We start from the raw sequence: 51494 nt of genomic DNA on the forward strand, positions 1-51494 counted from the left end.
GCGGCGACCGGGAACGCCGGGTCGGCCGCGGCCGGCGGTGGCTCGTCCTCCGGGTCCGGAGGGTCGGGGTCCTCGTCCGCCGGCGGCTCCCGCTCCGCCGGCGCGGGCGGCACGACCTCCGGGGCTCCGGGGTCGGTCGGCCGGGCGGGTGCCGGCGCCCCGCTGGGCTCCCGCACCGCACCGCAGCCGCCGATCCCCGTCGGGGCGGTGCGCTTCGGCGGCGGCACGTGGACCCTCGACCTGCCCGCTTCCGAGGGCTGGCGGCAGACGGCGGTGCAGGAGCTGGAGAACGGCGCCCGGGTCGTCACCCGGCTGCGGCGCCCGGACGGCGCGCGGATCCTCGTCGAGGCGCTCCCCGGCCGGACGGCGGTCGCGGGCGTCGCGGGCGGGACGGCGTTCCCGGTCCGCCTGCCCGACGCCGGCCGCACCGCCGGGGTGCTCTTCCGCGGCGGCCGCTACGCCATGTGCGCGACCGGGGTCTGCGCGGCGCTGCCGGTCAACGGGCCCGCGGGGGGCGTCGTCCTCGTCGTCGGCGCGACCCGCACGTACGGCGCCAAGCGGATCACCCGGCGCGCGGCGTCCGGGCTGCGGGTCCGCTGAGGGCGGTCCGCGTCTCGGGGCCGGCCGGTCGGCCCGGCGACGCATCCCCGGGGGCCCGGCCCTCCACGCCGCGTGCACCTCGGGCCGCACGGTCCCCCGGCCCGCACGGTGCCCCGTCCCCCAGCGGGACCCGTGGCCGCGGGATACGGTGAGGAGCACGTGCACGTCCGCCTGATCGACCCGTCCGCCTACACGCCGCCCTACGACCACGCGCTCGCCAACGCGCTCGTGCGGGCCGGCGACCGCGTGACGCTCGTGACCAGCGAGTTCCCCTACGGCCGCATACCGGAGCCCGAGGGCTACGAGATCGAGCACGGCTTCTACCGGCGGGCGATCGGTCCCGCGGGGTCGCGGATCCGGCGGGTCGCGAAGGTCGCCCAGCACGTCCCCGACATGCGGCGGCTGCGGCGGACGTCCAAGGACGCCGACATCGTCCACTTCCAGTGGCTGGCCGTCCAGCAGATCGACGGTCTGCTGCTGCCGAAGGGCCGCCCCGTCGTCCTGACCGCGCACGACGTGCTGCCGCGCGAGGCCCGGCCCGGCCAGCGCGACGCGCAGCGGCGGCTGTACGACCGGGTCGACGCCGTCGTCGTGCACTCCGAGCACGGGCGCGACCGCCTGATCGACGGCCTCGACGTCCCCCGCGAGAAGGTCCACGTGATCGCGCACGGCGCGTTCCGGCACCTGACCACGCTGGCGCCCGCGGAGCTGCCGCCGGCGTTCGCGAACACGAAGCGGCCCGTCGTCCTGTTCTTCGGCCTGCTGCGGCCGTACAAGGGGGTCGACGTCCTGCTCGACGCCTGGCGCCGCCTCGGCGCGACCGCGAGGACCGCCGAGCTGTGGATCGTCGGCCTGCCGAAGATGGACGTCCGGGCCCTCCGCGAGTCCGCGCCGCGCGGCGTCCGCTTCGTCGACCGCTTCGTGACCGACGAGGAGGCCGCCGCGTACTTCCGGCGCGCCGACGTCGTCGTGCTGCCGTACCGCGAGATCGACCAGTCGGGCGTCCTCTTCACCGCCCTCGCGTTCGGTCGCCCGATGGTGCTGACGAAGGTCGGCGGGTTCCCCGAGATCGCGCGCGAGGGTGCCGCCGAGCTGGTGCCGCCGGGCGAGGCAGGACCGCTCGCCCGGGCGCTCGGGACGCTCCTCCACGACGGCACGCGACGGCGTGCGCTCGCGGCCCGCGCGTCGCAGCTGGCGTCCGGGGCGTACTCGTGGGACGCGGTCGCCGCCGCGCACCAGCGGCTGTACCGGTCGTTGCTGGACTGAGCCTCGATCGACCGATCGGGAGCACGCGATCGGACCACCCGTCCGGGCCGGGTGGCGCGCCCGGGGACGGATCGACCTCCGGGTGCAGGACCGACCGCTGCGGGCGGCGTATCCTCCCGATACCCCGATGCCGCCCGGTTCCCCGACACCCCGCGCGTCGTCGCCGCGGGTCAGCCCGCCGCCCGTCACGTCCGACGGCCTGCGCGACGGCGACCCGTTCGTGCTGGCGACGCTCGTCGCCGCGCACGGGGGCGACGTCCTCGTGTACGCCCGCGAGGTCGCACCTCCGGACGAGGCCCTGCGGATGGCGGCGGCCGTCTTCGTCGACCTCCGCCTCGCGGTGCTGTCCGGCGACGACCTGGCGGAGGACGTCGACGCGGCGCTCCTCTCGGCCACCCGCCGCGTCGCCGCCCGGCAGGCGGAGAACCCGTTCCGTCCCGGCGAGCACCGCCGGCCGACGACCCGGACCACCGTCTGCGACCGCTTCCCGCGGCTCCTGACCGCGTGGGCCGACCACCGGCTCCCGCGCGCCGACGCGGTCCGCCTGCGCGAGCACGTCGTCGACTGCCCGGACTGCGACGCCCTGAACGTCGCCTTCGACCGCGCGGAGACCGCCTACCGCGACGGCCCCCCGGCGGAGCTCGCCCCGGAGGAGACCGGGGCGCTCGTCGCCGCGATGGCGCTGGCGTCCCCGGGCTGAGCGCGGGGCGGCCGTCCCGGGTCGCGCGGCCCGGGTGAGGCGACGCCGACCGCGTCGAATGCAGATCCTCGCGCCGGGCGTGACGTCGGACCATCGGCGTCGGTCGGCCGGCGGGGCGGGTGCGGTTGGTCAAGCGGGGCTTGACGTCGAACCATCGGGATCGGTCGGCCGACGGGGCGGGTGCGGTTGGTCAAGCGGGGCTTGACGTCGAACCATCGGCGTCGGTCGGCCGACGGGGCGGGTGCGGTTGGTCAAGCGGGGCCTGACGTCGGACCATCGGGATCGGCCGGCCGAGGGGGCGGGTGCGGTTCGCGGCGTGGGGCGACGCGTTCAACCATCGCCGTCGGTTGGCGGGTCTCGTGCACTCGGGGGTGGGTGGCGTCGGTACGGGTTCGTACGGCGATACGGATCTGATGGGTCGGCGACCGGGAGTCGATCGATGGTGGGCGCATCATCAGGTCCATGCTCATCGTCCTGGTCCTCCTCGCCGCCTGGCTCGTCGTCAACGTGACGCTCCTCGGTGCCGTGGCCGTGGCGAACCAGCGCGGCCAGAAGGCCGTCGACCGCGCCGCCGTCGAAGCGGTCCACGCGCCGGTCTTCGCCGCCGCCCGCTGACCCCGCGCCCACGCGCCGGTCTTCGCCGCCGCCCGCTGAGGTCACCCCTTTCGGGGCGGGCGCGGGGCCCGGGTCGGCCCGGGTCGGCCCCGTTCTGGTGTGCCGGGTCGGCGGGCCCGCGACCGTGATGTGCCACGCCCTCGGGTCGAGCGCGGACCGTGGCGCGTCGCGGTCGTTCTACGACCGCGACGCGCCACGGTCCGCCCGCGAGTCAGGGGTGTGGCACGTGAGGGCCGCCGGGTGATCGGTCGCCTGCGCCGTCCGCCCCGCGTTCGCGCCGCCCGCTCCGCCAGAAGCTACCTGCGGTAGGATCACGGGACGATGCCCGCGATCGACCTGCCCTCCGCGTACCGCAAGCTCGAGGGGCTGCCGCTCGGGCGGTCGGCCGTGTCGCGGATCTACCGGACCGCCGCCCCGTACTTCCTGACGATCCCGGCGAAGCTCGCCGCGCTGGAGCCCGGCCGCGCGGAGGCCACGATGCCCGCGGTGCCGTGGACGCGCAACCACCTGGGGACCGTCCACGCGATCGCCCAGTGCAACCTGGCCGAGTACGTGATGGGCGCGCTCGCGGAGGCCACGATCCCCGCGACGCACCGGTGGATCCCCCGCGGGATGACCATCGACTACCTGGCGAAGGCGACCGGCCGGCTGACGGCGGAGGCGGTCCTCGTGCTGCCGGACGACCTGGCGGAGAAGCAGGAGCTCCCGGTCGAGATCCGCATCACCGACCCGACGGGCGTCGAGGTCTCGCACGCCCAGATCCGCATCTGGGTGACGGAGAAGCCGGCGCGCTGACCGCGCTGGGGCGTGGCGGCGGCCCCTCGCCGGACTCGTCCGGTCGCCGGCGCGCTCGCCCTCAGCCGCCGGCCGCTCCCCCGCGCAGGTCCTCCAGCGTCCGGCGCTGGGTCCCGTCCTCGGCGAAGTTGTCCGCCGCCAGCCAGTCCCGGAACGCCGCCCCGGCCCGCGGCCACTCCCGGTCGAGCAGCGAGAACCAGGCCGTGTCGCGGTTGCGGCCCTTGACGACCATGTCCTGCCGGAACGTGCCCTCGTACGCGAAGCCGAACCGCTCGGCCGCCCGCCGCGACCGGGCGTTCAGCGCGTTGCACTTCCACTCCAGGCGGCGGTTGCCGAGCGCCTCGAAGGCGTGGGCGGCGAGCAGGAACACGGCCTCCGTCGCGTCCGGCGTCCGCTGGAGCGCGGCCCCGAACCACACGTGGGCGATCTCGATCCGCCCGAGCTCGGGCGCGATCCGGGCGTAGGCGAGCATGCCGGCCGGAACGTCGTCGGCGACCCGCACGATCGCGAAGAAGCGCTGGTCGGCCGGCATGCCGGCGTGGAGGGCGACGAGCCACGCGTCGAACGCCGCCCGGTCGTCGAACGGCCCGTACGGGAGGTAGTCCCAGAGGTGCGGATCCCCGGACGCCGCGGCGTCCCAGAGCGCCGCCGCGTGGTCGGCCGGATCGAGCGGCTCCAGCCGGACGTGGGTCCCCGTCAGCGTCTCGCGGCCCGGCGCCCGCGCGCCCGCGAAGTCGACGGGCGGACCGAGCTCGGGAGCCATGCCGCCACGGTAGACCCCTGCGGCGGGCGATGCGGGACCCGCGCGCTCTGGGACGATCCCTCCGTGCGCGCCCTGCACCTCCTCGCCCTCGGCCTCCTCGCGTGGACCCACGCCGGGTGGGCCGTCGTCCTCCGCGCCCTCCGTCGCGCGGGCCGGGGGCGCGTGCCCGACGACCGGGAGGCCGCGCCGGCCTCGACGGTCCCGTCGACCCCCGTCCCGCGGAGCCCGGCCCCCGGTCGCGACGTCCCGACGGTCGCGTCCTCGTCGTCCGTCGCCACGGCCACCGAGGCCGTCGCCCCGTCGGCCGCGGTCCCCGGTCCGGCCGTCCGGTCGGCGGTGACCCCGTCGTCCGGACCCTCCGCGCTCCGCGTGTCCGTCGTCATCGCCGCGTACGCCGAGGAGGACGCGATCGCCGAGACCCTCCGCCGTCTGGCCGCGCAGACGTGGCCCCGCGAGCGGCTGCAGATCATCGTCGCCTGCGACGGGTCGACCGACCGGACCGCCGAGCGGGCCCGCGAGGCCGGGGCCGACCTCGTGCTCGAGCTGCCGCGCGGCGGGAAGCACGCGGCGCAGGCCGGCGGGGTCGCCCGGGCCGACGGGGACGTCCTGGCCTTCAGCGACGCCAACACGTCGTGGGAGCCCGACGCGCTGGCGGAGCTCGTCGCCGCGTTCGCCGATCCGCGCGTCGGCTACGCGTGCGGCCGGGTGACGTTCACGTCCGAGGACGGCGGGACGAACCAGGAGGGCGCGTACTGGCGCCTCGAGATGGCCCTGCGTCGCATGGAGAGCGACTGGTGGTCGGTGACCGCCGGCAACGGCGCGATCTACGCGCTCCGGGCGTCGCTGTGGCCGCGGCTGCGGACCGCCTTCGGCCACGACCTCGCGCTGCCGCACCAGACGGTCCGGGCCGGGATGCTCGCCGTCGACCGCCCGACGGCGCGGGCGAGCGAGCCGATGGTCCCGACCGTCGAGGGCGAGTGGCGCCGGAAGCGGCGCATGATGAACCAGATGTGGCGGGTCGTCCTGCGTGGCGGCGAGGACGGCGGTCTGCGCGGCGGCGTCCTCGACCCCCGCGGCGTGCCGCCCCGCTACCTGGCGGCGCTCGTCAGCCACCGCCACCTCCGGTACGCGAGCCCGTTCCTGCACCTGCTGGCGCTGGCGGCCGGATTCGTCGTCGCGGTGGGCGGCGTGCCGGGCGGGGCCGCGACTCCCGTGGGCGGCGGATCGCTGCCGGTCGCGCCGACGTCGCGCGCCGGCCGCGGGGCCCGCCGTCGCGTCCGCCCGCGCCTGCACCTGCTGCTGCTCGCCGCGCACCTCGCCCTGTTCGCGGGAGCCGCGGGCGCGGGCGTCCGACCGTCGCGGCCCCTGCTGCTCGCGCGGTACTACGTGCTGATGACCGCCTCGATCGCCGCCGGCCTGGCCGACCACCTGCGCCACGGGACCCCCGCGGGCTGGGACCCGGCGGAGGGGACGCGATGAGCGCCCCGGAGGATCCGGGCGCAGCTGCGGAGCCTCCCGTGGGCGACGCCCGCGGAGTGCATCCGCCGGGCCACGCCCCCGCCGATCGCGCCGCCGAGGGCCGGTCCGCCGACGGAGACGATCACCATGGGCCGGCCCGGCCCGGCGACGGCCCGCGCGTCCACGACCTCACCGGCCGCGCGCCCGACGGCCACGCCGACCTGCGCGCCGCGATGCGCGACGCCGGACGCGACGTCGGGCCCGACGGACCGATCCCGCTGCCCACGCGGATCTCCTGCGGCGACGTGACGCGGCGCGCGTTCGACGTCGTCGTGTCGTTCCTCGCGGTCGTGGTCCTCGCGATCCCGCTGGCGCTCGTGCTCCTGGTCGTGCGGCTGGAGTCGCGCGGCAACCCGATCTTCCGGCAGCGCCGGGTCGGCCTGGGCGGTCGGGAGTTCGACGTCCTGAAGGTCCGGACGATGGTCCAGGGCGCCGAGAAGCTCGGCGCCGGACTGGCGATCGAGAAGGGCGACGCCCGCATCACGCGCCTCGGCCGGCTGCTGCGCCGCACCTCGATCGACGAGCTGCCGCAGTTCTGGAACGTCCTGCGCGGCGAGATGGCGATCGTCGGCCCCCGACCGACGGTGCCGGTGCAGGTCGAGCGCTACGACGAGCGTCAGGTCGAGCGGCTGATCGTCCGGCCGGGCCTCACGGGCTGGGCGCAGGTCCAGGGCCGCACCACGCTCTCCTGGCCCGAGCGGATCGAGTTCGACCGCTGGTACGTCGCGCACCGCACCCTGCGGACGGACGCCCGGATCCTCCTGATGACCGTCCGGGTCGTCCTCGGCGGATCGGGCGTCGAGCGGGATGGCGCCGCGTGGACGGTGCCGGACGCCGAGGCGGGGCCGGCGGCCGACACCACCACGGACGAGCGCGGCGACAGGGCCTGACCGGGACGTCGCGCGCGTTCCTACCCGTGGAGCGCAGGAACGCACGCCGGCGCGGGCCACCGCGACCCGAGCGGCTGACCCCGCCGCGCCGGTCCACACCGAGGACCGCCGGCGCGGGGCGGCTCGTCACCGCGACGGACGTGCGGTCGGAGTCGCGGCGTCACTGCGGCGCGCAGACCGCAGGAAAGAACGCCACCACCGTGTCGGACCGGGGCGTGGCGTTCGTTCCTGCGCGCGGAGCGCAGGAACGAACGCCGGCTCGCGTCCGGCGGCCGCGTGGCGTGCGTTGCTGCGCTCACGGCGCAGCAACGAACGCCAGGTAGTGCCGGTGCCCGAGGTGGCGCGCATTCCTGCGGTGGCCCCTGTGGTCGCCCCGGCCCCGCATCGACCCCGACGACCCCCGGGGTCGGTCCGGGGGGATCCCCCATGGTGGGCGCGAGGGTCCGGTGGCACCCTCCGGGTCGACCGTCCCCCGACGTCCGGACCAGTGCCTCCGCCCAGCCGGCGCGGAGGCACGACCCGGCCCCGAGACCGAGACCCATGCCATCCCACCCGCACGCCGCCCCGACGCCGGACGACGACTCGCCCGGCCTCGGGAGCCCGTCGTCCGACGCCACCCCGCCCGGCGCCGCGACCCCGTCCTCCGGTGCCACCCCGCTCGGCCCGAGCACCCCGCCGTCCGCCACCCCGAGGCCCGGTCCTCCGGGCCCCGCCGCCCCGCCTCCCGACGGCCTCCTCCACCGCCTGGCGCTGATCTGCGTACGCCGGCGCCGCACCGTCGTCGCCGTCTGGGTGCTCGCGCTCGTCGTGATGGCCGCCGGCGTCTCGCACCTCGCGGGCGACTCGGCCGAGGACTACGCGACGCCCGGCGCCGAGTCGACCCGGGCGGCGGACCTGATCGACGCGCACCTCGGCGGACGCGGCGCGCAGGGGATCACCGTCGTGTGGCAGGACGCGCGCGGCGCCGACGGGGCCGCCGCGAAGGCCCGGATCCAGCCGCTGCTCGACCGGGCCGAAGCCCTCCCCGGCATCGGGGAGGCCGAGCCGCAGCGGGTGTCCCGCGACGGGACGATCGCGTCCGTCGAGCTCGGCCTGACCACGAAGCCGTGGAACCTGCCCGACGACACCGCGAAGGACGTCATCGAGCTCGCCGAGCAGGCCGAGGGCGGCGGCACCCGGATCGAGCTGGGCGGAGGCCCGATCACGAACGCCGAGGGCGGCTCCAGTCCCGAGGTCGCGTCGATGATCGCCGCCGCGGTGATCCTCCTGATCGCGTTCGGCAGCGTCGTCGCCGCCGGCCTGCCGCTGCTCGCGGCGCTGCTCGGCCTGGGGATCACGTTCGCGCTCGTCGGGCTGCTGCAGCACGTGATCGACGTGCCCGAGTGGGCCCCCGCGGTCTACAGCCTGATCGGCATCGGGGTCGGGATCGACTACGCCCTGCTCGTGGTCTCGCGCTTCCGCTCCGCACTGCACGACGGCAAGGACACCGAGGGCGCCGTCGTCGAGGCGATCTCCACCGCCGGGCGCAGCGCCCTGGTCGCCGGCGGCACGGTCGTCGTCGCGATGCTCGGCCTGCTGCTGATGCGGGTCTCGTACATGAACGGCGTGGCACTCTCGGCGAGCATCTCGGTCCTCGTCGTCCTGCTCGCGTCGGTGACGTTCGTCCCGGCGCTCCTGGCGATGCTCGGCACGCGCGTGAACCGCCTGCGGGTCCCGCTCGTCGGTCGGCAGCAGCGCGAGGGCCACAGCCCGCTCGCCGCACGGTGGGCGCGCGGGGTGCAGCGCCGCCCGAAGACCGCGGCGATCGTCGGCGCGACGGTCCTCGTCCTCCTCACGATCCCCGCGAAGGACCTCCGGTTCGGCTTCCCCGACGCCGGCAACGACCGCGCGTCGACCACGACCCGCCAGGCGTACGACCTGACGACGGAGGGCTTCGGCCGCGGCTCCAACGGCGCGCTGCTGCTCGTCGCCGAGGGTGGGGCGCAGCAGCGCCTGGGCGCGGTGACCGCCGCCGTCCGTCGCGACCGGGACGTCGCCGCGGTCCTCCCGGCGCGCGCGTCGAAGGACGGCGCGATCTCCGTCGTCACCGTCCTCCCGCGCAGCGCGCCGCAGGACGCCTCGACCTCCGACCTCGTCCACCGCCTGCGCGACGACGTGCTGCCGGCCGCGACCCGCGGCGGCGACGGGAGCGTGCTCGTCGGCGGGGTGACGGCCGCGTCGATCGACCAGTCCGACGTCCTCGGCGCCCGCATCCCGTACTTCATCGGGGGCGTCGTCGTGCTGTCGCTGCTGCTCCTGCTCGCCGCGTTCCGGGCGCCGCTCGTGGCGCTGAAGGCCGGCGTGATGAACCTGCTGTCGGTCGGCTCGGCCTACGGCGTGGTGACCGCGTTCGCGCAGGGCGGCACCCTCGGCGGGCTGATCGGGATCGACACGAACACGCCGGTCCCGCCGTTCATCCCGGTGATGATGTTCGCGATCCTCTTCGGGCTCTCGATGGACTACGAGGTCTTCCTCGTCTCCCGCATCCGCGAGCGGTTCCGCCACCACGGCGACACCGAGCGCGCGGTGACCGAGGGCCTGGCGTCGACCGCCCGGGTGATCACCGCGGCGGGGGCGATCATGGTCGCGGTCTTCCTGAGCTTCGCGCTCGCCCCGGAGGCGTTCCTGAAGCTCATGGGCGTCGGGATGGCCACGGCGATCCTCGTCGACGCGACGATCGTCCGGATGGTCCTCGTCCCGGCCCTGATGCAGCTCCTGGGCCGCTGGAACTGGTGGATCCCGGCGTGGCTGGACCGCGTGCTCCCCGACCTCGAGGGCGCGCCGGCGACCCCGCGGCAGGCGCCGTCGGTGGCGGCGGGATCGGCGGACTGAGGCCGGAGCCGTCCGGTCGCCCCGGGCCGTCCGGTACCCCCGCCGGCCGCCGGGGCAGGAGCGGCGCGCCCACGTCAGTCCCTCGCGACCGTCGGCCGGCCGACGGTCGCGGGACGCAGCCGGAGCAGCGTCATCCCGCCTCCCAGCGGGGTGGCGTCCTCCGTCGCGAGCGCCTGGGGCGGGACGCCCTCCGGGAACAGGCGCGCGCCGCCGCCGATCACGACCGGGTTGAGCAGCAGGAGCAGCTCGTCGATCAGGTCGTGCGGCAGCAGGGCGCGCATCAGGGTCGGGCTGCCGTACATCAGGAGGTCGCCTGTTCGGCGGGGCGCGTCCTCGTCGGCGTCGCCCGCGTCCTGCGGCCCGGCCCGTGCGCCCTCGCCCGTCGCCTTCAGTCGCCGGACCTCCTCGACCACGTCGTCGGCGATCACCCGCGTGTTGTTCCACCGCGGACGCCGGAGGGTGGTGGAGACGACGTGCTTGGGCAGCGCGTTCATCCGGTCGGCGAACCCGAGCTCGTCGCGGCGGCTCGGCCACGCGGCCGCGAACGTCTCGTACGTGCGACGCCCGAGCAGCAGGGCGTCGGCCGCGAACAGGACGTCGACCGCACGCCGCAGGGTGTCGGGGCTCTGGAAGTCGAACGACCACCGGTGCGGCGCCTCGACGACCCCGTCGAGGGTCACGAAGGTGGAGACGACGAGGCGACGCACGGGATGGGGGCTTCCAGGCGGGGGGACGCTCCGATCCTCCGCGTTCGCCCGCGGTGCCGCCAGGGGTCGATGTCGTCGGCCGGAGATGACGAACGTCATCGGTCGGCTTGGACATCCGGCTCTGGCGACGCGCGAGCCGGCACGCCAGGATCCGGCCGGGGAGCACGACGGCTCCGACGGGTTCCGGATCGGAGCGATGAGTTCCGGGAGACCGCGCGGTCTTGTGTTCCGTACCCCACGAAACGCGCCCCGCGCCCCGCGACGGCCACCCAAGGAGACCCCCGATGCGCATGATCTTCCCCAACCTGCCCGTGACCGACGTCAAGGCCTCACGCGCCTTCTTCTCGGCGCTGGGCTTCGGCTTCAACGAGCAGTTCTGCGACGAGACCACCGCCTGTCTGGTGATCGAGGAGAACATCATGGTGATGCTCATCGAGGAGGAGAAGTTCCGGACCTTCATCAAGGGCGACATCGCGCCCCGCGACGTCACGGAGTCGATGATCGCCCTGTCGTGCGACAGCAAGGACGAGGTCCTCGACCTCGCCGGCAAGGCGAAGGCGGCCGGCGCCGAGGCGTGGAAGGACCCGCAGGACTACGGCTTCATGTACGGCGAGAGCTTCCGCGACCTCGACGGGCACGTCTGGGAGCTCATGTGGATGGACCTCGAGCAGGCACAGGCCGCGCAGGAGCAGGCCGACGGCGAGCCCGCCACCGCCTGAGCCGCACCGTCGGATCCGGGGCCGCGCGGGAGGCGCGGCCCCGACCGATGACGAACGTCATCGATCCGCCTCCGACCCTCGCCATACGGCGTCCCACCTGGCAAGGTCGTCGCGTGGACAGGCCCCCTCCATCGAGCCGCTGGCCGGCGTACGCGACCATCGGCGCCTACGTCATCAGCGTGCTGCTGCCGCTGGTCGAGGTCACCCGGATCGCGGTCTTCGAGCCACCCTCGGACGCCTGGGTCGCGGTGATCGCGACCGCGCTGTACCTGCCGCTGCACCTCCGCCACGTCGGCTACGCCCTCGGGCGCCGGGCGGCACCCGGCGGCGCCTGGTCGCTCGCCGCGGTCGCGGTCATCACCCTCACGGCGTACGCCCTGATCGGGGCGGCCTGGTCGTTCGCGCTCTCGTCGCTCGTGGTCTCGACCGCGATCGTCCTGCGGCCCCGCTGGTCGGTGCCCCTCGCGGCCGCGATCATCGTCCTGGTCCACGTCGTCGGCCTCAGCTCCGGCAGCGAGACCGCGCGGCTCTTCAGCCAGGGCCTGTACCTCGCGATCTCGGTGGCGTTCCGCTCCGCGATCCTGCTCGTGACGATCTGGCTCGTCGCCGCGGTCCGCGACCTGCACGCCGCGCGGGCCGCGCTCGCCGAGCAGGCGGTGACGTCGCAGCGCGCCGAGGCGGAGCAGGCGCTCGGGAGCACGCTGCTGCGGGGCCTCGAGTCGTTGGCGGCCGTCGCGTCGGAGGCCGAGGACCACACCGCCCGACGCAGCCCCGACGCCCGCCGGGTCCTCACCGCGCTCGTCGCCTCCTCGCGGGAGCGGCTCGACGAGACGCGGCGGATCGTGGCCGGGCATCGCGGCGCGGTCGACCGCCGTCGCCTGGAGGCGGTCGCGACGCTGCTCCGGGGCGACCGCGCGCCGCGGGCGGCGGACCCGCCGGCTCCGGGGAGGGCGTCGTCGGCGTCCGCGTCCGGGTCGACGGCCGCCGATCCGCGGGACACCGCACCGCCGGCCGGGTCGGACCGGAGCGGCCCGTCCGTGCGGGCCCGCCTCCTCGACCGCTGGAGCCGCGCCGTCGAGGCCGCCCGCGCCCGGACGAGCCCCGTCGACGCGGCCCTCGCCGTCGCCCGACGCTCGCGGTGGCTGCTCGTCGTCCTCCACCTGCCGATGTTCGCCTACCTGCTGACGATCTCGACCGTCGGGTTCGACACGGGCGAGCCGACGGCGGCGTGGCTCGCCGGGCCGGTCGTCCTGCTCTGCGGGCTGCAGCTGTGGCTGAGCCTCGCGGCGGCGTCCGGCGAGCGACCCCGCCACGCGTACCTCGCGCTGGCCGCGATGTTCGCCCTCGCGGCCCTCGGCATGGTCGTCGTCGGGAACCAGTTCCTCTCGTCGATCTGGATGCTCGGCGGGGCGCTGGGCGTCCTCACGACGGGGCGCCTGCGGGCGGTCCTGATCGTGGCGGTGATCGTCGGCCAGGTGGTCCCCAACGTGCTGCTGTTCCTCGACTACTTCGACGACGCGAAGCACCTGTCGTGGTACCTGCTCTACATCGTCACGATCTCGTCGCTCGCGCCGCTGTCGCTGATCGGGGCCGTCGGGCTGTGCCGGATCACCGGGGAGCTCGCCCGCACCCGTGCCGAGCTCGCCGACCAGGCGGTCGATCTGGAGCGCCGGCGGCTCTCGCGGGACCTCCACGACGCCCTCGGCCAGAGCCTCTCGGCGATCTCGCTGAAGGGCGACCTCGCCCTGGCGCTGCTCGACCGCGACCCCGACGCCGCGGCCGCCGAGGCCCGCGACGTCCGCCAGGTCGCGGAGCGCCTGGCCGACGACGTCCGCGCCGTGGTGGCCGGGGGACGGCCGGTGTCGTTCGTGGTCGAGGTCGCCGGCGCCGTCGACCTGCTCCGCGCCGCGGGCGTGGAGGCCGAGGTCGACGTGGACCTCGGCCCGCTGACGACCGAGGCGGACGCCCTGTTCGGCTGGGCCGTCCGGGAGGGCACCACGAACGTGCTGCGCCACAGTCGCGCGGAACGGTGCGTGATCAGCGCGGTCCGCGACGACGGGCGGTTCGGCCTGGAGCTCGTCAACGACGGTGCGGCGCACCAGCTCGACGTGTCGGGGAGCGGCCTGGCGGGCCTCGCTGACCGGGCACGGACGCTGCGTGGCGTCGTCACCGCCGACCGCGAGGGCGGCAGCTTCCGCCTGCGCGTGCTGCTGCCGGAGGACGCCTCGTGATCCGCGTGCTGATCGCCGAGGACCAGCACCTGATCCGCGGCGCGCTGGTGGCCCTGATCGGGCTGGAGGACGACCTCGAGGTCGTGGCCGATCTCGAGCGCGGCGACGAGATCGTCGGCACGGCGGTGCGCGTCCGGCCGGACGTCGCGGTGCTCGACATCGACCTGCCGGGACTGGACGGCCTGAGCGCCGCGGACCAGCTGCGGACGGCGTCGCCGGACTGCCGGGTGCTGATCCTGACGGGCCTCGGCCGCCCGGCGCACCTGTTGCGCGCGCTGCAGCTGCAGATCCGTGGGTTCCTCCCGAAGGACGCCCCGGCCGCCGAGCTCGCGGCGGCGATCCGTCGCGTCGCCGCCGGGGAGCGCGTGCTGGACCCGGACCTGGTGGCCGCGGCGCTGGAGACCGGCGAGAGCCCGCTGACCGAGCGCGAGGCCGACGTCCTGCGCACTGCCGCGACCGGCGTCTCGACGGCGGAGATCGGTACCACCCTGTTCCTGTCGCCGGCCACGGTGCGGAACTACCTGTCGAACGCGGTCGCGAAGCTCGGCGCGCGGAACCGCCTGGACGCCATCCGGATCGCCCAGGACAACGGCTGGCTCTGACCGGCCGGGCCGTTGCCTCGGCCGCGCGGCACTCCCAGCGACGACCTGCGTCGTCGGTCGGGTCCGCCGCCCGGATGACGTTCGTCATGCCCTCCCGGTGACGATCGGCCCTGTCGCGGCCCGTGCCATGGGCGCATGATCGGTGGCACGCCCGGCGGACCCGCGACGGGGCGACCGACCGCGAGGACCACGCCGTGCCGAACCCGAGCTCCGAACCCCTGTCCAGCGTCGAGGGCCGTGCGGTCGTCGGAGGTGGTCGGCGGGCGGACGGACCATTCGCCCCGAGGGGGACCGTCCTGTCGTCCGCAGGTCCGCTCCTGGGTGGCGCTGTCGCGGCACCGCTGTTCATCGGCCTCCCCCCGATCCAGGAGGCGATGCGGGTGCCGGCGAGGGAGTGCTGAGGAGCAGGACCTGCCGGGGCTGATGCCTCAGGCGGTGGTGGCGGCGAAGACGGGGGTGCGGCGGGCGGGGGTGGTCTGCTGGTCGTTCTTGGTGCCGCGGTGGTGGGCGGCGGCCACGGCACCGAGGAGGGCGACGTTCAGGACGACCCAGGCGGTGAGGAGGACGAGCGCGATGACCATGTGATGGATCATGCGCTCGCGTCGGATCAGGTCGGGACCGTGGTTCGATCGGGTTCGTATCAGCGCGGGGGGATCGCGTTGGTTCTGCGCGCGTATTCCTTGATCGCGTATGTACGAGGGCTGGGAATGGTGCGCGAGGGGTGTGTGTGGTCGCGGCGCGGCCGGTCGACGGTCGTTCTTCCCACCTCCATCGCCGCACCCCCGTCGGCGAGGATGAGCCCGATGCCGGCGCGTCGTCGCCGGACCGCCCGCCGGTGATCCGCCGGTGCCACCAGGAGAACGCCGTGCTGCTGCAGGGGAAGACCGCGATCGTCTACGGGACCGGGGGGCTCGGGGCCGGCGTCGCCCGCGCGCTCGCGGGGGAGGGGGCGCGAGTGTTCGTCGCCGGGCGGACCGCGCGGACGGTCCTGGTGGGCGGCGGGCATGACCGGCACCACGGTCAACGTCACCTGCGGCCTCGTGCCGGGCTGACCGGCGCGCGTCCGGGCCGGTCGCGGCCCCGGGGCCGTGGACCGATGCGTCGGCGACCCGTCGTGCGGGCCAACGGCGCATCGCCCGGTCGCGTGCCGTGGACCGACGCGTCGGCGACCCGTCGTGCGGGCCGACGGCGCATCGCCCCGACCCCGGACCGCTTGCGCTCCCCGGCCCGACCCCGCTAGTGTCAAACATGACGGAGGCGTCAAGTTTGGCGACGCCGAGGGACGGCCGCCCCGCGCGGCCCCACGAGAGAGATCCACATGGCACGACACGAGCCCCGAGTCCTGGTCGGCCGCACGGCCGCGATCACCGGCGGTGCGCGAGGGATCGGCAAGGAGACCGCACGGGCGCTGCTCCGCGAGGGGATGAAGGTGGCGATCGGGGACCTCGACCTCGCGCTGGCCGAGTCCGCCGCCGCCGACCTCCGCGCGTCCGTGCCGGCCCGCGGCGGCGTCGCGGTCGAGGTCCGCGCCTACGCGCTCGACGTCGTCGACCGCGCCTCGGTCCGGGCGTTCGTCGACGCGGTCGAGGCCGACCTCGGCCCGATCGACGTCTTCGACAGCAACGCCGGGATCATGCCGCTCGGCACGTTCCTGCAGGAGTCCGACGAGAGCACCCGGAGGCAGCTCGACGTCAACGTGATGGGCGTCGTCAACTGCGCGAAGGAGATCCTGCCGCGGTTCGTCGACCGGGGACGCGGGCACCTCGTCAACGTCGCGTCGATGGCCGGCAAGGCCGGCTTCCCCGGGGCGGCGACGTACTGCGGGACGAAGCACTTCGTCGTCGGCCTGTCCGAGGCGATCCGGGGCGAGCTCCACCACGCCGGCTCGTCGGTCGACCTCAGCTGCGTCATGCCCGCGATCGTCCAGACCGACCTGTCGGCGGGCACGAAGGACACCCGCGGGGTCAAGAAGGTGACCCCGGAGGACGTCGCCCAGGCGATCGTGGACGTCCTGAAGGTCCCGCGGTTCGACGTGTACGTCCCGAAGTCCGCGGGCGTCGCGAACACGGTGATCGGCGTGCTGCCCCGCCGGGGTCGCGAGGGCGTCTCGCGGGCGCTCGGAGCGGACAAGGCGCTGATGGAGGCCGACCCGCACGCCCGCGCCGCGTACGAGCTGCGCGCCGCGGAGAGCGACCCGCACCTGACGGCGGGCACCGCGCCCCGGTCGCTCGCGCCCTGACGGTCGCGGTCGGGCCCGGCCGACGGACGGGCCGCGCGGTGCCACGTCCGCGGGTCGCGCGTCACGGACCCGCGCGAGCGACGGCCCCCGGACCCGCACGGACGGTCGCGGGCCCCGCGGGTCGCCCGCGGACCGACCCTCCCGCGCCGTCCGTCCCGGTATTACGATGGCGGGGATGAACGCGACGGGGTCCGGGCCGGCTTCCCGTCGCGACAGCCTGACCACGCCGATCGTCACGGCGTCGGCCGCCATCGCGGTCCTGCTCGCCGCGATCGTCGTCACGATGACCCTCGCGGTCGGCAACCTCCGCGACGCGGGCCGCGACTCCAGCCGCTCGGAGAACACGATCGTCCTCGTGACGACCGCGGAGCGGTACGTCGTCGACATGCAGACGAGCCTCCGCGGGTTCCTCGCGACGGGGGACGACACGTTCCTCGAACCGCTCCGCGCCGCCGACCTCGCGCTGCCGCGGCTCCTGCGCGACCTCGACCGGCAGGTCACGGATCCGTCGCAGCGCCGGCAGCTCGAGGTGATCACCCGGACGATCACGGAGTTCCGCAAGCGCATCGTGGCGTTCGTCGAGACGGCGCGGAAGGACCTTCCGGCCGCACGGCGGACGGTCGCCGCGACGAAGGGCGGCGGCACGGTCGCCGAGCTCCGCACGCGGTTCGCCCGGTTCATGACGGGGGAGGACGAGCGGGCCGCCGCGACCCGGCAGGAGGCCGACGACGCCGGCCGCCGGGGCATCCTCCTCGGGGTCGCCGGGGCGACGGCGTCGGTGCTCGCGGTCCTCCTGTTCGCGCTCTTCCTGCACCGCCGGGTCGTCCGGCCCGTCAAGCGGCTCGCGGCCGCCGTCCCGCAGCTGGGCCGCGGCGACCTGCAGGTGGAGGTCCCCGAGTACGGCGGCGAGCTCGGGCTGCTCGCCGGCGACTTCAACGCGATGGCGCGTCGCCTGCAGGAGCAGACCGACGAGGTCGAGGGCCAGACGGCCGAGGTCGAGGCGCAGCGCAACGACCTCGAGGGCACCTACGAGGCCCTGACCGACGAGAAGGCGTGGTCGGACCGCCTGTTGCGCTTCGTCGAGCAGCTCGTCGCGGAGGCCGGTGTCGAGGCGGTCTCCGAGCGCACCGTGCTGGCGATCCTGGACCTCGCCGGCGCGGACGCCGGCGCGGTCTGGCTCGTCGACACGGAGGGGACGCTCCGGCCGGCCGCGGCGGTCGGGGTCGCGCACGACCACGAGGTCACCTGCCGCGCACCCGAGATCGAGGTGCTGCGGACCGCGGCGTCCGACCGGCGCCCGGTCGCGCTCGCCGGCGCCGACACGTGCATCGAGGTCCCGGGCTTCGCGGGCCCGGTGCCCGCGTCGCACGAGCTCCACCTGCCCCTCCACGCCGGCGACGACCTCCTCGGCGGCGTGGTCGTCGGGCGCGTGGCCGACGCGCCGTTCAGGGCGGACGAGACCCGGCGAGCACGCGGGATGGTGGAGCAGGCGACCGTCGCGCTGGTCCGCGCGCTCGAGGTCGTCCGCGTCGCGCACCTCGGCGCGGCGAACGCGTCGATCCTGGAGGCCGCGACCTTCGGCGTCGTGCTGTTCGACCCGGACGGCAGCATCGCCCTGATGAACGCGTCGCTGCGGCGGATGTGGGAGGCCCTCGGCATCGACCCGGACAGCGACGACCGCGACGCGCGGGCGCGGCGCTTCATCGAGCTCGCCGTCGACCGGCAGCAGATGGAGGCCGACGTCCGGGCCGCGGTCGGCGACCCCCTTCTCCGCTTCCGGTTCGAGCTGCACGACCCGGGCGCCGACCGGTGGTTCCGGGCGATCACGGTGCCCGTCTTCGACGACGTGCGCACGTACATCGGCCGGATGGTCACGATCGAGGAGACCACCGAGCAGCGCGAGGTCCAGCGGCTCCGCGACGAGTTCACCGCGACGGTCACCCACGAGCTGCGGACCCCGCTGTCGGCCGTCGTGGCCGCGGTCGACCTGCTGTCGGACGAGTACGACGAGCCGACGCCGGGCCAGCAGCACTGGGGCGGCGTGATCCGGCGCAACGCCGACCGCCTGCTGCGACTCGTCGACGACCTCCTGACCGTCGCCCGCGCCGAGTCCGGGCAGTTCAGCCTCACCGCGGAGGACTGCGACCTCGCCGTCGTCGCCGGCGACGCCGTCGTCAGCGCCCGTGCCGCGGCCGCGCCCGCGGGCGTGACGGTCGAGCTCGTCGCCGAGCCCTCCCCGGCGCGGGCGGACGTCACGAGGATCGCCCAGGCCTGCGACAACCTGCTCTCGAACGCCGTCAAGTTCACGCCGTCGGGCGGGCTGATCCGGCTCACGATCGGACCGTGCACGACGGGCGGCGTCCGGATCGAGGTCGCCGACTCGGGATCCGGGATCCCGCAGGCCGAGCGTGAGCGGCTGTTCGACCGCTTCTACCGGACGACCGGCGCCACCCGCGCGGCGGTGCCCGGCACCGGCCTCGGCCTGACGATCACCCAGGCGATCGTCGTCGCGCACGGCGGCACGATCCGCGTGGAGGACGGCATCGACGGCGGCACGGCGTTCGTCATCGAGCTCCCCGCGGGCGGGCCTCCGGGCGACGACTGACGCCGCCGGCCTCCGGACGACGACGGACACCGCGCGGACGAGCCGCCGGGTGCCGTCCGCTCCGGCGCGCCCGAGCCCCGGGCGTCGACGACCTCAGCGCGCGGCGCCCGGAAGGCCGTCGCCCGCGGCGCCGGTCGGCGTCGGCCGGCCGGTGCGGCGCAGCCGAGCGGCCCAGCGCCGGCGCCGCTCGGGGCCGCGCAGCTCGGCCGCGACGGCCTGGAGCCGGTCGACGGCGCCGTCGGTGGGAACACCGGGGTCCGCGAGGACGCGGCGGTCGAGGACGCCGATCGCGGCGACGACGGCACCTCCGGCCTCGGCGACGAGGACCGGGGCGCGGGGGGTGCGCCCGCCGTCCTGCTCGGCGAGCCGGGCGAGGGCGGGGCCGTCGAGCGCGCCGGCATCGCGGACCACGACGCCGGCGGTCCGGGCGGCGCGGCCGCCGAGCATCGCCGTACGCGCGTCGGCCCGGCGGGCGACGGCGCGCGGCGCGGACGGGGTGGACGCGAGGAAGCGGTCGACCGGACTGGTGGACCGCGGCGCGTCGGTGCGCTCGGCGGTGTCGGGCGCGCGGTCGGCCGCAGTCGGGGTGGTGGGGTCTCGGGGGTCGGAGGAACGGGCCATGGACCGAAGGTGACAGCAACTGGCATTGCGATCCAGGGCCAATTGCGGCAGAGTGGTCTGCGATGACGCCCAGGAGCATCAGCAGCACGTCACTCGTCCGCCAGCTCGGCGAGTGGCGGGACGACGACCGCGCGGGCGCCGGGGGCGATCCGCTGTACGTGCAGCTCGCCGGGGCGATCCGGCTGCTGATCCTCGACGGCCGGGTGCCGCTCGACGTGCGGCTCCCGGGCGAGCGCGAGCTGGCGTCGGCGCTGGGGGTCAGCCGGACGACGGTCTCGACCGCGTTCGGCCGGCTCCGCGAGGAGGGGCACCTCGTCAGCCGTCACGGGTCCGGGAGCCGGACGAGCGTGCCCGCCGGCCCCGGCGGTCGCGTGATCGGGAGCCTGATCGCCGCCGACGACACGTTCGCGATCGACCTCGGCGCCGCCGCGCTCCCCGCGGCGCCGGGCGTGCACGCGGCCTACGCCGACGCGCTGGCCGCGCTCCCCGCCCACCTGCCCGGCCACGGCTACCAGGCGCTCGGCATCCCGGAGCTCCGCAGGGCGCTGGCCGACCGGTACACGGCGCGGGGGCTCCCGACGGTCCCCGAGCAGCTGCTCGTCACCAGCGGGGCGCAGCACGCGTTCGTCCTCGTCCTCCAGCTCCTGGCCGGTCCGGGCGACCGCGTCCTGATCGACCACCCGACGTACCCGCACGCGATCGACGCGATCCAGCGCGCGTCCTGTCGGCCTGTGCCGGTCGGGCTGCCCGGCAGCGGGTGGGACGTCGACGGCGTCGTCGCCGCGCTCCAGCAGACGGGGCCGCGTCTGGCGTACCTGCTGCCGGACTTCCACAACCCGACCGGGCGCTGCATGGATCCGGAGAGCCGGTCCCGCATCGCCGAGGCCGCGGCCCGCACCCGCACGACGCTCGTGATCGACGAGACGATGGTCGACCTCGGCCTCGAGGGCCCGCCGCCCGCGCCGTTCGCCGCGCACGACCCGACCGGTGGCGTCGTGATCACCGTCGGCGGGACGAGCAAGAGCTTCTGGGGCGGCCTGCGGGTCGGGTGGGTCCGCGCCGACGAGGGCACGATCGCGGGCCTCGGGGGCGTCCGGCCGGGCCTGGACCTCGGCACGCCGATCGTGGAGCAGCTGGCCGCAACGTCGCTCCTCACGGGGCACGAGTCCGGGCTCGTCGACCGCCGCGCGGCCCTGCGGGAGCGCCGGGACCGCCTGATCGCCGCGCTCGCCCGCGACCTGCCGGACTGGCGCGTCGAGCGGGCCCCGGGCGGCAACTCCCTGTGGGTCGAGCTCCCGGCCCCGGTCAGCTCGGCGCTCACCGCGTCGGCGGAGCGCCACGGCGTCCGCGTCGTCGCCGGTCCCCGGTTCGGCGTCGACGGCGCGTTCGAGCGGTTCCTCCGCCTGCCCTACACCCGGCCGGCGGAGGAGCTCGAGGACGCCGTCGCCCGCCTGGCGCGGGCCTACGAGGACCTCCGGGTCGCGCCGGGTCCGCGGGCGGTGCCGACGACGGCGACGGGCGCGGTGGTCTGACCCGCGCGGGCGTCGGGAGTTCCCCGATGTCGTGCCGGGGGACCGGTCCTACGGTGACGCTCACCCGTCGTCCGCAGACCGAGAAGGACCCCCGATGCACCCCGCCCGCCGTCGTTCCCTGCTGCTCACGCTCGTCGTGGGCTCCGTCGCCGCGGTGCCCGCGACCGCGTCGGCGGCCGGCACCGCCACGTTCGACGGCAGCGTCCTGCGCGTCGGCGAGGCGTCGCCCGGCGAGCAGAACGCGATCACGATCGGCATCCAGGAGGAGGGGCTCGTCGAGGTCTCCGACTTCGGCGCCGTGACCGCCGGTCCGGGGTGCGCGCCCAAGGAGACCGAGACGACGACCGCGGTCTGCCCGCTGCCGCCCGGCGGCGTCGAGGTCGTCACGGGCGGGGGCGACGACACCGTCGGCACCTACTACTCGCCCGTGGTGCGGCCCCTGGCCGACGGCGCCCTGCGCGTGGACCTCGGCGACGGGAACGACCGCTTCCTCGGCGGGGTCACCGGCGAGGTCGTCAGCGGCGGCGCGGGCAACGACGACCTGAAGGGCGGCCTCGGCGGCGACACGCTCGACGGCGGCGCGGGCGACGACACCGTCGAGGGTCAGGAGGGCGCCGACGTCGTCCGCGGCGGCGACGGGAACGACCTGCTGAAGGCCGACCAGTTCAGCGACTCCGGCGTCTTCGCGGACGTGATCGACGGCGGCGCCGGCTTCGACGTCCTGCAGGACTGGCGGCACACCGGCGGCGAGGCGACCGCGCCGGCGATCGACGTGCGGCTCGACGGCCTCGCCGACGACGGCCGGCCCGGCGAGGGCGACGACGTGCGCGGCGTCGAGCGGCTCGACTCCGGGAGCGCCGGCACGTTCGTCGGCGACGAGGGCGCGAACGAGTTCGTCGCGCCCGAGACCGGGGCGGCCGGCTCCTACTCCGGCGCGGGTGGTGCCGACCGCCTGCTCGCGGGCGACGCGCACGGCGACGTCGTCGACGGGGGCGCGGGGGACGACGACCTCTCCGGTGGCTTCGGCGACGACCGCATCGTCGGCGGTCCGGGCCGCGACGTCCTGGCCGGCGACCGCCCGGCGCGCTGCAACGAGCTCCACTGCGACATCGGTGGCGGCTTCGGCAACGACCTGATCGAGGCCCGCGATGGCGAGGTCGACTCGATCTCCTGCGGCCCCGGGACGGACACCGTGACGGCGGACCCCGACGACGTCGTCGCGGCCGACTGCGAGACCGTCGAGTGGGCGGTCTTCGACGGGGGCGGCGGCGACGGCGGGAAGAAGGACGGCGGGACCGCGAAGGCCACGGCGAAGCTCTCCGGGAAGACCGGGCTGCGGACGGTCCTGAAGCGCGGCCTCACGGTGAAGGTGACGGGTGCCACGGCGGGGCGGACCGTGACGGTGGCGCTCCGCGTCCCCGGCAGCACGGCGAAGCGCCTGCGGCTCGCGACGCGCCAGCGGGTCGTGACGGTCGCGACCGGGAAGGCGAAGGCCTCGAAGGCCGGGACCGCGACGGTCCGCGTGCGGTTCTCGGCGACGGCGCGCCGTCGGCTGGCGACGGTCCGGAAGGTCGGCGTGACGCTGCGGGCCACCGGGGCGGACGACCGGACGCTCACGCTGCGGCGGTGAGCCGCCGCGGCCGGGGCGCCGGGCCCGCCGTCCGCCCTCGCCCGCTCGCGGCGGCGGACCGCCCGGCCCGGCGCGCGGGCCATCGTCCATCCGTGTACTGCGCCCCGTCGTCCTCGCCCCGGAGGGCCGCGGCGCCGATCACGAGGGCATGGGGCCGGCCGTCGGCCCCGCCGGATCGCCGCCGTCCGATCCGTCCGCACCGTCTTCCGGGAGTCCGTCATGAGCACCGTCCGTTTCCCTCGCCCGAGCGCCCTCCACGGCGCGCGCGAGAAGCGGACGGCGCTCGACGAACCCGGGCGCCTGGCCCTCATGGCCGGGGGAGTCTTCGCCCTCGTCGCGCTGCCCGTGGGGTTGGTGGCGCTGTCGCTGCTGCTGCCGTAGCCGCGACGGGCGAACGCGCCGGAAACGGTCCCCGGACGCGTCCTCCGCGGCGCGTCCGGGCCGGCGTGCGTCCGGGGCCGCCCGCCCTTCCGGGCCGGCGTGCCGGCCCGGGGGCAAGACGTCCGGGCCCCGCCCCGGGTGCCACACTGCGCCGATGGGACCCGTGGTCCGCGGGGCGCTCTCGGCGCTGGCGGTCACGCTCGCGATCCTGGGCCTCGTCGCCGCCTACGTGCGGGCCGAGCTGGCGGAGCCCCAGGCGTTCGCCGATCGCGGCGTGACGGCGCTGCGCTCGGGACCGGTCCGCTCCGTCATCGCCGAGGAGGTCGCCGTCGACGTGCTCGAGCGGCGGTCGCCGAACCTCGTGGCCGCCCGGCCGCTGGTGCTGACCGCCGTGGACGCGGTGCTCGAGACCGATCGCTTCGAGCAGGTCCTGCGCCGCGCGGCGATCACCGCCCACGGGGTCCTGATCCGCGGCGACGACGACGTCGCGATCGAGCTGCGTGAGGTCCGGGAGGTGCTGCTGCCCGCGCTCCGCACCGCGTCGCCCGAGCTCGCGCGCAAGCTGCCGGGGGACCTGCGGCCGCAGATCGCCGAGATCCGGCGCTCCGACGCGGCGTCGCTGACCGTCCGCATCGCCGACCAGGCCCGCAACGTCGCCTGGCCGGCGCTCGGCGCGTCGCTGCTGCTGCTCGTCGCCCTCATCGCGACGGCACCCGACCGCCGGCGGACGGCGGCGGGCGTCGGGATCCGGATGATGGTCGGGAGCCTCCTGGCGGTCCTCGCGCTGTCGGGGCTCCAGTCGGAGGTCGTCGGCCACGTCGCCCCGGTCGGCGTGCTCTCGGAGGACCAGGTCCGCGCGGCGGCGGACGCGACGTGGGACGCGTTCGCCGGCGACCTGCGCACGCTGCTGATCGCGTTCGGCGTCGTCGGGCTGCTGCTGACGGCGAGCGTCCTGCTCGCCGCGCTGCGGGTGGACCGCGAGGCCGTCGTCCGCCGCGCCGCGATCGTCCTCGCCGGATCGCACCTGCCGACCGCCGGACGGGTCGGACGGGGCCTGGCGCTCGTCCTCGTCGGGGCGCTCCTGCTGCTCCGGCGCGGGCCGCTCTACGAGATCCTCGTCGTCCTGCTCGGCGGCGCGGTGGTGCTGCTCGGGCTGACCGAGATGGTCTCCACCCTTCGCGGCGCCCCCGACCCCGGGGTGTGCGTCCCGTCGCTCCCGGCCCGACGCCGGCGGCTCCTCACGGCGCTGGGGTCGGCCACCGCTGTGCTCGTCGCGGTGGGCGTGACGCTGGTGCTCGTGCTCCCCGGGGACGGTCCGCCGCCGCTGAAGGACGAGGAGATCACGACGTGCAACGGCTCCGCGGCGCTGTGCGGCAGGCGGCTGGACCAGGTCGTCTTCCCCGCGACCCACAACTCGATGTCGGCCGCGGACCGGCCCGGTTGGCTGTTCGCGAACCAGCGCCACCCGATCCCGCGGCAGCTCGACGACGGGATCCGCTGGCTGATGATCGACCCGCACTACGGGGTGAAGAACGCGCAGGGCCGGATCCGCACCGACCTGCAGGCGGAGGGCACGACGCGCAACCGCGTCGCGGCGGAGCTCGGGGCCGACGGCATCGGCGTCGCCGAGCGGCTGGCGGGCCGCCTGGGGCTCGTCCCTGCGGACGGGAAGCGCGGGATCTACCTCTGCCACTCGCTCTGCGAGCTCGGCGCGGAGCCGCTCGGTGGCACGCTCAAGAGCGTCCGTGGCTGGCTGGAGCGCAACCGGTCCGAGGTGCTCGTCCTGATGCTCGAGTCCAGCGTCGCGCCGAAGGAGATCGTCGCGGCGTTCGACAAGGCGGGCCTCGACCGCTACCTCGAGACGCTCCCGCGCGGCAGGCCGCTGCCGACCCTGCGCGACCTCGTCACGAGCGGCCGGCGGCTGGTCGTCCTCGACGAGGGCGACGGCGGCGGCGCCCCGTGGTTCCAGCCCGCGTTCGTCTTCGCGCAGAACACCGACATCGACGGCTTCACGAAGGACCCCCGCAGCTGCGGCGCCGGTCGCGGCACCCCGGACTCGCCGCTGCTGGTCCTGAACAACTGGGTCGACCGCTTCCCTCCGCCGGCCGCCGCCGCGGTCCGCGCCAACCGCGCCGCCGCGCTCCGGGACCGCGTCGCACGCTGCCGTCAGGTCCTCGGCCGCGCCCCGAACGCGATCGGCGTCGACTTCTACGACCGCGGCGACCTCCTGTCCGTCGTGCGGACGCTGAACGAGCGCGGGCCGGTCGGGCGCGAGGCACCGTAGGCCGGTCCGCCCGGTTCGCGCCGCCCGCGTCGGGTATCGACCGACGGCCCGCGACCCGTCCCGGGCCCCCGAACCGTGCTCGACCAGCCGATCGCCCTCTCGTCCTCCACCCGCAGCGTCGCCCGCCGACCGGTCGACGGGGTGCTCGGGGCGATCGGCGACACCCCGCTCGTCCACCTGCGGCGGTACCCCGACCGCCGCGACGTCGCCTTCTTCGCGAAGCTCGAGGCGACGAACCCCGGCGGCAGCGCCAAGGACCGCCCGGCCGCGCGGATGCTCGACGACGCGTGGGCCCGCGGGCTCGTCGGCCCCGGGTCGACGGTCGTCGAGTCGAGCTCCGGCAACATGGGCGTCGGCCTCGCGCAGGCCTGCCGGTGCCGCGACCTGGCGTTCGTCTGCGTCGTCGACAGCCGCGCGAACGTCGCGAACGTCCGGACGATGGAGGCCCTCGGCGCGGACGTCCGCATCGTCACCCGACCGGATCCCGAGACGGGGGACCTGCTGACCGCCCGCCGGGCGCTGGTGGCGGAGATCGTCGCCGCGACGCCGGGGGCGTTCCGCCCCGACCAGTACGCGAATCCCGAGAACGCGGGGGCGCACGAGCACGGGACGATGCGCGAGATCGTCGAGGCCCTCGACGGCCGGCTCGACGTGCTGCTCGTCGCGACCAGCACGACCGGCACGCTGCGCGGCTGCGTCGACGCGCTCCGGGCCCACGGCCTGCACGACACGACGGTGGTGGCGGTCGACGCGGTCGGCAGCGCGCTCTTCGGCGGCGAGCGCGGCCGGCGGATGCTGCCGGGCTTCGGCGCGGGCATGCGGACGGAGCTCTCCGAGTCCGCCGACTTCGACCGGCTCGAGCGCGTCGCGGACCTCGACTGCGTCGTCGGCTGCCGTCGGCTCGCGTTGCGGGAGGGCCTCCTGGCCGGGGCGTCCGGCGGGGCGGTCGCCGCGGCGTTCGACCGGATCGCGCCCGGCCTCGAGCCGGGGTCGCGCTGCGCGGCGATCCTGCACGACGGCGGCACCCGGTACCTCGAGACGGTCTACGACGACGCCTGGGTCGCGCGCGAGCTCGACTGCCCGCCGGCACGGCTCGCGGCGTTGGTGGACGGGACGCCGGGGAGCGGCCGATGAGCGAGGCGACGCCCCTCCGCGTCGCGATCGTCGGGCTCGGGCCGAAGGGCCTCTTCGCCCTGGAGCGGCTGCTCGAGCACGCCGCCGGTCCCCTCGAGGTCGACGTCTTCGAGCCGCACCGCGCCCCCGGTGCCGGCCCGGTCTACGACCCCCACCAGCCGTCGTGGCTCCTGATGAACAACGCGGCGGAGCACGTCGACCTGTGGTGGCCGGGCGGGACCCGGGTGCCGGTCGAGGAGCGGCGTCCGTTCGTCGCGTGGAACGCGGGCGGGCCGGGCGGCCGCGGGTCGTTCGTCCCGCGCGCGGCGGTCGGCGCGTACCTCGAGGACGGCCTCCGCACCGTGCTCGCCCACGCCCCCGACGGCGTGGTCGTCCGCGTGCACCCCGTCCGCGTCCGCGAGGTCCGGCGGACCGCGACCGGCTGGCACGTCGACACCGGCGCGGCGACGGCGGAGGCCGACCACGACGAGGTGCTGCTCGCCACCGGCCACGCGCGCGGGCCCGACCCGCTGCTGGAGGCGTCGTGGTCCGGTCCGGCCCGCCTCGTGCCCGGGGTGTTCCCGGTCGAGCGGCGGCTCACCCCGTCCGTCGTCCCGCCGGGCTCCACCGTCGGGATCCGCGGCTTCGCGCTGACCGCGATCGACGCGATCCTCGCCCTGACCGAGGGCCGTGGCGGGTCCTTCCTGCCCGACGCGCGCCCCGGTCGCCTGCGGTACGTGCCGCCCGCCCCGGACCGCACCGCCGGGCCGCCGCGGTCGATCGTCCCGTTCTCGCGGACCGGCGAGCCGATGCACCCGAAGCCCGCGACGGGCCTGCACGACGGCGAGCCGGGACTCGACCAGGACGTCGAGGCCGCGGTCGAGCGGATCCGGGCGCTTCCCGGTCGCGACGCGGCGACCGTCCGCGCGCTGGCCGCGGAGGTCGCGGCGGTGGCCGCGGCGGCGCTCGACGCGATCGGCGGGCCGGCCGACGACGAGGCGCACGCCCCGCGGGCCTGGACCGACGCCGTGCTCGACGGCCGCCTGCCGGACGCGTCGGACCCGGCGGCCGTCCTCGGTCGCGCGCTCGACGTCGCCGTCGGCGTGCGACCGGCGGGGACCGCCTGGGCGCTCGGCCACGCGTGGCGGACGCTCTACCCCGCGATCGCCGGACGGTGCGCGGGCGACGCGCTCGACGACGACGGCTGGGCCACGTTCCGGGCGCTCGCCGTCGCGTTCGAGCGCATCGCGTTCGGCCCGGCACCGGTGAACGTCGCGAAGCTCCTGGCCCTCGCCGAGGCGGGGGTGCTCGACCTGCGGCACGCGCGCGGGACGATCGACCACGTCGCGGCGGACGACGGGCCGATCGTGGCCGTCGGAACCGCACGCGGGATGGACCCGTCGTCGGGCGCGGCGTCCTCGGACCCGCCCGCCGTGCCCCGCACCGTCGTCCGGTCCGCGGCGGGCGAGCAGCCGGTCGACGTCGTCGTCGACGCGGTCCTCGCCCCGCCCGGCGTCCCCGCCCACGCGGACGGACCCGCCGCCCGGCTGATCGCCGGCCACCACGCCAGGCTGCTGGCCGGCCGGCGCGGCCTCGACGTGCTCCCCGACGGCACCTGCCGCGCCGCCGACGGCACGCCGAGCAGCGGCCTCGCGGCGGTCGGCCGACCGACCGAGGACGCCGAGATCGGCCACGACACCCTCTCCCGCACGCTCCACGCGCAGACCGACCGCTGGGCCCGCCGCGTCGCCGCGCGCGCCACGGCGTCCCACCCGACGACGACCTCCGAGGTGACGGCGTGAGCACGACCCACGACGCAGAGGACGCCCGCACGACCACCACCCACGGCGCGGGGGACGCCCGCACCACCGCGACCACCGGACCGGGACCCACCGCCCTGCGGCCCATGGCGGACGACCTCGGCCTCCGCGACCGCTGTCACGGCGCGGCCCCGCTGACCGCGCGACTGGAGCCCTGGCTGGAGGACGTCCTCGCCCGGCCCGACGACCTCGCCGCGTGGCTCGCCGAGCACGGGTCGCCGCTGAACCTGCTGCACCCCGGAGCGATGGAGCAGAACGCGGAGGCGCTGCTGGTCGCCGCGGACGCGCACGACCTGGACCTCGGGATCTTCTTCGCGCGGAAGGCGAACAAGGGCCTGGCGTTCGTCGACGAGGCGCTGCGGCTCGGTCTCGGGGTCGACGTGGCGAGCGAGCGCGAGCTCCGGCAGGTCCTCGACCGCGGCGTGCCGGCGGAGCGGATCGTCCTGACCGCGGCGGTGAAGTCCGCGTCGCTCCTGGACCTCGCGGTCCGCACGCGGCCGACCGTCGCCCTCGACAACGCCGACGAGCTGGACGCGCTGCTCCTCGCGGCGCACGACACCCCCGACCCGGTCCCGGTGGCGCTGCGGCTCGCGCCCGCCCTCGGTCCGGACCGGCCACAGACCCGGTTCGGGCTGCCGGCGGACGCGTGGCTGCGGCTCGTCGACCGCGGCGGGCAGGCCCCGGGACGTGGCGGCGGCCTCACGATCACGGGCGTCCACTTCCACCTCGACGGCTACGACGCCGGCGAGCGCGCGGTCGCGATCGGGCAGGCGACGGAGCTCGTCGACGCGCTCCGCGAGCGCGGGCACCGCCCGGCGTTCGTCGACATCGGCGGCGGCATCCCGATGTCGTACCTCGACGACGGCGACGAGTGGGAGCGCTTCTGGGACGCGCACCGCGCCGCGCTGTCGGGCGACGGTCCGCCGCAGACGTTCGGCGGCCACGGCCTGGGGTTCGCCGTCGACGACGGACGCCTGCGCGGTCGCTGGGGCGGCTACCCGTACCACCAGACCGGGGTGCGGGGCGCTTGGCTGCACGGGCTGCTCGCCCACCCGGTCGCGCCCGGCGGTCCCACGGCGGCCGACGCGCTCCGGTCCCGCGGCCTCGAGCTCCGCTGCGAGCCCGGCCGCTCCCTGCTCGACGGCTGCGGCGCGACGGTCGCGCGCGTCGCCTTCCGCAAGCCGCGCGACGACGGCTCGTGGCTGGTCGGCCTGGAGATGAACCGCACCCAGTGCCGGACGACGTCGGACGACTTCCTCGTCGACCCGCTCGTGGTCCGGCCGGCGAGCGCGGACGGTGGCTCGCCGTCGCCCGACCCGGTGGCCGACGCGGCGATCGAGGGCCACCTGGTCGGCGCGTACTGCATCGAGCGCGAGCTCCTGACGTGGCGTCGCCTGCGCTTCCCGCACGGCGTCGCGGTCGGCGACCTCGTCGTGTTCCCGAACACGGCGGGCTACCTGATGCACATCCTCGAGAGCGCGTCGCACCAGATCCCGCTGGCCCGGAACGTCGTCGTCGGCCGGGACGGCGTGCGCCCGGACCCGATCGACGCCGCGGCCTGACGGGGCCCGTCAGGCCGGCGCCCCCGTGTTCTGCGCGAGCTGGTCGGCGAAGGCGCGCGCGTAGGCCGGCCGCGCCTCGCCCCGGGCGACGTAGGCGGCGAGGTTCGGGAACTCGTCGAGCAGCCCGGGCGGCCGGACGCGGAGCAGCACGGAGACCATCATCAGGTCGCCGGCGCTGAAGTCGCCGTCGAGCCAGTCGGCGTCCCCGAGCCGGTCGGAGAGGGGACGCAGGCGGTCGCGGACGCGGTCCTTGACGATCGGCAGGCGATCCTGCGCCCACGGCTGGTCGCGCTCGAAGATCACGGCGGCGGAGAGCTCGAGGATCGGCGGCTCCACGGTGTTGACCGCCGCGAACATCCACGAGATCGCCCGGGCGCGCCCTCCGGCGTCCGCCGGGAAGAGACCCTCGTGCCGCTCGGCGAGGTGCAGGACGATCGCCCCGGTCTCGAAGATCGCCAGGTCGTCCTGCTCGAACGTCGGGATCAGCCCGAACGGGTGGATCGCGAGGTGCGCGGGCTCCTTCTTGGCCTCGAAGGACAGCGGGCGCACGTCGTAGCGCAGGCCCACCTCCTCGAGCGCCCAACGGACGCGGGTGTCGCGGGCGAGCCCTCGGCCGCCGTCGGGGGAGCGTTGAAACGCGGTGATGGTGATGTCGCTGGAGGAGGTCATGCCCCAGGGACGGGACGGTCCACGCGGACTCATCGGGCGATGCCGAACGCGCCACGTCCTCGGCGCTGTGGGTCGGTACGTTCGCCACCGGTGGGGTGGCAGACGTGCCAACCCGTGTCCGGGCGTCCCGCCGGGCGTCACCCCCGCCGCATCATGCGCCCGACCGCCGCCATCAGCTCGTCGGTGCGCTCCAGGCGCTGCGCGCCCTCCGCGTTCGCGACGCAGGTGCGGGCGTGGTCGTCGAGCAGCCCGAGCGCGACCTTGTCGAGCGCGGCCTGCACGGCGGAGATCTGCGTGAGGACGTCGATGCAGTACCGCTCCTCGTCGACCATCCGGTCGATCCCGCGGACCTGGCCCTCGATGCGCTTCAGCCGGGAGCGGAGCTGGTCCTTCGTCGCGGAGTAGCCGCGCGTGGGGGGCGTGGCGGGCACGGAATCGGCGGTGTCCGCGGCGGGCGTGGGGTCCGTGGCGGCGGGCGCGGGGTCCATGGACCGATTCTAGCCATACCCCCGGGGGGTGCCGGAAACGTCGCCGGCGGGCTCGCGGGTCGACGTCGCTGGTACCCCAGGGGGGTATGCTACGTTCTCGAGCGGATACCCCCGACCCGTATCCTCGAAGGAGGGTCCCGGGGGCACGACCGTCCCCCGAGACCACCGGATCCCCGCCATGCCCACGCTCTCCGTCCCCACGAGGCTCGCGCTCTTCGGCGCGCTCCTGGCCGTCGCCTTCGGCGCGGCGCTCGGCCTCGGCGCCCTGGTCGACCCGACCGACGGGGCGCCGAAGCCGGCGGACCACGGTGGGATGGCCGCGGGCCACGGGACGACGGGCGACGCGGGCCACGGTGACGAGGCGTCGTCCGGCCACGGCGGGGAGCACGCCGCGACCGCCCCGGGCGGCCTCTCGGCGACGCAGGACGGCTACCGCCTCGTCGCCGATCGCACCCGGTTCACCGCCGGGGACCGCACGACCTTCCGCTTCCGGATCGACGGCCCGGACGGCCGCCCGGTGCGGTCCGGCTACGAGCTCGAGTCCGAGCGCGAGCTGCACCTGATCGTCGTACGCCGCGACGGCAGAGGCTTCCAGCACCTGCACCCGCGCCGCGCGGCGGACGGCACCTGGAGCGTGCCGCTGACCGTGACGTCGGCCGGCAGCCACCGCGTCCTGGCCGACTTCGTCGTCGGCGGGGTGCGCCGGACGCTCGGGCTCGACGTCGAGGCAGGCGGCGTCTACCGCCCCGCGGCCCCGGCGACACCCTCGTCGGTCGCGACCGTCGACGGCTACCGCGTCGCCCTGGACGCCAACCCGCCGCGCGCGGGCACGTCGACGCCGCTGTTCTTCCGGGTGACCCGCGGGGGCCGGCCGGTCCGTGACCTGCAGCCGTACCTCGGCGCCCGCGGCCACCTCGTCGCGCTGCGCGAGGGCGACCTCGCGTACCTGCACGTGCACCCCGAGGAGGACGCCGCCCCCGGCGACGTCCCGTTCGCGGCGACCTTCCCGAGCGCCGGCCGCTACTCCCTCTACCTGCAGTTTCGCGTGGGCGGCGTCGTCCGCACGGCGACGTTCGTGACGGAGGTCTCCCGATGAGCTCCACGACCCCGTCGGGGGCGACCCCCGACCTCGCCCCGGACGACGGGACGGGCACGGTCGCCGTCGCCACCGAGCAGCTCGACCTCGCGCTGCAGGGCATGACGTGCGCGTCGTGCGCGAACCGGATCGAGCGCAAGCTGAACAAGCTCGACGGCGTCACCGCGACGGTGAACTACGCGACGGAGAAGGCCTCCGTGGTGTTCGACCCGAAGGTCGCCACACCCGAGGCGCTGGTCTCCACGGTCGAGGGCGCCGGCTACCACGCGACGCTCCCCGCCCCGCCCGCCGCGCCCGGCGGCACGGCCGGCGACGACGCCGGGACCGCGACCGACGGCGCGTCGACGGGTGGCGGCACGACCGCCGACGGCTGGGGCCCCCACGAGCGCGCGCTGCGGACGCGGCTGATCGGCTCGGCGGTCCTCTCCGTCCCGCTGCTCCTCGTCTCGATGATCCCGGCGCTCCAGTTCGAGCACTGGCAGTGGCTGGCGCTCCAGCTCGCCACGCCGGTCGTCCTCTGGGCCGGCTGGCCGTTCCACCGCGCCGCGTGGCAGAACCTCCGGCACGGATCCGCGTCGATGGACACGCTGATCTCGGTCGGCACGCTCGCGGCGTGGACGTGGAGCGTCGTCGCGCTGTTCTTCCTCGGCGCCGGCGATCCGGGCATGAAGATGCCCTTCGACCTGTGGCTCGACCGCGGCGCGGCGAGCGACCACATCTACCTCGAGACCGCGGGCGTCGTGACGACGCTGCTCCTGGCGGGTCGGCTCTTCGAGGCCCGCGCCAAGCGACGCTCGGGCGACGCCCTCCGCGCGCTGCTCGAGCTCGGCGCGAAGGACGTCGCGCTCCTCGACGCCGACGGCACCGAGCGCCGCGTGCCGGTCGAGCTGCTGACCGTCGGCGCGCGGTTCGTCGTCCGCCCCGGCGAGCGGATCGCGACCGACGGCACCGTCGTCGACGGGCGCTCCGCGGTCGACGAGTCGCTGCTGACCGGCGAGTCCGTCCCGGTCGAGAAGGCGCCGGGCGACGCGGTCGTCGGGGCGAGCGTCAACGCGGGCGGTCGCCTGGTCGTCGAGGCCACGAAGATCGGCGAGGACACCGCGATCGCGCAGATCGCCCGGCTCGTCGAGGACGCCCAGACCGGCAAGGCGCCGGTCCAGCGCCTGGCGGACCGGATCTCCGGCGTCTTCGTCCCGATCGTCCTCGTGCTCGCGGTCGCGACGCTCGGGTTCTGGCTGGGTGACGGCGCGGGCGCGGCGTACTCGTTCAGCGCCGCGGTCGCGGTCCTGATCATCGCCTGCCCCTGCGCGCTCGGCCTGGCCACCCCGACGGCGCTCCTCGTCGGCACCGGCCGCGGCGCCCAGCTCGGCGTGCTGATCAAGGGCCCGGAGGTCCTCGAGTCCACCCGCCGCGTCGACACGATCGTGCTCGACAAGACCGGCACCGTCACGACCGGCCGCATGCGCCTGACGGCGGTCCACCCCGCGGACGGCGAGGACGCCGACGAGGTCCTGCGCATCGTGGGCGCCCTGGAGTCCGGCTCCGAGCACCCGGTGGCACGGGCGATCGCGGCGGCGGCCGGAGAGCGCCTCCCGACCCCCGAGTCGTTCGCCAACCGCGAGGGCCTCGGCGTCGAGGGGACCGTCGAGGGCCGCGCCGTCGTCGCCGGTCGTCCGTCGCTGCTGGAGGAGTGGGGGATGCCGCTCACCGACGACCTCCGCACCCGGCTCGCCGACGAGCAGTCCCACGGCCGCACCGCGATCGTCGCCGGGTGGGAGGGCCGGATCCGCGGGCTGCTGGTCGTCGCGGACACGCCGAAGGAGACGAGCCGCGAGGCCGTCGCCGCGCTGAAGGGCCTCGGCCTGCGCACCGTGCTGCTGACCGGCGACAACGCGGCGACCGCCCGCGCCGTCGCCGACGAGGTCGGGATCGACGAGGTGATCGCCGAGGTCCTGCCCGCCGGGAAGGCCGCGGTCGTCCGCGACCTGCAGGCCGACGGCCGCGTCGTCGCCATGGTCGGCGACGGGGTCAACGACGCGCCGGCGCTCGCGCAGGCCGACCTCGGGCTGGCGATCGGGACGGGCACCGACGTCGCGATCGAGGCGTCGGACCTGACCCTGGTCTCCGGCGACCTGCGCGGCGCGGGCGACGCGATCCGCCTGTCCCGCAGCACCCTGCGGACGATCCGGACGAACCTCTTCTGGGCGTTCGCCTACAACGTGATCCTCATCCCGGTCGCCGTGGCGGGCCTCCTGAACCCGCTCCTGGCGGGCGCGGCGATGGCGCTGTCGAGCGTCTTCGTGGTCTCGAACTCGCTGCGCCTGCGGTCGTTCCGGGCCCAGCGGGACGGCTGACGGCGGCGCCCGCCCGGCGCGACCGGCGCGGTGGCGCGTCGGGCCGGTCGAGCCGACCGGCGGGTCGGGGGCGCGCCCGAACGGGCCCGCCTCGGTCCGGGAACCATGCACCCGCGGCGGATATTCCTGGAATGCGCGATCACGCGATCCGGGAATATGCCCGCAGGACGTGTGTGTTCCTCCGTCGTGCTCGAACTCCGCCGAAACTCGTGTCGTTCTGCGCGATGGTGGTCCGTCTTCACCCCAGAGGCCGCGACCGGCGGCCTCGGGGCAGGACCCGATCCGCCCCCGGAACCACCGACACGAAGGATCACCACGATGCGCTACTCCCTCCTCCTCAGCCACCCCGAGCCCACCCCGGGCGAGATCCCCGAGGAGACCATCGCCCAGTTCCAGGAGGCGTTCGGCGACTACGCCCGGGCGCTCGAGTCCGCCGGCGTCCTGCGCTCGGCCGACGTGCTGCAGCCGACCGACGTCACGACCACGGTCACCCTGCGCGGCGGCAGCCTGCAGGTCCAGGACGGGCCGTTCGCCGACACGAAGGAGGCCCTCGGCGGCGTCTTCGTGATCGACGTCGCGGACCTCGACGCCGCGATCGCCTGGGCCGAGAAGTGCCCCGGCGCGCAGTACGGCGTGATCGAGATCCGCCCCACCGCGGTCGCGTTCCTGGACGGTCAGTGGCGGAGCTGACCACGGTCGAGGCGCGCGTGGCCGAGGTCACCCGCGCCTCGTACGGCCGGCTCCTGGCGCTGCTCGCGGCGCCGACCCGCGACATCGCGGCGGCCGAGGACGCCCTCGCCGACGCGCTCGAGCAGGCGCTCCGCCGGTGGCCCGACGCGGGCGTCCCGGACAACCCGGAGGCCTGGCTCCTCACCGTCGCCCGCAACCGCGAGCGCGACCGGTTCCGCTCCGCCGCGCACCGCACGGCGGCCCCGCTGGAGGACGCCGACCACGTCGGCACGACCGACGACCCGGACCCCGACGCGATCCCGGACCAACGGCTCGCACTGCTCTTCGTCTGCACCCATCCGGCGATCGACCGCACGATCCGCACGCCGCTGATGCTCCAGACGGTCCTCGGCTTCGACACCGAGCAGATCGCCCGGGCGTTCGCGATCCCCGCGCCGACGATGCTCCAACGGCTGGTGCGTGCCAAGCGGCGGATCCGCGACGCCGGCATCGCGTTCGTCGTCCCCGACCGCGCGCTGATGACGGAGCGGATGCCGGCGGTGCTCGAGGCGATCTACGGCACCTACGCGATCGACTGGCAGGGCGTCGCCGGCGCGACGGAGCGCACGAGCCTGTCGGGCGAGGCCCTGTACCTCGCCGAGACGCTCGTCGAGCTGACCGGCGACGACCCGGAGGTGCTCGGCCTGGCGGCGCTGATCGCCCTGTCGAGCTCCCGGGCCGCCGCGCGCGTCGCGGACGACGGCGCGTTCGTCCCGCTCGGCGAGCAGGACCCGGCGGCGTGGGACGACGCGCTGATCGCCCGCGGGGAGGCCCACCTGCATCGCGCGCACGCGCAGGGCCGCGTCGGGCGGTACCAGCTCGAGGCCGCGATCCAGTCCGCGCACCTCGCCCGACGCACGTCGGGCACGACCGACTGGCGGGCGCTTCGCACGTTCCACGTCGCCCTGCAGGACCTCGCACCGAGCCTCGGGGGCGCCGTCGCCCTGACGGCGGTCGTCGGCGAGACCGACGGGCCTGCGGCCGGCCTGGCGCTGCTCGACGAACTCGAGGGTCCGCACGTCGAGCGCTTCCAGCCGGCGTGGGCGACCAGGGCGCACCTGGCGGAGCGCGCGGGAGACCGCGCCGCCGGCCGCGCCGCACTGGACCGTGCGATCGCGCTCACGACGGACCCGGACACCCGTGCGTTCCTGGAGCGGCGACGGTCGGAGATGTGACGGTCGATCCCGGGGTCGGCGGGCCCCTGGTCGACGGCCGCGGTCACGCGTCGTCGGAGACCGACCTGCGGTGACCTCCGCGCCGGCCGACCGGTCGACTCCTCGGCCGCCGTGGTCCGGGGTGGTCGGACGTCGACCATCGGTGACCTCCGCCGCCGCCGGAGCGCCCGCGGACGCGGTACCCGGGACACCCCGTCCCGCCTGTTCGGTGATCCGTAGCACGCAGATACCAAACCGACGCACGACGGACGGGGGAGTGCGACGACCGCGCGTCATGGTTCTCGTTCGAAGTCCCGCCTGTCCCGCCCTCGGCTTCCCCGGCCGGCCCCGACCCAGCACCCTTCCCCGTGTTCGCTCCCTTCTCCTCCGATCCGCAGAACGACCCGGTTCGTCCCGTCGCGGCCGCCCCGGGCCTCGACGCGTCGCAACCCGTCGACGTGGCCCGCGCCACGGCCGACGTGGTCCGCAAGACGGCCGAGGTCGCTGCCGACATCGCTGCGACCACCGAGCGCCTGCAGGAGCTCGAGCGGCTCCAGGCGCTCGTCGTCTCCACCACCGCCCACGAGCTCCGCAGCCCGCTGACGGTCCTGCGGGCCCACGCCGACATGCTCATGGACGGCAGCGACCACCTCGACGACAGCGAGCGCGCGTCGCTCGAGGCGATCAGCCGCGCGGTCGTCCGCCTGCAGGAGGTCAGCGACCACCTCGTCGCCGAGCTCCGCGGCACCGCCGGCGGTGCCGAGGAGGCCCTCCGCCGCTGGCTGCAGCTCGAGCCGGGCGCCACGCGCACCCGTCCGCGGACGGCCTAGACCACCCCGCCGACCGATGAGTCGGCGGGTCCGCCGGAGTCTCACGGTGTGAGGACCACGCGCCACGGCGCAGGTCCCGACCGCCACGGCGCGTCCGCGCCCAGCCCGAGGAGACTCCGATGTTCCAGGACACCAAGGCGTTCAGCGGCTTCGCGGTCGACGACCCCGGGGCGGCGAAGACGTTCTACGGCGACGTCCTCGGCCTCGACGTCGAGACGAACGAGATGGGTTTCCTGACGCTCCGCCTCGGGAGCGGCGCGGAGGTCCTGGCCTACCCGAAGCCCGACCACGTCCCGGCGACGTTCACGATCCTGAACTTCCCGGTCGACGACGTCGAGGCCGCCGTCGACGCGCTCACGGCGAAGGGCGTCGTGTTCCTCCGTTACGACTCGACCGACGAGAAGGGCATCCAGCGCGGGTACGGCCCCGACATCGCGTGGTTCACGGACCCCGCGGGAAACGTGCTGTCGGTGCTCTCGGCGTAGGCGCGCATCCGCTGGTGGACGAGGGGGCAGCTGCGCCCACCGCCACCGGGCGCACCGCCGACGCTGCCGTTCGTCGACGCGGACGGCCTGAGGGGACATCGTTCGTCCACGGGGTTGCGCGGCGGGGAACCGCCCCCGATACTCGCCGGATGCGCCGTGTGTGGCCTGTAAACCCTCGGGGTTCGGACGTCCCGTGCCCATCCCGATCAGACCGCCCTGGCGCGGCCCGGACGAGGACGGTGGTCCTCGTGCTCGGCGCCTTGGTCGGGGTGGGCGCGTCGCCGTCGCCGGCGACCGCCGCAGACACGAACCTCGTCGGGAACCCGTCGTTCGAGTCCGGGTACTCGGGCTGGATCTCCTACCAGGGCACCCCCGGCAACGTCCAGCAGAGCGGTGCTCCGGACGGGAACTGGGTCGGAACGGCGAAGGCGTCGACCACCGGCGCGGCGTACACGCTGGACAACTACCCCACCGCCACGGCGAGTGGCGGCCGCACGTACACGGCGACGGCCTGGGTGAAGGCCGGGACCGCCTCGAGCGGCAAGCCGATCAAGCTGATCGTCCGGTCCTCGCCGTCGAGCGGGAACGCCACGGAGTGCGGGGCGTCCACGCCGCAGAACCTGACCACCACCTGGTCGTCGATCACGGTGACCTGCGTCGCCCCGCGGTCCGGCGACGCCCTCGACGTGTACCTCGTCCGGGAGGACGGCGTCACGATGAACGAGACGTTCTTCGCCGACAAGGTCTCGCTGGTCGGCCCGGACCAGGCGACGGTCCCGAGCGGCAACATCACGGCGAACCCGTCGTTCGAGGCGGACGTCGCCGGCTGGGACCGCTACCGGTCGACCGTGTCGCAGACCCCGGTCGCCGACGACCCCGACGCCGCTTCCGGCAGCCGGTCCGCCACGGTGAAGGCGAACGCGGGCGTCACCGACTCGTACTCGATCGTCCAGGCCCCGACGTCGCTGAACAAGAAGGCCGCGGGCGCCTACACCTACACCGCCACCGCCTGGGTCAAGGGCACGCCGTCGAGCGCCGGGAAGACCGTGACGCTGTTCGTCCGCGAGAAGGACGCGGCCGACGGTGACGTCCAGTCGCGGAGCGCGCCGGTCACGCTGTCGGCCGACCGCTTCAAGAAGGTCACGGTGTCGGCGACCGCCCAGGCCACAGGCGACTCGATCGACGTCTACGCGGCCCGGCTGGACGACGTCTCGAGCGGTGAGTCGTTCCGCATCGACGCCTTCACGCTGACGGCGTCCCAGCCGGGCGAGGTCCCGGCCGGCAACCTCACGGCGAACCCGAGCGTCGAGCCCGACGCCACCAACTGGAGCAGCTACCAGGGGACGACCCCGACGTCGGTCCTGGCCACCGCCGCCCCGGCGTCCGCCGGCGTCGCCGACGCGCCGCTCGGGACGCGGGTCGGGAAGGCGACGGCGAGCACCCAGGGCGGCTACGACGGCTACACCTTCGACGACGCGAACGCCGCGGTGCAGGACTCCGTCGCGGGCACGACCTACACCGCAGGCGCCTGGGCGAAGGCCGCGGCGGCCGGCGGCGTGGCGAAGAACACGTACCTGGTCGTCCGCGAGACCAACGCGGCCGGCGCCACGGTCGGGTACGCCGACTCCCGGGTCGTCCCGCTGCGCGCCGACCGGTACAGCCGACTGGAGTCGTCGTACGTCGCGAAGGACGACCACAACAAGATCGACGTCTACCTCGACCGGCGCGGCGACGTGGTGCCGGGCGAGAGCTTCTACGCGGACGACATCACGCTCACCGCCACCCGGCTCGCCAACGTCTTCGGGTCGTCCGTCACGGTGCGACCGGACGTCGACCAGCCGTCCGGAGGCACCCTCGCGGCCACCGTGTCGGCGGCCAAGAACGAGTCTGCGTCGTTCCAGATCGCGCTCCGGACCACCGGGGCCGGCGCGACGGTCACGGGCCAGTCCCTCCTCGGCGGACAGCTGACCGGCCCGTCCAACGCGACGATCGCGGAGTCCGCGGTGACGGTCGCCCGCGAGGCGAACTACACCGTCGAGCAGCCCTCCGACGGGGAGGGTGCCGTCGGGAAGTGGCCCGACGAGCTGATCCCCGACAAGGACCCGCTCCTCGGCGGCGTGGGGAGGACCCTCGGGTCGAACCAGAGGGCGTTCCCGATCGTCCTCGGCGAGCGTGAGGCCTCGACGCTCTGGGTGGACGTGAACGTCCCGACGTCCGCGGCGAAGGGCACGTACACCGGCACCATCCGGTTGACGCTCTCGGGCGGGTCGAGGATCGACGTCCCGGTGACGGTGAAGGTCCGCGACTTCACGCTGCCCTCGACCTCGTCGCTGCGCAGCATCTTCACCCTGAACCCCTTCGAGGTCTGTCGCGCCCCCGAGACCGCGGGGAACGACGGGGGGTACGCCGACATCCGACCCTCCTACGGCGGGTGCGACCCGTCGAACGAGAAGACGTGGCAGGTGTTCGCGCGCTTCGCGCAGCTCGGCCTGCGCAACCGGATCTCGATCAGCAACCCGTACGCCACGCGCAACCAGGAGGCCCCGACCACCGATCCGGTGACCCGGGCCGCGCTCCCGGGCGCCCCGACGCCGCCTCCGGGCACGTACACCCAGGAGGACGCGTTCGACACCTACGTCAAGCCGCTGCTCGACGGCACCGCCCCGCAGGGCACGTTGACCGGCGCGAAGCTCACGACGTTCTCCACCTGGTGGGGGTGCATCAGGATCGAGAAGGCCGGGTGCCTCTCGCGCTGGAAGTCGGTCATCGACCGGCACGTCCCCAGCGCTGCGAGCCGGTTCCTCCCGTGGGTCTGCGACGAGCCGTTCTTCGACGACGCGAAGCACAAGACGCCATGGCGGTACTCCGCGACGTCGCCCAGCGGCGACACCCCGGACCTCGGGGCGCCCGCCAACGGGGAGACGCCGTACGAGTATCCGCCGTTCTCGTGCGCCTGGTCGCGCAAGACCGCGACCGACGGCTGGCCGGGGGTGCCCGTGAAGATCACCACCGACCTCGACGATCCGGGGCTCTACGACCGCTACGTCGCGGACCGCAACAACCCGCCCGCGGTCCCGACCGCCGCACCGACGACCTCGAAGGTCAACGTCCTCGCGAACCTCGTGACCGACCTGGTCCCGCGCAACCCGAAGGACCCGAACCAGAAGTACTCCGTCCGGAAGGCGAAGTTCGACCGGTTCGCCGCCCAGTCGGGTGCGGAGCTCTGGGGGTACACGGCCTGCTCCAGCGCGGGCTGCGATCCGGGTGTCCCCGCGAGCGACCCCACGACCACCGACCCCGAGCACGACGGATGGCCGTCCTACTCGATCGACCAGCCCGGATCCCAGGCGTCGGCGATGGGGTGGATGTCGTTCATGTACGGCCTCAAGGGCGAGAGCTACTTCGACACCGCCTACGGCTTCAGCGAGGGCCCGGAGTTCCATCGCGGATTCGCGGACTACGGCGCCAACGGCGACGGGCTGCTGTTCTACCCGGGCCTGTCGGACGTGACGAAGAACGGGGCGACCACGACGGTCGACATGCCGTTCGAGTCGATCCGACTGAAGCGGATCCGTGAGGGCCGGGAGGACTACGAGTACCTGGCACGGCTGGCGACGCCCGCCTGCGGCAAGCGGACGCAGGCCATGGCGATCGCCCAGGGCCTCTTCGGCGACCTCGATCACGCGATGTTCAGCACGACGGTCACCCAGGCGCAGCTCGACGCGGCGCGGGACAGCCTCGAGGCCCTGATCACCTCGACCACGCAGTGCAAGAACCCCTGACGGCCGAGCAGGCCCCGTCCTGGCCGGCGGATGCGCCGCTCCGGACGGTGCCCGCACCCCGGTGCGACCGTCCGTGCAGGGCCCCTCAGGCGTCCGCCAGCCGCGCGAGCAGCGGGATCGCCGCGGCGAGCTGCGCCCGCTCGTCGTCGTCGAACAGGTCGTCCAGCGCGGCGGTGAGCCACGCCTCGCGCTCGACCCGGATCGCCAACAGGCGCTCGCGCCCCGCGTCGGTCAGCTCGACGAACGCGCGCCGGCCGTCGGCCGGGTCGGGGCGGCGCGTCACGAAGCCGCGCTCCTCGAGCTCGCGGACGGTCTGGGCCATCGACTGCGGACGGACGCGGTCGGCGGTGGCGAGGTCGGCGCTGCTCATCGGCCCCTCGCGGTGCAGGCGACCGAGGACCGCGAAGCGGCCCTCGCCCGGCGCGGCCTCGGCCCGCAGACGACGGATCACGTCCCCCAGGGCCTCGCGCAGCTCGTGGGCGGTGCGGGCGGTCGACGGCGCCGGGGCGTTCGGCGTGCCCCCGCTCCCGCGACCGGAGGCGGTCGGCGTGCCCCCGGAGGTCGGGGCGGTGACGGGCGTCCGGGCGGGCGGCACCCCGACAGTCTAGAGGCCGGCCGACAGGAAGACTGATCAGGCTGCCTGTGTAATGTGCTGGGACGATGCACCCGACCGTCGACGACCGCTACAAGTGGATCGCCCTGGGCAACGCGACGCTCGCGGTGCTGCTGGCGACGCTCGACGCGTCGATCACGATCATCGCGATGCCCGACATCTTCCGGGGCATCCACCTGGACCCGCTCGTGCCCGGGAACTCCTTCTACCTGCTGTGGATGATCCTCGGCTACCTCGTCGTCACCAGCGTCCTGGTCGTCAGCCTCGGTCGGCTCGGGGACATGGTCGGGCGCGTCAGGATCTTCAACGTCGGCTTCGTGATCTACACGGTCGCGTCGCTGCTCCTGGCGATCGACTGGATGACCGGCGAGGCCGGCGCGCTGTGGCTCATCGGCTTCCGCGTCGTGCAGGGCATCGGCGGCGCGTGCCTGATCGCGAACTCCGGCGCGATCATCGCCGACGCGTTCCCCGCCCACCAGCGCGGGATGGCGCTCGGGATCAACAACATCGTCGGCGTCAGCGGCCAGTTCGTCGGGCTCGTCCTGGGCGGGCTGCTCGCCCCGATCGACTGGCGTCTCGTCTTCCTCCTCTCGGTGCCTGTCGGGATCCTCGGCACCGTCTGGGCGTACCGCTCGCTGCGCGAGGTCTCGACCCCGCACCCGGGCCGCATCGACTGGACGGGCAACGTCTCCTTCGCGCTGGGCCTGATCCTGGTCATGGTCGCCGTGACCTACGGGATCCGGCCCGCCGGAGGCCACGCGACCGGCTGGGGGAGCCCCACCGTGATCGGCCTGATGGTCGCCGCGGCGGTCTGCCTGGTCACCTTCGTGGTCGTCGAGCGCCGCAGCACCCACCCGATGTTCCGGCTCGGCCTGTTCCGCATCCGGGCGTTCACGTTCGGCACGCTCTCGACGTTCCTCGCGGCGATCGCCCGCGGCGGCCTGATGTTCATGCTGATCATCTGGCTCCAGGGGATCTGGCTGCCGCAGCACGGCTACAGCTTCAGCGAGGCGCCGCTGTGGGCCGGCATCTACATGCTGCCGCTGACGGCGGGGATCCTCGTCGCGGGTCCGCTGTCCGGGATCCTGTCGGACCGCTACGGGGCCCGGCCGTTCGCGACCGCGGGGATGCTGCTCACGGCGGTCGGATTCGGCCTGCTCCTGCTGCTGCCGACGAACTTCTCGTACCCGGCGTTCGGGGCGATCCTGCTCCTGATCGGCCTGGCGATGGGCCTCTTCGCGTCGCCGAACCGCGCCGCGGTGATGAACAGCCTCCCGGCGGCCGACCGCGGCGCCGGCGGCGGGATGAACACGACGTTCCAGAACTCCGCCCAGGTCCTGTCGATCGGCGTCTTCTTCACGCTGATGATCATCGGACTGGCCGCCACGCTGCCGCAGACGATGTCGGCCGGCCTGCAGGCCCACGGCGTCTCGGCGGCCGACGCGCAGCACGCGTCGGACCTGCCCGCCGTCTCGATCCTCTTCGCGGCGTTCCTCGGGTACGACCCGATCCAGCACCTGCTGGGGACCCACGCGCTCGCCGGCCTGTCGCCGGCGGACCACGCCGCCCTGACCGGCCATTCGTTCTTCCCCGACCTCATCTCGGGCCCGTTCCAGGACGGGCTGCACGCCGCGTTCGCGTTCGCGATCGCCGCCTGCCTGATCGCGGCGCTCGCCTCGCTGATGCGCGGCCGCCGGCAGGTCGACGACCCGGACGCCGTCGTCCCGCAGGCCGGCGGCGCGCGGCCGGTGCGGCCGCTGGCGGAGTGATCAGTCCGTGATCTCGGCGCCCTTCCAGAAGGCGACGTGGTCTACGGCGACGCCTCCCCCGTCTCGTTCCACGCGGCGTCCCAGCGCGCCAGCAGCGCCGCGAGACCGTCCTCCGTGGGCGCGCCGAACGCGCGCAGGCGGGCGAGGCCGCCGTCCGGGCGGACCTCCAGCCGCAAGCGCCGGACGGGCCGGGTCCCGAGCAGCGCGAAGCGGTGCCGCACGTCCGGCACGACCGCGGTCCGCTCGAGCAGCGCGAACCACTCGTCCGGGTCGGCCTCGTCGGTGTCCGTGTCGCGGCCCAGGATCCGGACGGTGCCCGGCGCGTTGCCGACGAAGTGCCGGGCGTCGACCTCGAGCATGCGCACGACGCCCGAGACCGCGAGGCGGAGCTCGACCCAGTCGTACCCGCCGTCGCGCCGGCGCGAGGTCTCCCACCCCTCGCCCATCGTGCGTGCCGGGCCCGGCGCGATGAGGTTGCTCGCCGCGCTGTAGAACGCGTTCGACGACGACGTGACGCGGCCGCCGTTCTCCGTCGCCGCGAGGTCGAACGGCCCGGCGCGCAGGACCGCCGGGTCGGGCAGCGGCTCGCCGTGCACCCGCAGCCGCGCGACGCCGCCGTCGGGGTGGATCCGCAGACGGACGTGGGTGACGAGGCCCTCGTCCGCGACGAGGAAGCGGTTGTGGGTGTCGCCCCGCACCGCGCCGAGGGGGACGAGCGGCCGCCACGGCGCGGCGCGGACCTGCGCGACACCCGGGTAGCCCGGCAGCGCGCAGCCGTCGACCTCGACCTCCGGCGGGAAGTTCCCGACGAAGTGGCTCGTGTCGACGTCGATGCCGCGGACGATGCCCGGCAGGCCGAGCCGCACGATCGCCTCGTCGTGCCCGGCCTCGCGGCGGCGCCGGGTCTGCCAGCCGTCGTAGACCTGACCGCGCGACCCGAACGTCGCGGGCGTGAAGACGGACGGACCGTCGGCGACGAGGTTGTCCCGGGGTGCGAAGAGCTCGTCGTTCGCCCACGGGACCGTGCCGCCGACGGAGCGCGCCGCCAGGTCGGGGAGCGCCTCGAACGGATCCAGCCCCGGCAGGACGCGGTCGTCCTCGGGCAGCTCGGACGGGCTCACGGGATCCACGGTGCTCATCGCCACCAGTCTGCTGTCCGGGGCGTCGAGGTCCGTTGTCCAAGGGTCGCGGGAACGGCGGCGGGGCCCGTACGGCGCGGCGGTGCCGGGTGGCGCCACGACGCATCTCACGGACCCTCCGCGGCGTCCGTCACGCCCCGGGCGCGTCGCCGGTCACGGCCGCGAGCGGCACCGCGCCAAGCACCGCTCCGATCCCGAGATGGCGGTGTTGTATCGGCGTACACTGCCCGCGCACTCCGACCCCGGACGCCGACGGCCCACCGACCCGAAGGACCGCAATGCCCGTCTCCCGCACCACCCCCGACGACCAAGAACCGGCCCGCGTCCACCGCCGCGGCCGCCGCGCCGCCGCCACCCTCGGGGTCGCGACCGTCGCGTCGCTGACCCTGGCGGGCACCGCGCTGGCGGGCCCGCCGCCGGCCAACGACCAGGTCCAGAACGCGACCGTCATCCCCGCGCTGCCGGCCGCGATCTCGGGCACGACCGTCGACGCGACCGCCGGGGTCGACGAGCCCTCGCCGCTCGTCGTCTCGTCGGGCGACGACCTCGTCGGCCTGGACCGGTCGGTCTGGTACTCGTTCACGTCCCCGCTGGACGGCAACGTCCTCCTGAACGCCTGCGACTCGAACTTCGACAACTACGTCAACGTCTTCACCGGCTCCGCGCAGTCGCTGAAGCTCGTGAAGACCCGGAGCAACCCGTACCGCGCGTGCCGTGGCGACCGCCAGACGTTCGCGGTGAAGAAGGGCGACCAGTACTTCGTCCGCGTCGCGACAGAGCGCGCCGGCAGCACCGCCCCGCAGGGCGGCGTCTTCCGGCTGAAGCTCGAGGCCCAGTCGACGCCGCAGAACGACGCCTTCGCGTCGGCGACGGTCCTGCCCGACAACGGCATCGGGGCGTTCGACGCGCCGCTGGCGTTCTCGACCGTCGAGTTCGGCGAGAAGCTCTACTCGAACGACCGCGGCTCGGTCTGGTTCCGCCTGAACGCGCCGACGAGCCGCCCGTACACGGTGCAGGTCCCCGCGCTCTCCACCTCCACGGCTCTCGAGGTCTTCTCGACCACCGGCCCGACGATCAACGCGCTGAAGCGCCTCGGCTCCGACTACGCCTCCGGCGACAGCGCCGCGAAGGTGAACTTCACCGGGCTGAAGGGCCGCTCCTACGTGATCCGGCTCTCCACGACGTCGCAGGTCCCGGACAAGGCGCGCCTCCTGGTGACGACGAACTCGGCCGCCGGCGCCGGGCTCTCCGTGAAGCCGGCGAGCAACTCGATCTCGGGTCTCCGGCGTCGCGGCTTCCAGGTCACCGCGTCGTGCATCGGCAGCTGCAGGGCGGCGATCGCGCTCTACGTGAGCCCGAAGGAGGCCGTCCGCTACAAGCTCGTCAGCGGGAGGAAGCGGCCGAGGAACGCGATCCGCATCGGCCGCCTGACCGGCGTCCTGCCGGAGGGCGGCACGAACGTCACGGTCCCGGTGACCCCGTCGATCGCGCGGAGGCTGCGCGGCGTCTCGCGCCTGCACGTGATCGTCGAGTCCTCCGTCGCCGGCGGCAAGGGCAAGGCCGCCCGGACGGTCCAGCTCGTGAAGTGAGCAGCCCGGCCGGGCGACGTCGTCGCCCGGCCGGTCAGGCCCCCGACCGCGTCCTGGGGCAGAAGTCGAAGAGCAGGATGCTCCACGGGTACTGCGGCTTGAAGCGGGACGCCACGAGACGGAGCTCGCGCCGGCGGCCCTCGCCGTCGACGGCCTGCCCGCCCCACTGCAGGAGCTGGCCGCCGTCCCGCGTGTCGATGGTCCTCAGCGACGCCGGAGAGAGGCCCACGAGACGCACCGGCGCGCGCTTCGTCTGCCAGAGCCACTTCTGCACGGCCTCCGGGCCCTTGCTCAGCGCCACGTTCTTGCCCTTCGGCAGGACGAGCCCCTCGGGCAGCGTGTTCCCCGCGGGACACCGCTCGCCACGCCCGTAGAGGTCGAACCCGGTCCCGAGGTCCCCGAAGTGGAAGAACGCCTTGATGTCCGGTGCGCGGTTCAGCGCGGCGTAGTCGGCGAAGAGACCCGCGACCTCGTCGCGGTCCTCGCGCCCGGCGGGGACCCCCCGCTTCGAGAAGCCCGACGCGGCGGGCTGGGCGGGGGCGCGGTCCGCCCGGGCGAGGTCGCGCTCGTGCGACACCGGCGGGTCGGTCAGGAGCTCGTGCGCGGCGGCACCGGCCCCACCGGCGAGGACGGCGACGGCGAGCACCGACGCCGTCGCGAGGCCGCGCCGGAGCCCGGGCCGGGACTCCAGCGAGCCGAGGAACCGGCGCAGGGCGGCGCGGGGCCCCGGGGCCGGCCGGCCGCCCGGCGCGAGCCCGAGCGCGCGGTGCAGCCCGGCGATCAGCTCCGCACCGTCGCGGGGCCGGTCGGCGGGGTCGATCGCCATGCCGCGGGCGAGGACCTCGTCGACCGCGGCGGGGAGCTCCGGCCGGCGCTCCGACGCCGACGGGCGGTCCCGGATCGCGTGCGCGACGAGCATCGCGGGCACCGTCGGCGCGGAGAACGGCGGCGTCCCGGTCAGGGTCTCGAAGGCGACGCACGCCAGGCCGTAGAGGTCGGAGCGCGCGTCGCCCGACTCGCCCTGGACGAGCTCCGGCGCCAGGTACGCGGGGGTGCCGACGATCTCGGTGGTCGCGTCGCCGCGGCCCCAGCGACCGGCGTCGTGCAGGGCGCCCGCGACGCCGAAGTCCGTCAGCGATGCGCGCGGTCCGTCGGCGTCGTCGCGGACCAGGACGTTCGCGGGCTTGACGTCGCGGTGCAGGCACCCGGCCTCGTGGGCGGCGTCGAGCCCGGACGCGAGCTGCTCCAGGATCCGCACCGCGTCGGGGACCGACGGCGGACCCCCGGCCAGGCGGTGGCGGAGGTCGGAGCCCTCGACCCACTGCAGCGCGACGTACGGCCGGCCGTCGACGACGCCGACGTGGTGGACGGCCACGACCGACGGGTGGTCGATGCTCGCCGCCAGCCGGGCCTCGCGCCGGAGGCCCTCCTGCAGCTCGGGCAGGTCGGAGAGGCGCTCCGCGGCGACCTTCAGCGCGACGGTCCGGTCGAGCTCCTCGTCGTGCGCCCGGTAGACGACGCCCATGCCGCCGCGCCCCGCGACGGCCTCGACGACGTAGTGGTCGTCGAAACGCGCGCCGGGCTCGAGGTCCCAGGCGCTCACGATCCGGTCCCCGTCCGCGGGCAGAGGTCGACGAGGTCGACGAGCCACTCGGTCCCGAGCCCCGTGCGCGCCAGCCAGTAGCGGACCTCGCGTCGCTCGCCGGACGGCAGGACCGCGACGCCCGACCAGGAGGCCCGCAGCCGGCCGGCGAACCGGACCCCGGCCGGGGCGAGGTCCTCGAGCGCCCAGGGCAGCCGCCGCGCGGTGCTCAGGACCTGGAGCTGCCGGTACCCGGCGCCGCGCTTCAGCTCGGTGCCCGCGCGGGGCGGCGCGGTCCGGGTGCACCGTCCGTCGCTCTCCGGGGACTCGACCTGCAGCCGGGGGGAGAGCGCCTGGCTCCAGTCGGACTGGCTGAACGAGTCCGGCCGCGACCCGGACAGGACGTCCCGCAGCTGGAGCACGACGGCGCGCTGCGACACGGGACCTGGGGCGTCGGCGGGGCGCTGCGGCAGCTTCGTGCCCTCCTTGAAGCGCGGCGGTGCCGCGAGCGGCGGAGCACCGGCGTCCTCGGGCGGACCGTCGTCCGACGCGGCGAGCGCGACGCCGCCGACGGCGCCGCCGACCGCGGCGACCACGACCACGACGGCGGCGACGACCCGGCGCCGCACGCGGGTGGCCGACGAGGGGCGTGACCGGCGCCCGTCCCGTCGCCCGGCGTCCGCGCCGTCCCGCCGCCCGTCGCGGGACCCCGCGGAGGCGGGCAGGTCGTGGGTGACGTCCCACGCGACCGCGCCGGTGCCGGTCTCCATCGCCCGGTCGTCCCCGGCGTGCGGACGGTCGCCGAGCGCCCCGGCGACGGCGGCGGCGAGCGCCCCGGCCGACGGCGGCCGCTCGGCGGGGTCGATCGCCATCCCGCGCTCGAGGACGAGATCGAGCTCCCGCGGCAGCTCGGGGCGCCGGCTCGTGACCCGGGGCCGCGGCCGGGTCGCGTGGGCGGTGAGCACCGCGGCCCCGGTCGGGCCGGTGAACGGCGGGGTGCCCGACAGCAGCTCGAACGCGAGGCACGCGAGCGCGTAGACGTCGGCCCGCGCGTCGGGGGTCCCGCCGTCCGCGAGCTCCGGCGCCAGTGCGCCGGGCAGGCCGGCGGTCTCGGGGGCGCGGGTCAGTGCCGGTCCGACGCCGGCCTCCAGCACGGTGCGCCGCACGCCGAGCCCGGTCAGCCAGGCGCGCGGCCCCGACGGGGTGTCGCGGACGAGCACGCACGCGGGCCCGAGGTCACCGTGGACCTGTCCGGCAGCGTGCACGGCGTCGAGCGCGCCGGCGAGCTGCTCGACGAGATCGGCGGCCTCGGCGGCGGGCGGCGGACCCGCGGAGTAGCGGTGGCCGAGGTCGTCCCCGTCGATCCAGGCGGTCGCGACGTACGGCCGGTCGTCGTCCGTCCCGACGTCGACGGGACGCACCAGGACGGGGTGCTCGACCCGGCGTGCCTCGCCGACCGCCCGGGAGAGCCGCTCGCCGAGGTCGTCCGCCACCAGCGCCTCGTCGCGGGCGACCTCCACCGCGACGGGCGCGTCCTCCTGCTCGTCGTGCGCGCGGAGGACCGGTCCGAGGACCCCGTCGCCGGCGGGCCCCTCGACCCGATGTCGCCCGCCGATCAGGCGGCCGGTCTGCGCACCCGACATCGCGGGAACGCTAGCGCGCCCGGCCGGGAGGCAGGGCCCGCGACGACGGCATGGCCCTCATGGACGGAGCCTCCGTGCCAGGCGGCGCGCCCGGCGGAGGCCGCCTCGGCGGTGGTCCTCGAGGTCGGCGTGCTGGCGGGCGAGGACCGACCAGGCCATCACCGCCTCGTCGACGACGTCGTCGTCCGGCTCGCGCGCGGACACGACCGCCAGCCGCCGGCGGAGGACGAGGGGGTGGGCGGCGTCGGGCCGGACGACGTGGTCGAGGGTGACGAGGACGGCGCCGGACCCGGCGGTGATCCCGACGACGAGGCGCGGTCGCCGGGGGGCCAGGCGCTCCGGCGCGCCCGGGCCGAGCTCGCGGGCGGGGACGACGATCGCGGGCGCGCGGGCGATCCGCTCGGCCAGCTCCCGGCGACCGGCCGGCGTGGCCAGGTCCGGGGCCCAGGGGTGGCGCGCGTCCGGCATCGGCCCAGCCTCCGCCTCCGGGGCGGCCGCGACCAGCCCCGCGGGGGGTGGTCCGGACCACCCCCTCGTGGCGGTGACGTCGACGGCGGCCGGCCGCGACCGCGGCTCCGCCTCCGTGTCGACTCCTGTACCCCTGAGGTACAGGACCCGATAAGGCGCCGTCCGGGCTACTCCACGTCGTGGCGCCCGACGATCCCCGTGGCGATCGCGATCTCCGCGAGCCGGACGCGCTTGGCGCCCTGCGCGAGGTCGGCGACGCGGGCGCGTTCGAAGAGCGCCTTCAGGTGCGTCCGGACGGCGTCGTCGGACAGCACGAGCTCGGCGGCGATCTCGCGGTTGGACGCCGGGGTCGGTCCCGGCGGATCGGCGAGCAGCGGGCGGCAGAGCGCGACGAGCACGCGGCGCTGCGCGGGGGTGACGTCGGGGCGCGCGGGCAGCCGGTCGCCCGCCAGCGTGGTGGCGGCCACGGCGCTGCGCGGTGCGCGGAACGCCAGGGTCGACTCGCCGACGGAGATCACGTCGCCGTCCTGCAGCCGCCGCCGCCCGACGACCCGCTCCGCGCCGACGAACGTGCCGTTGCGCGAGAGGCCGTCGTCCGCGACCGCCCAGTCGCCGCCGGCCCGCACGAGCTCCGCGTGGGTGCGGGAGGCCTGCCCGTCGGTGTCCAGGGCGACGTCGCAGGCGGGGCTGCGGCCGACCCAGAGCGCCTCGTCGCCCTGCTCGAGCAGCACGATCCGCTGCCCGCCGCCGGCGGGGGAGACGACGAGGAACGGCAGCTCCTCGGCCTCGGCCCGGAGGATCGCCTGGAGCGTCACGGCGCGCGAGGAGTCCGGGGCCAGCTGCTCGACCTTCACCGGGCGACCGCCATGCGGCCGAGCCTAGATGATCGCCCCGGCCGCATCACGACGCCGCCGGGCCGCGGTCCGCCGCGACGAGCGCGACCAGGTGCCGGGTCACGAGCTGGAGCGGGTCGACGTCCCAACCCTGCGGCACCCCGTCGGCGCGGTCGGTCAGGGCGCGGCCGGCGTGCGCCCGCCAGT

The 51494-nt window shown here is 75.6% G+C and carries 40 protein-coding genes and 1 pseudogene; 29 read left to right on the forward strand and 12 right to left on the reverse strand.

The genetic code is table 11. The features are described from left to right. The 5 genes and pseudogenes from PATMI_RS37265 to PATMI_RS0106060 all read left to right on the forward strand — a co-directional run. A pseudogene (locus tag PATMI_RS37265) lies at positions 1-600 on the forward strand (hypothetical protein); the annotation flags it as partial. Positions 601-759: 159 nt separating this feature from the next. Further along, entirely contained in the window at positions 760-1866 is a 1107-nt protein-coding gene (locus PATMI_RS0106045) for a glycosyltransferase family 4 protein (RefSeq protein WP_026910233.1), read from the forward strand. A 127-nt stretch (positions 1867-1993) separates the two neighbouring features. Next, positions 1994-2566 carry a zf-HC2 domain-containing protein gene (locus PATMI_RS0106050; RefSeq protein WP_026910234.1) on the forward strand — a complete coding sequence of 191 codons (573 nt, stop codon included), beginning with the start codon at positions 1994-1996 and terminating at the stop codon, positions 2564-2566. 462 nt (positions 2567-3028) lie between these two features. Further along, entirely contained in the window at positions 3029-3181 is a 153-nt protein-coding gene (locus tag PATMI_RS36480; protein WP_157260635.1) for a hypothetical protein, read from the forward strand. Positions 3182-3502: 321 nt separating this feature from the next. Continuing rightward, positions 3503-3976: a hotdog fold domain-containing protein gene (locus tag PATMI_RS0106060; RefSeq protein WP_026910235.1), complete on the forward strand. Its 474-nt coding sequence runs from the start codon at positions 3503-3505 to the stop codon at positions 3974-3976. 61 nt (positions 3977-4037) lie between these two features. Here PATMI_RS0106060 and PATMI_RS27815 read toward each other — a convergent pair whose 3' ends face one another. Beyond that, complete coding sequence (locus PATMI_RS27815; protein WP_036725337.1) at positions 4038-4739, reverse strand: GNAT family N-acetyltransferase; 702 nt, start codon at positions 4737-4739, stop codon at positions 4038-4040. 63 nt (positions 4740-4802) lie between these two features. Here PATMI_RS27815 and PATMI_RS33990 point away from each other — a divergent pair, with 63 nt between their 5' ends. From PATMI_RS33990 to PATMI_RS27830, 3 genes are all read left to right on the forward strand, one after another. After that, positions 4803-6218 carry a glycosyltransferase gene (locus PATMI_RS33990; RefSeq protein ID WP_051471117.1) on the forward strand — a complete coding sequence of 472 codons (1416 nt, stop codon included), beginning with the start codon at positions 4803-4805 and terminating at the stop codon, positions 6216-6218. Next, entirely contained in the window at positions 6215-7147 is a 933-nt protein-coding gene (locus PATMI_RS27825; protein WP_245604121.1) for a sugar transferase, read from the forward strand. The genes PATMI_RS33990 and PATMI_RS27825 overlap by 4 nt, the downstream gene beginning before the upstream one ends. Positions 7148-7687: 540 nt before the next feature. Then, the gene (locus tag PATMI_RS27830; protein WP_051471118.1) at positions 7688-10018 is read left to right on the forward strand and encodes an MMPL family transporter; all 2331 of its coding nucleotides are present in this window, start codon (positions 7688-7690) and stop codon (positions 10016-10018) included. 74 nt (positions 10019-10092) lie between these two features. Here the strand turns inward: PATMI_RS27830 and PATMI_RS0106085 are convergent, their stop codons facing one another. Further along, positions 10093-10725, reverse strand: coding sequence for a dihydrofolate reductase family protein (locus PATMI_RS0106085; RefSeq protein ID WP_026910236.1), 633 nt, complete (start codon positions 10723-10725; stop codon positions 10093-10095). A 284-nt stretch (positions 10726-11009) separates the two neighbouring features. On the opposite strand from PATMI_RS0106085, the gene PATMI_RS0106090 reads away from it, so the two are divergent. The 3 genes from PATMI_RS0106090 to PATMI_RS0106100 all read left to right on the forward strand — a co-directional run bounded on the left by PATMI_RS0106090 (position 11010) and on the right by PATMI_RS0106100 (position 14277). After that, a complete protein-coding gene (locus PATMI_RS0106090) occupies positions 11010-11444 on the forward strand; it encodes a VOC family protein (RefSeq protein ID WP_026910237.1) in 435 nt (144 codons plus the stop codon). A gap of 113 nt (positions 11445-11557) precedes the next feature. Continuing rightward, positions 11558-13675, forward strand: a complete 2118-nt coding sequence (locus PATMI_RS33995; RefSeq protein WP_157260638.1) for a sensor histidine kinase — start codon at positions 11558-11560, stop codon at positions 13673-13675. Further along, complete coding sequence (locus tag PATMI_RS0106100) at positions 13672-14277, forward strand: response regulator transcription factor (RefSeq protein ID WP_026910238.1); 606 nt, start codon at positions 13672-13674, stop codon at positions 14275-14277. Before PATMI_RS33995 ends, PATMI_RS0106100 begins: the two co-directional genes overlap by 4 nt. Before the next feature lie 428 nt (positions 14278-14705). On the opposite strand, the gene PATMI_RS36485 is transcribed toward PATMI_RS0106100, so the two are convergent. Further along, positions 14706-14858, reverse strand: a complete 153-nt coding sequence (locus PATMI_RS36485) for a hypothetical protein (protein ID WP_157260639.1) — start codon at positions 14856-14858, stop codon at positions 14706-14708. Between the two features lie 737 nt (positions 14859-15595). Here PATMI_RS36485 and PATMI_RS0106115 point away from each other — a divergent pair. Next, positions 15596-16516, forward strand: a complete 921-nt coding sequence (locus PATMI_RS0106115; protein WP_026910240.1) for an SDR family oxidoreductase — start codon at positions 15596-15598, stop codon at positions 16514-16516. Between the two features lie 175 nt (positions 16517-16691). Then, positions 16692-19121, forward strand: coding sequence for an ATP-binding protein (locus tag PATMI_RS34000; protein ID WP_026910241.1), 2430 nt, complete (start codon positions 16692-16694; stop codon positions 19119-19121). A gap of 93 nt (positions 19122-19214) precedes the next feature. On the opposite strand, the gene PATMI_RS0106125 is transcribed toward PATMI_RS34000, so the two are convergent. After that, complete coding sequence (locus PATMI_RS0106125; RefSeq protein WP_026910242.1) at positions 19215-19742, reverse strand: hypothetical protein; 528 nt, start codon at positions 19740-19742, stop codon at positions 19215-19217. 62 nt (positions 19743-19804) lie between these two features. Here PATMI_RS0106125 and yczR point away from each other — a divergent pair, with 62 nt between their 5' ends. The 7 genes from yczR (at position 19805) to PATMI_RS27850 (ending at position 30064) form a co-directional block, all read left to right on the forward strand. Then, positions 19805-21274, forward strand: a complete 1470-nt coding sequence (gene yczR / locus PATMI_RS0106130) for a MocR-like transcription factor YczR (RefSeq protein WP_051471120.1) — start codon at positions 19805-19807, stop codon at positions 21272-21274. 94 nt (positions 21275-21368) lie between these two features. After that, positions 21369-22904 (forward strand): calcium-binding protein, encoded by a 1536-nt coding sequence (locus PATMI_RS0106135; RefSeq protein ID WP_026910244.1) that lies wholly within the window; start codon positions 21369-21371, stop codon positions 22902-22904. A gap of 219 nt (positions 22905-23123) precedes the next feature. After that, a complete protein-coding gene (locus tag PATMI_RS36490; protein WP_157260641.1) occupies positions 23124-23285 on the forward strand; it encodes a hypothetical protein in 162 nt (53 codons plus the stop codon). Between the two features lie 154 nt (positions 23286-23439). Next, entirely contained in the window at positions 23440-25569 is a 2130-nt protein-coding gene (locus PATMI_RS0106145) for a phosphoinositide-specific phospholipase C-related protein (RefSeq protein ID WP_026910245.1), read from the forward strand. A gap of 75 nt (positions 25570-25644) precedes the next feature. Next, positions 25645-26703: a pyridoxal-phosphate dependent enzyme gene (locus PATMI_RS27845; RefSeq protein ID WP_051471121.1), complete on the forward strand. Its 1059-nt coding sequence runs from the start codon at positions 25645-25647 to the stop codon at positions 26701-26703. Further along, a complete protein-coding gene (locus PATMI_RS0106155) occupies positions 26700-28484 on the forward strand; it encodes an FAD/NAD(P)-binding protein (RefSeq protein WP_026910246.1) in 1785 nt (594 codons plus the stop codon). The genes PATMI_RS27845 and PATMI_RS0106155 overlap by 4 nt, the downstream gene beginning before the upstream one ends. Further along, positions 28481-30064, forward strand: a complete 1584-nt coding sequence (locus tag PATMI_RS27850) for a Y4yA family PLP-dependent enzyme (RefSeq protein WP_157260642.1) — start codon at positions 28481-28483, stop codon at positions 30062-30064. Before PATMI_RS0106155 ends, PATMI_RS27850 begins: the two co-directional genes overlap by 4 nt. Positions 30065-30073: 9 nt before the next feature. On the opposite strand, the gene PATMI_RS0106165 is transcribed toward PATMI_RS27850, so the two are convergent. After that, complete coding sequence (locus PATMI_RS0106165; RefSeq protein WP_026910247.1) at positions 30074-30733, reverse strand: glutathione S-transferase family protein; 660 nt, start codon at positions 30731-30733, stop codon at positions 30074-30076. 137 nt (positions 30734-30870) lie between these two features. Continuing rightward, positions 30871-31221, reverse strand: coding sequence for a metal-sensing transcriptional repressor (locus tag PATMI_RS0106170; RefSeq protein WP_051471122.1), 351 nt, complete (start codon positions 31219-31221; stop codon positions 30871-30873). A 178-nt stretch (positions 31222-31399) separates the two neighbouring features. On the opposite strand from PATMI_RS0106170, the gene PATMI_RS27855 reads away from it, so the two are divergent. From PATMI_RS27855 to PATMI_RS0106205, 7 genes are all read left to right on the forward strand, one after another. Then, complete coding sequence (locus PATMI_RS27855; protein WP_036725342.1) at positions 31400-32317, forward strand: hypothetical protein; 918 nt, start codon at positions 31400-31402, stop codon at positions 32315-32317. Next, positions 32314-34671 carry a heavy metal translocating P-type ATPase gene (locus PATMI_RS0106180; RefSeq protein WP_084269729.1) on the forward strand — a complete coding sequence of 786 codons (2358 nt, stop codon included), beginning with the start codon at positions 32314-32316 and terminating at the stop codon, positions 34669-34671. The genes PATMI_RS27855 and PATMI_RS0106180 overlap by 4 nt, the downstream gene beginning before the upstream one ends. A gap of 318 nt (positions 34672-34989) precedes the next feature. Next, positions 34990-35361, forward strand: a complete 372-nt coding sequence (locus PATMI_RS0106185) for a YciI family protein (protein WP_026910250.1) — start codon at positions 34990-34992, stop codon at positions 35359-35361. Further along, a complete protein-coding gene (locus PATMI_RS0106190; RefSeq protein ID WP_026910251.1) occupies positions 35349-36575 on the forward strand; it encodes an RNA polymerase sigma factor in 1227 nt (408 codons plus the stop codon). Before PATMI_RS0106185 ends, PATMI_RS0106190 begins: the two co-directional genes overlap by 13 nt. A 347-nt stretch (positions 36576-36922) precedes the next feature. Further along, on the forward strand, positions 36923-37384 hold the full coding sequence (locus PATMI_RS0106195; protein WP_026910252.1) for a histidine kinase dimerization/phospho-acceptor domain-containing protein: 462 nt from the start codon (positions 36923-36925) through the stop codon (positions 37382-37384). A 119-nt stretch (positions 37385-37503) separates the two neighbouring features. Continuing rightward, positions 37504-37869: a VOC family protein gene (locus PATMI_RS0106200; protein ID WP_026910253.1), complete on the forward strand. Its 366-nt coding sequence runs from the start codon at positions 37504-37506 to the stop codon at positions 37867-37869. A gap of 248 nt (positions 37870-38117) precedes the next feature. Beyond that, a complete protein-coding gene (locus tag PATMI_RS0106205) occupies positions 38118-41651 on the forward strand; it encodes a carbohydrate binding domain-containing protein (protein ID WP_026910254.1) in 3534 nt (1177 codons plus the stop codon). An 85-nt stretch (positions 41652-41736) separates the two neighbouring features. Here the strand turns inward: PATMI_RS0106205 and PATMI_RS27860 are convergent, their stop codons facing one another. Then, entirely contained in the window at positions 41737-42246 is a 510-nt protein-coding gene (locus tag PATMI_RS27860; protein ID WP_084269730.1) for a MarR family winged helix-turn-helix transcriptional regulator, read from the reverse strand. Positions 42247-42311: 65 nt separating this feature from the next. Between PATMI_RS27860 and PATMI_RS27865 the strand changes: the two genes are divergently transcribed. Beyond that, positions 42312-44033 (forward strand): MFS transporter, encoded by a 1722-nt coding sequence (locus PATMI_RS27865; RefSeq protein WP_084269731.1) that lies wholly within the window; start codon positions 42312-42314, stop codon positions 44031-44033. Between the two features lie 41 nt (positions 44034-44074). Here PATMI_RS27865 and alc read toward each other — a convergent pair whose 3' ends face one another. Then, a complete protein-coding gene (gene alc / locus PATMI_RS0106220; RefSeq protein ID WP_084270306.1) occupies positions 44075-45172 on the reverse strand; it encodes an allantoicase in 1098 nt (365 codons plus the stop codon). A gap of 278 nt (positions 45173-45450) precedes the next feature. On the opposite strand from alc, the gene PATMI_RS0106225 reads away from it, so the two are divergent. Then, positions 45451-46761, forward strand: a complete 1311-nt coding sequence (locus PATMI_RS0106225; RefSeq protein ID WP_026910256.1) for a hypothetical protein — start codon at positions 45451-45453, stop codon at positions 46759-46761. Between the two features lie 34 nt (positions 46762-46795). Here PATMI_RS0106225 and PATMI_RS34005 read toward each other — a convergent pair whose 3' ends face one another. From PATMI_RS34005 to PATMI_RS0106245, 4 genes are all read right to left on the reverse strand, one after another. After that, positions 46796-48364, reverse strand: a complete 1569-nt coding sequence (locus PATMI_RS34005) for a serine/threonine-protein kinase (RefSeq protein ID WP_051471123.1) — start codon at positions 48362-48364, stop codon at positions 46796-46798. Continuing rightward, the gene (locus tag PATMI_RS34010; protein ID WP_026910257.1) at positions 48361-49986 is read right to left on the reverse strand and encodes a serine/threonine-protein kinase; all 1626 of its coding nucleotides are present in this window, start codon (positions 49984-49986) and stop codon (positions 48361-48363) included. The genes PATMI_RS34005 and PATMI_RS34010 overlap by 4 nt, the downstream gene beginning before the upstream one ends. Before the next feature lie 57 nt (positions 49987-50043). Further along, positions 50044-50454, reverse strand: coding sequence for a hypothetical protein (locus tag PATMI_RS0106240; RefSeq protein WP_026910258.1), 411 nt, complete (start codon positions 50452-50454; stop codon positions 50044-50046). A gap of 167 nt (positions 50455-50621) precedes the next feature. Then, positions 50622-51308 carry an FHA domain-containing protein gene (locus PATMI_RS0106245; protein WP_051471124.1) on the reverse strand — a complete coding sequence of 229 codons (687 nt, stop codon included), beginning with the start codon at positions 51306-51308 and terminating at the stop codon, positions 50622-50624. Positions 51309-51494 lie beyond the last annotated feature (186 nt).

Origin of the sequence: Patulibacter minatonensis DSM 18081 (genome assembly GCF_000519325.1) — a bacterium.
Lineage (GTDB): Bacteria > Actinomycetota > Thermoleophilia > Solirubrobacterales > Solirubrobacteraceae > Patulibacter > Patulibacter minatonensis.

What these genes read in the sequence shown, in the direction of transcription:
- PATMI_RS0106050 (WP_026910234.1), top strand. Translation starts at nt 1,994, where the DNA reads ATGCCGCCCGGTTCCCCGACACCCCGCGCGTCGTCGCCGCGGGTCAGC.
- PATMI_RS36480 (WP_157260635.1), top strand. Translation starts at nt 3,029, where the DNA reads ATGCTCATCGTCCTGGTCCTCCTCGCCGCCTGGCTCGTCGTCAACGTG.
- PATMI_RS0106060 (WP_026910235.1), top strand. Translation starts at nt 3,503, where the DNA reads ATGCCCGCGATCGACCTGCCCTCCGCGTACCGCAAGCTCGAGGGGCTG.
- PATMI_RS27815 (WP_036725337.1), bottom strand. Translation starts at nt 4,739, where the DNA reads ATGGCTCCCGAGCTCGGTCCGCCCGTCGACTTCGCGGGCGCGCGGGCG.
- PATMI_RS27825 (WP_245604121.1), top strand. Translation starts at nt 6,215, where the DNA reads ATGAGCGCCCCGGAGGATCCGGGCGCAGCTGCGGAGCCTCCCGTGGGC.
- PATMI_RS27830 (WP_051471118.1), top strand. Translation starts at nt 7,688, where the DNA reads ATGCCATCCCACCCGCACGCCGCCCCGACGCCGGACGACGACTCGCCC.
- PATMI_RS0106090 (WP_026910237.1), top strand. Translation starts at nt 11,010, where the DNA reads ATGCGCATGATCTTCCCCAACCTGCCCGTGACCGACGTCAAGGCCTCA.
- PATMI_RS36485 (WP_157260639.1), bottom strand. Translation starts at nt 14,858, where the DNA reads ATGGTCATCGCGCTCGTCCTCCTCACCGCCTGGGTCGTCCTGAACGTC.
- PATMI_RS0106115 (WP_026910240.1), top strand. Translation starts at nt 15,596, where the DNA reads ATGGCACGACACGAGCCCCGAGTCCTGGTCGGCCGCACGGCCGCGATC.
- PATMI_RS34000 (WP_026910241.1), top strand. Translation starts at nt 16,692, where the DNA reads ATGAACGCGACGGGGTCCGGGCCGGCTTCCCGTCGCGACAGCCTGACC.
- PATMI_RS0106125 (WP_026910242.1), bottom strand. Translation starts at nt 19,742, where the DNA reads ATGGCCCGTTCCTCCGACCCCCGAGACCCCACCACCCCGACTGCGGCC.
- yczR (WP_051471120.1), top strand. Translation starts at nt 19,805, where the DNA reads ATGACGCCCAGGAGCATCAGCAGCACGTCACTCGTCCGCCAGCTCGGC.
- PATMI_RS0106135 (WP_026910244.1), top strand. Translation starts at nt 21,369, where the DNA reads ATGCACCCCGCCCGCCGTCGTTCCCTGCTGCTCACGCTCGTCGTGGGC.
- PATMI_RS36490 (WP_157260641.1), top strand. Translation starts at nt 23,124, where the DNA reads ATGAGCACCGTCCGTTTCCCTCGCCCGAGCGCCCTCCACGGCGCGCGC.
- PATMI_RS0106145 (WP_026910245.1), top strand. Translation starts at nt 23,440, where the DNA reads ATGGGACCCGTGGTCCGCGGGGCGCTCTCGGCGCTGGCGGTCACGCTC.
- PATMI_RS0106155 (WP_026910246.1), top strand. Translation starts at nt 26,700, where the DNA reads ATGAGCGAGGCGACGCCCCTCCGCGTCGCGATCGTCGGGCTCGGGCCG.
- PATMI_RS0106165 (WP_026910247.1), bottom strand. Translation starts at nt 30,733, where the DNA reads ATGACCTCCTCCAGCGACATCACCATCACCGCGTTTCAACGCTCCCCC.
- PATMI_RS0106170 (WP_051471122.1), bottom strand. Translation starts at nt 31,221, where the DNA reads ATGGACCCCGCGCCCGCCGCCACGGACCCCACGCCCGCCGCGGACACC.
- PATMI_RS27855 (WP_036725342.1), top strand. Translation starts at nt 31,400, where the DNA reads ATGCCCACGCTCTCCGTCCCCACGAGGCTCGCGCTCTTCGGCGCGCTC.
- PATMI_RS0106180 (WP_084269729.1), top strand. Translation starts at nt 32,314, where the DNA reads ATGAGCTCCACGACCCCGTCGGGGGCGACCCCCGACCTCGCCCCGGAC.
- PATMI_RS0106185 (WP_026910250.1), top strand. Translation starts at nt 34,990, where the DNA reads ATGCGCTACTCCCTCCTCCTCAGCCACCCCGAGCCCACCCCGGGCGAG.
- PATMI_RS0106200 (WP_026910253.1), top strand. Translation starts at nt 37,504, where the DNA reads ATGTTCCAGGACACCAAGGCGTTCAGCGGCTTCGCGGTCGACGACCCC.
- PATMI_RS27865 (WP_084269731.1), top strand. Translation starts at nt 42,312, where the DNA reads ATGCACCCGACCGTCGACGACCGCTACAAGTGGATCGCCCTGGGCAAC.
- alc (WP_084270306.1), bottom strand. Translation starts at nt 45,172, where the DNA reads ATGAGCACCGTGGATCCCGTGAGCCCGTCCGAGCTGCCCGAGGACGAC.
- PATMI_RS0106225 (WP_026910256.1), top strand. Translation starts at nt 45,451, where the DNA reads ATGCCCGTCTCCCGCACCACCCCCGACGACCAAGAACCGGCCCGCGTC.
- PATMI_RS34010 (WP_026910257.1), bottom strand. Translation starts at nt 49,986, where the DNA reads ATGTCGGGTGCGCAGACCGGCCGCCTGATCGGCGGGCGACATCGGGTC.
- PATMI_RS0106240 (WP_026910258.1), bottom strand. Translation starts at nt 50,454, where the DNA reads ATGCCGGACGCGCGCCACCCCTGGGCCCCGGACCTGGCCACGCCGGCC.